The sequence below is a fragment of the Serratia sp. 2723 genome (genome assembly GCF_050434425.1).
In the GTDB taxonomy this organism is placed as follows: Bacteria; Pseudomonadota; Gammaproteobacteria; order Enterobacterales; family Enterobacteriaceae; genus Chania.
In genome coordinates this window covers 1-57671 of the sequence record NZ_JBNDIN010000001.1, presented here as the reverse complement: position 1 = coordinate 57671, position 57671 = coordinate 1, and the positions used below count along the sequence as shown (strand labels likewise).

Genomic DNA, 57671 nt, shown 5'->3' with positions numbered 1-57671 from the left:
ACAATGAACAGCATGGCCTTTGAAATTTTTGGAGCGGGAAACGAGACTCGAACTCGCGACCCCGACCTTGGCAAGGTCGTGCTCTACCAACTGAGCTATTCCCGCGTCGCATGGGTGTTACTTTAACTACTTTTTCTTCATCATGCTACATCAGCAGCATTTTTGAAGTTGGAGCGGGAAACGAGACTCGAACTCGCGACCCCGACCTTGGCAAGGTCGTGCTCTACCAACTGAGCTATTCCCGCCCGGCGTAACGATGGTGAATGGAATGAAATTCTTCATCGGTACGGGGTGCGCATTATACGAGAAATCCTTTTCGCCGCAAGCCCCTGAAAGCAAAAAAACGCGAATTTTGTCTGATTGCTGCTTTAAGCACCTAAATGGTGAATTTTCGTGCCGCAGAGACCCCAACCCCCTGTTTTGCGGGCAACCAAGGTCAGAATTTGCTCCCTGATAACGGTGAGTGGTCAACATCGCCAATCACAACGACTTACGTTTGGAGAAATAATGGGCAGGGGAATCGCCAAAACACCGTCTGAACATAGCAATAAAGTTGCTGGGGGTCGCATACCCCAGGGCATCAGCAACACTACTCACAGCCATACCATTAGCCAACATTTCCAACGCATGAGACAGCCTGGCCTGTTGACGCCATTGTGCAAAGCTGTTGCCAGTCTCGGCCATAAACAAACGCGACAGGCTGCTAGGCGAAAGCCCTCCCCAAGTCGCCCAGGCTTGCAAGGTCCTGGTATCATCAGGCTCGGCAAGGATCGCATTGGTGATCCGCAATAAGCGCCGGTCGGTAGGCATTCTCAAATGCAGCGGCTGATGAGGCGAACGCCGGATTTCATCCAACAAAACCGCAATCATGCGCTCCTGTTCAACCTGCAAAGCCTCTTCAAACGACCAGGACACCGCACGGCGTACTAACGCATTCATCAACTCACTGATGCCAATCACACAGGGTTGATCGGGCAAGTCTTTGCTCGCATCAGGCGTAATCAGCACCGTCCAGCCGCTCATGACGCCGCTGATGCTGACTTTGTGCGGCTCATGTGAGGGGATCCAGCCGGCACGATTCGGTGGTAATAGCCAGGAGCCCTGCCTGGTGCGTACATGCAACAAACCGTTCTCCACGCAGAACAACTGCCCCCGCAAATGCTGATGCCAATCGTATTCGCGCGTCCCTAGACGAAACTCAAGACCTGGATCGTCTTCCCCCCACATAGCGATCAGCGAAGGGCCATCGGCACGTTCACTGAGGTCGGATGGATGATTGGCAAGCGCCGCTACCGTCATGATTGTTTCTCATTATTTTTAGCATAAATAACGTTATCCAACTTTTCGCCAGTTGTCCATTATTCATACTTCCTCCACTCTTTGACCAACCAGAGGCTCCTGATGAACGACGTTAAGACCGCTCCCCCCACCCCCGCGAAAAGTAAACGCCCTTGGCTACTGTATTTACTGGGGGCAGCATGTCTGCTTGCCGCTATCCTCTGGGGGGGATGGTATGGTGTGTACGGTCGCTGGTATGCCAGCACCGATAACGCCTATGTTCAGGGCGATGTCGTACAGATCACGCCACAGTTTCATGGCACCGTGGTATCCATCAATGCCGATGATGGCAAATTGGTGTTCGCTGGCGATACGCTGGTTATGCTTGATCCTGGTGACAGCCAACTGGCACTGGACAATGCCGAGGCCCATCTGGCCAACGTGGTGCGTAAAGTACGTGGTTTGTATAGTGCGGTCAGCGGTGCCAAGGCCGAGATCGCTGTCCGCCAAGCCACGCGGGACAAAGCTCGCGCCGATTACCAACGGCGCCGTGCACTCACCCTTTCTGGCGCTATCTCCAAAGAGGAATTAGCCCACGCCAACAACGCTTTTCTGGAGGCACAGAGCGCGCTGGACGCTATCGAGCAACAGTATCAACAAAATCTCTCATTAGTTGATAATACCAGCCTGGCTTCACACCCCGAAGTGCTGGCAGCGATAGCGGCATTGCGTGTCGCGTTCCTCAATCGCTCACGTACCACCATCGTCGCCCCTGTCACGGGGTATGTCGCCAAACGTAAGGTGCAATTGGGCCAGCGAGTACAGCCAGGCGAAGCGCTGATGGCCGTCGTGCCGCTGGATAAAGTCTGGATCGAGGCTAATTTCACCGAAGCTCAATTGCGTGATATTCGCATTGATCAACCGGTAGAGATCTATGCCGATGTCTATGGCAAAACCGTACGCTATAACGGCCAGGTACTGAGTCTGGGTATTGGAACCGGTGCCGCCTTCGCGCTGCTGCCAGCACAAAATGCCACGGGGAATTGGATCAAGATCGTTCAGCGTGTACCGGTACGGATCTCCCTAACTCAGCCCGAGCAGCTCGTTAGCCATCCGCTACGTATTGGATTGTCCATGCGGGCCAATGTGGATCTGCATGATCGTAACGGTGCGTTATTAGCCCAACGATCGCCAGAACCCTTGTTGGCTACCGATGTCTACCGCGATCAACTGAGCCAGTCAGACGCCTTGATCGAACAGATCCTCAAGGCTAATCGGGGGGACTTATGAGTTCTACCTTCCCCGCCCAGGATTTCCGTCCCCCCAGCGTCAACTGGACCACCGTAGGTCTGGCTCTGGCGGTATTTATGTACGTGCTCGATGGCACTATCGCCAATGTGTCCTTACCGACGATCGCCGGTAATCTGGGAGCCAGTAGCAGCCAAAGCGCCTGGGTGATCACCAGTTTTGCCGCCAGCAACGCGATTGCCTTGCCACTCACGGGTTTTCTGGTGCGTCGCATTGGCCAGTTGCGGCTATTTCTCTGGTCAATGGGGCTGTTCACTGCGGCTTCGTTGCTGTGCGGCATGGCATTCAACATGGAGATGCTAATTCTGTGTCGTGTGCTGCAGGGAGCCGTGGCGGGGCCACTCATCCCGACGACCCAAGCGTTGATGTTGTCGATCTACCCGCCAGAAAAGCGAGGTTATGCACTGTCCATGATCGCCATGGTCACCGTGGTCGCTCCGGTTGCTGGCCCCTTGCTCGGCGGGTGGATCACCGATACTTATTCATGGCGCTGGACCTTCCTGATCAATATTCCGGTCGGCATTTTTGCCTGCACCCTGGTTGCCAGCCAAATGCATGGCCGCCCCGAGAGTACCGCACATGCCAAGGTGGATCGAGTTGGGCTAGTCGCGTTGATCCTAGGGGTTGGCGCACTCCAGATCTTGTTGGATAAAGGCAATGAAGAGGATTGGTTCAACTCTACCCAGATCATCGTGCTGGCTATCGTCGCCGTGGTCAGCCTGCTGTTTTTTGTTATCTGGGAACTGACCGACCCACAGCCTATCGTCAATCTGCAGCTATTTCGTCATCGCAATTTCCGGGTGGGCACGCTTGCGCTGATCGGTGCCTATTCCGCTTTTTACGCCACCAATGTCATCATGCCGCTTTGGCTACAGCGCTCATTGGGCTACACCCCCATCTGGGCTGGGTTGGCTGTCGCTCCCATGGGGATCTTGCCGCTGCTGCTGATGCCCTTTATGGGCAAATATGCACCACGTTTCAACATGCGCTGGCTGGTGTGTGGGGCTTTCTTACTGCTGGCCACGGCCTGTTACCTGCGCTCAGGCTTTGTCATTGATATTGATTTCCAGCATATCGCGCTGATCCAACTGTTACAGGGGTTGGGGCTGGCTCTGTTTATCATGCCGATCAACGCCATCTTGCTCTCCGACCTCAAGCCGGACGAGATTGCAGCAGGCTCAGGGCTTGCCACCTTTATGCGAACATTAGGTGCCAGCCTGGCGGTATCCGTTACGACCTTGATGTGGGATCGGCGTACGATTTCCCATCACGCCCAATTAGGTGAATCCCTGACCGTCTACGATCAAGGTACCCGGCAGGCGGTCGCCATTTTAGGGCAGGGCCAGGCGCAGCCAGGATATGAACGGTTAAATAACCTGGTCGGCGAACAAGCCACACAGATCGCCTTCAATGATATTTCTTATGCGCTGTCAGGCGTGTTTCTGCTAGCCATTGTGCTGGTTTGGTTTGCCAAACCGCCCTTCGTCCCTAAAGCCAAACCCTAGCCATTGATTTATCCCCGCAATATAAAAGGGGGCGTGGATTGACCCTCCGCCCCCTTTTATGAACTTCATTCCGACTATAGCTGGATAAAATGCTCGCGGTAATACGCCAGTTCCGCAACGGATTCGCGGATGTCATCCAACGCCTGATGAGTGCCCTGCTTCTTGAAGCCTGGCAGGATCTCCGGTTTCCAGCGGCGCGCCAGCTCTTTCAACGTGCTGACATCCAGATAACGATAATGGAAGTAGGCTTCCAGCAGCGGCATATAGCGGAACAGGAAACGGCGATCCTGGCCAACGCTGTTGCCACAGATAGGTGATTTACCCGCTGGCACCCACGCTTGCAGGAAAGCGATAGTGGCCAGTTCGGCGGCACGATCGTCATGCTGGCTGGCTTTAACGCGCTCCACCAGCCCGCTGCCGGTATGCGTGCGCACATTCCAGTCATCCATCAGCGCCAGTTGCTCATCTGATTGATGCACCGCGATCACCGGTCCTTCGGCAAGGATATTCAAATTGGCATCGGTCACCAACGTCGCGATCTCGATAATGCGATCGCGTTCAGGGTCCAACCCGGTCATCTCCAGATCGATCCAAATCAGGTTGTTTTCGTTTCCTGTCATGATTTTTCCTGCGTAAAAGCCGAAAGATAAACAAACCACGGGCAAGCCCGCAGCCAATGCCAGCCGGTGTGGCGGCCAAGAACGGTTATTTAATATAAAATAGCGTGTATCATAGCCCTTTTGCTCGCCCCGAGCGATAAATGCCGATTCAAGTGAGGCTCAGTGAGTAAGAACAAACTGTCCAAAGGTCAAGAACGCCGCGTACAGGCCAACCATCAGCGTCGCCTCAAGCGCACTGACAATAAGCCGGAGCTGGATGATTCCCAATTGGGCGAACCGCAAGACGGGATCGTCATCAGCCGCTTTGGCATGCATGCCGACGTGGAAGCCGCAGACGGCGTCCAGCATCGCTGCAACATTCGCCGCACCCTGCGTTCGCTGGTTACCGGCGATCGCGTGGTCTGGCGCCCTGGCGTAGGCACTCATGCGGGGGTCAAAGGCATCGTAGAAGCGGTGCATGAACGAACCTCGGTGCTGAATCGCCCTGATTTCTACGACGGCGTTAAACCCATCGCCGCCAATATCGATCAGATCGTCATCGTTTCGGCCATTCTGCCCGAACTTTCACTCAATATGATCGATCGCTACCTGGTCGCCTGCGAAACGCTGGAAGTCGAACCGCTGATCGTGCTCAACAAGATCGACCTGCTGGACGCCGAAGCGCGTAAGGTGGTCGACGGAATGATGGCGATTTATCGTCATATTGGCTACCGCGTACTGGAAGTGTCCAGCCAGACCCGCGAAGGGATGGAAGCCTTTGAACAGGCGCTGGTCGACCGCATCAGCATCTTTGCCGGGCAGTCCGGCGTGGGTAAATCCAGCCTGTTGAACGCCCTGCTGCCGCAGACAGAAAAGCAAATTCTGGTAAATCAGGTTTCCGACGTCTCCGGCCTGGGGCAACATACCACCACGGCGGCGCGGTTGTATCACTTCCAACATGGCGGTGATGTTATCGACTCCCCCGGCGTACGTGAATTCGGTCTGTGGCACCTGGAGCCAGAGCAGGTCACTCAGGCCTATGTCGAATTCCGCGACTATTTGGGCGGTTGTAAATTCCGCGACTGCCGCCACGACACCGATCCGGGTTGCGCCATACGCGCCGCGATGGAAAGTGGCGCGATAGCCAAAGAGCGTTTCGACAACTATCACCGCATCCTGGAAAGTATGGCGCAGGTTAAAACCCGCAAAAACTTCCCGGACGCAGATAACTGATCCACAGTGCGGGGATAGCGCTAATCGCCACCCCCGCCCTTGATATCCCCTTTTAAGAGGTTAATGTGCTGGATAGCATCAAGATTAAATTACAGTATTGGCTGCCAAAGCTGGCGTTGACCCGCCTGGCGGGCTGGGGCGCAGATAAAAAGGCCGGTTGGCTGACGACGCTGGTGGTAAAAGCGTTTGCCCGCTATTACCGCGTTCAGATGCAGGAAGCACAGAACCCGGATTTAGCTTCCTATGCCACATTTAACGATTTCTTCGTTCGTCCATTACGCGATGGCGCACGCCCGATCGTAGCAGAGCCTCACGTACTGGCACTGCCGGCAGATGGTGCCATCAGCCAGCTCGGTGCGATCCGTGACGATCAGATTTTCCAGGCCAAAGGCCATAACTACACGCTGGAAGCTCTGTTGGCCGGCAACTATCTGCTGGCGGAACCTTTCCGTAATGGCCTGTTCGCCACCACCTATCTGGCCCCAAGCGACTATCACCGTGTCCATATGCCTTGTGACGGCGTACTGCGCGAAATGATCTACGTGCCGGGCGATCTGTTCTCGGTCAACCCGCTGACCGCCGCCAACGTGCCGAATCTGTTTGCGCGCAATGAGCGTGTGATCTGCGTATTCGATACCGCCTTTGGGCCGATGGTGCAGATCCTGGTCGGCGCGACTATTGTGGGCAGCATCGAAACCGTCTGGGCCGGTACCGTCACGCCCCCCCGCGAAGGCATCATCCGCCGCTGGACCTATCCAGCCGAAGGCACGGAAGGCGCAATCCAACTAGTTAAAGGTGAAGAGATGGGCCGCTTCAAACTCGGTTCCACGGTCATCAACCTGTTCACCCCTGGCAGCGTGCAGTTCGCTCCACACCTGAACAACGGCACCGTGACCCGGATGGGCCAGGCTTTTGCAGAAACCGCGGCCACGCCAGACGCCACCTTCGAAGGGAATTGATGCTGTGCGCCTGATTATCGCTTTATTGCTCAGCCTGCTACTGATCCAGCCGGTTCTCGCCGCCGCGATCCCCAACGAATCCCAGTTACGGCAAGAACTGAAGCTGGCCGAAGGCAATAAAAACGCGCCTAATCAGGCGGAAACGGTTGAGGCGCTGCAAAGTGCCATCAACTGGCTCACCGAACGCAAGGAGTCGCAGAACAATTCCCAGCAGTATCAGAGGGTGATCGACGATTTCCCGAAGATGACGCAGGAACTGCGCCGCCAGCTCACCATTGAAGAAGCCAAAATCCTGCCCAACGGCGAGAACCTGCCCGCCAGCGATCTGGAACAGTTAATTCTGCAAACCAGCAGCCAACTGCTGGAACAGGCCCGCCTGCTGCAACAGGAACAGGACCGGACACGCGAGATCAGCGACTCTCTCAGCCAGCTGCCACTGCAACAAACCGAAGCTCGCCGCGCGTTAACGGAAGTACAGCGCCGCCTGCAAGCCCAGGGCAATAACCAGACCACGCCATTGGCACTGGCGCTGCTTGCCCTGTTACAGGCAGAGGCAGCGGCACGTAAAGCGAAAGTGGATGAGCTGGATCTGGCTCAACTCTCGGCCAATAACCGCCAGGAACTGGCGCGGATGCGTGCCGATGTCTACAAAACGCGGCATGAAAAAATTGATATTCAGCTACAGGCATTGCGTAACAACCTCAATAGCCAACGCCAGCGTGAAGCGGAACGGGCGCTGGAAAAAACCGAGCAATTGGCCGAACAGAATGGCGATTTACCCGCCAGCCTGCGCAAGCAGCTGCAAATCAACCGTGAACTTTCCGCCGCGCTGAACGATCAGGCGCAGCAGATGGATCTGATCTCTTCCCAACAGCGCCAGGCCGCCGCACAAACGTTGCAGGTACGCCAGGCGTTGAGCACCATCATTGAGCAGTCCCAATGGTTGAGCGCCTCTACCGCGCTGGGTGAAACCCTGCGCGCCCAGGTCGCTACGCTACCAGAAATGCCAAAACCCCGGCAGTTGGACAACGCCATGGCCGACCTGCGGGTACAGCGCCTGCGCTTTGAAAGCCAACTGGAAAGCCTGCCACAGCGAGCCAAAGAGTTTAAACAAGACGACGGAACGCCCCTGACCAGCGCCCAGCAGCGTATCGTCGATGCCCAGCTACGCACCCAGCGTGAGCTGTTGAATTCGCTGCTTTCCGGCTGTGATACCCAGATCCTGGAGCTGACCAAGCTGAAGGTGGCCAACACCCAGTTGGTCGATGCGCTGAACGAAATTCAGGATGCAGCGCACCGTTACCTGTTCTGGGTGCCAGACGTCAGCCCCATCACCCTGTCGTATCCGCTCAATGTGGCACAGGATCTGACCCGTTTACTGTCATTGGACACCCTGACGCAACTCAGCGGCGCCTTCGTGATGATGGTCACCAGCCGGGAAACCTTGATCCCGCTGTTTGGTGCGGTGCTGTTGGTAATTTTCAGCATCAGTTCGCGCAAGCATTACCATGCGTTCCTGGCGCGGGCCAGCAGTAGAGTAGGCAAGGTCACGCAAGATGAATTCCTGCTGACGCTGCGTACCGTATTTTGGTCGATCCTGGTAGCCTTGCCGCTACCGGTATTGTGGGCAGCGCTGGGCTTTGGCTTGCAGAATGCCTGGCCGTACCCGGTAGCCATCGCGATCGGAGAGGGCGTCACCGCCACGCTGCCAGTGCTGTGGATCTGTATGATCAGCGCCGCCTTCGCCCATCCGCAAGGGTTGTTCATCGTGCATTTCCGCTGGCCAGTGAAGCAGGTTTCCCGCGCCATGCGTTACTACCAGATGTCGATCTGGCTGATCGTGCCGTTGATTATGGCGCTGATCACTTTCGACAATCTCAACGATCGCGAATTTGCCAATACACTTGGCCGCCTGTGCTTCATTCTGCTCTGCCTGGCGCTGGCGCTGGTCACCAACAGTTTGAAGCGGGCCGGTATTCCACTGTATCTGGATAACAAAGGCTCCGGCGAAAACATGATCAACACCGCGTTGTGGGGGTTGTTGCTTTCCGCACCGCTGATTGCTGCGCTGGCTTCCACCGTCGGCTATCTGACCACCGCACAGAAGCTGCTGGCCCGCCTGGAGACCTCGGTTGCCATCTGGTTCCTGCTGTTGGTGATTTATCACATTATCCGCCGCTGGATGCTGATCCAACGCCGCCGCCTCGCCTTTGACCGTGCCAAACAGCGCCGTGCCGATATCCTGGCGCAACGCGCCAAAGGCGAAGAAGAACCCTCGCATACCCCGAACAGCATCGAAGGTGCGATTGAGGTGGATGAGGCGGAAATCGATCTGGATGCCATCAGCGCCCAGTCGCTGAGGTTGGTGCGCTCGATCCTGACGATGGTGGCACTGGTCTCGTTGATCGTCCTGTGGTCCGAGATCCACTCGGCCTTCGGCTTCCTGGAAAATATCAAGCTCTGGGATGTCAACTCCACGGTGAATGGCATCGATATCGCCCAGCCGATCACCTTGGGGGCGCTGCTGATCGCCATCCTGGTGCTGATCGTCACCATGCAACTAGTGCGTAACCTGCCAGCATTGCTGGAGTTGGCGGTGTTGCAGCACCTGGATCTGACGCCCGGCACTGGCTACGCCATTACCACCATCACCAAGTATCTGTTATTGCTGTTCGGGGCGATCCTCAGTTTTTCCTGGATCGGTATCGAGTGGTCGAAACTGCAATGGGTGGTCACCGCGCTCAGCGTGGGCTTGGGCTTTGGCATGCAGGAGATCTTCTCCAACTTTATTTCTGGCCTGATCATTCTGTTTGAAAAACCGATCCGCATCGGCGATACGGTGACCATCCGTAACCTGACGGGCACGGTTACCAAGATCAATACCCGTGCCACTACCATTTCAGACTGGGACCGCAAAGAGATTATCGTGCCCAACAAGGCCTTCATCACCGAGCAGTTTATCAACTGGTCGCTGTCGGACACGCTGACCCGTGTGGTGCTGACCGTACCGGCACCGGCAGAGGCAAATACGGAAGAGGTGACCAAGATCCTGATCAACTCGGCTGAACGTTGCTCACTAGTGCTGGACAACCCAACACCGGAAGCCTATCTGGTCGATCTGCAACAGGGTATTCAGATCTTCGAACTGCGCATCTACGCCGCCGAAATGGGCCACCGTATGCCATTGCGCCACGAAATCCACCAGTTGATCCTGGCGGGTTACCGTGAACACGGCATCACGCTGCCATACCCACCGTTCCAGGTTCGCACCGAGACGCTGTCGCGCATGACCAGTAATGGCCGCACGCCGCCTTCAACTCCAGCCCGCAACACGCGCCGCGAGTCAGGCGGGCTATAAAAGCAAAAAGGGTTCGGCTTGCCGAACCCTTTATCATTGATGCGAAAACGTTATGCCCGGCTGACCGGAAAGGCGATCACTTCGCTCAGGCTTTCGGCTCCCAATGCCAGCATCACCAAACGATCGACCCCCAGTGCCACGCCAGCACACTCCGGCATGCCATGCTTCAAGGCATCCAGCAGGTTGTTATCAATCGGGTGCTCTGGCAAGCCACGCGCCACGCGTTTACGATTATCCTGGGTAAAGCGCTGGCGTTGCTCATCGCCGTCGGTCAACTCACGGAACCCATTCGCCAGCTCAAGGCCTTTGAAATAGACCTCAAACCGCTCTGCGACACGGTGATCTTCGGTGCTGATCTCTGCCAGCGAGGCCTGTGAGGCCGGGAAGTGGTAAACGAATGCCGGTTTATCGCGGCCGATATGAGGTTCGACGCCCACGGTAAACAGCAGTTGCAGCAAGGTATCGCGGTCTTCTTCCGTGTCGGCAATGTTGCTCAGATCGAGCTTGGCCGCAGCCTCACGCAGTTGCGCCTTCTCCGCCGACAGCGGGTCGAGATCCAGATGGCGCAGGAACGCCTGCTGGTAGGACAGGGTTTCGGCACTGTCGCAATCCAGTACCTGTTGCAGCAGATCGTCCACCTCATTCATCAGGCGGTACATATCATAATGCGGACGATACCATTCCAGCATGGTGAATTCAGGGTTGTGATGCCGCCCCGCTTCTTCATTACGGAAGCTACGCCCCAGTTGATAGATCGGGCCGCTCCCTGCCGCCAGCAGGCGCTTCATGTGGTATTCCGGGCTGGTCATCATGTACAGCGTCAGGCCATCTGCCGCGCCCGGGCCGACGAAACGCGTCTGGAACGGGACCAGGTGGATGTCGGTGACTGTCGCCTGGCTCATCGCCGGGGTCTCAACCTCCAATACGCCACGATCGGCAAAGAAACGCCGGATCTCAGCCAGTATCGCTGCGCGCTTCAACAAATTGGCGATGGGTGCACTTGGCTGCCAGCTTGCCGTTTCGCTCATGGTAATTACTCCGAAATCAAACAGGGGGTGCAGTCTACTCGCATCCTCTCATGCAAACAAATTCTTGGCGATTGTGTGCGCTGGTCTACATTAAAATCATAAAAAACATATCAGCCATATAAATCACCGACAATTGCGCTAATCAAAGACAAAGGCGAGGCAACACCTTATTTTTGCAGGAATGCCTCTTGCGTAACGGTTAAAAGACAAAACAATCGATCACATCAAATTTCTACTACTTAACTTTAGGTATAGTGATAACCCTATATTCGGTAGCAGTTATCTATCCTTAATGTTTAGTTTAAAAAGTCACTGAATTTAGCTTAGCACCCGAAGCACCTTTATAAATATTAAGCATAGATTAATTAAATTGTGTTTTAACGAGAACATTGGAGGAGTGCAGTGCAAACCTTTAACGCCGACCTAGCCATCATTGGTGCCGGGGGAGCTGGTTTACGGGCCGCTATAGCCGCCGCCGAAGCCAATCCCCAACTGAAAATCGCGCTGATATCTAAAGTCTATCCGATGCGTAGCCACACGGTAGCCGCCGAAGGGGGTTCCGCCGCCGTCACTCAGGATCACGACAGTTACGACTATCACTTCCAGGACACCGTAGCCGGTGGCGACTGGCTGTGTGAGCAGGACGTGGTCGATCACTTTGTTCACAGCTGCCCACGTGAAATGGCCCAGTTGGAGCAATGGGGTTGCCCGTGGAGCCGTAAGCCAGACGGTTCGATCAACGTGCGCCGCTTTGGTGGCATGAAGATTGAACGTACCTGGTTTGCTGCCGATAAAACCGGCTTCCACATGCTGCATACCCTGTTCCAGACTTCGTTGAAATACCCGCAAATCCAACGTTTCGATGAGCACTTCGTGCTGGACGTGCTGGTGGATGATGGCCAGGCGCGCGGCGTGGTTGCCATGAACATGATGGAAGGCACCCGCGTGCAGATCCGTGCCAACGCGGTCATCATGGCCACCGGCGGTGCAGGCCGTGTTTATCGCTATAACACCAACGGCGGCATCGTCACCGGCGACGGTATGGGGATGGCGTTCCACCACGGCGTGCCACTGCGCGACATGGAGTTCGTGCAATATCACCCAACCGGCCTGCCAGGCTCAGGCATCCTGATGACCGAAGGCTGCCGCGGTGAAGGCGGTATTCTGGTTAACAAAGACGGCTACCGCTACCTGCAAGACTACGGTATGGGTCCGGAAACCCCGCTTGGCGAGCCAAAGAACAAATATATGGAGCTGGGCCCGCGTGACAAAGTGTCGCAGGCTTTCTGGCATGAATGGCGCGCTGGTCGCACCATCGCCACACCGCGCGGCGACGTGGTTTATCTGGATCTGCGCCACCTGGGCGAGAAGAAACTGCTGGAGCGCCTGCCGTTCATCTGTGAGCTGTCGAAAGCCTACGTGGGTGTCGATCCGGTCAAGGATCCGATCCCGGTACGCCCAACCGCGCACTACACCATGGGCGGTATCGAAACCGATCAGAACTGTGAAACCCGTATCAAAGGCCTGTTCGCCGTCGGCGAATGTTCTTCGGTTGGCCTGCACGGCGCGAACCGCCTGGGCTCCAACTCACTGGCTGAGCTGGTGGTGTTTGGGCGTGTGGCCGGTGAACACGCAGCCCGCCGCGCGCAGGAAAGTGGCCCGGCCAACGGCAGCGCTTTGGAAGCACAAGGCCGCGACGTGGAAACCCGCCTCAGCAACCTGATGAAGCAGGAAGGCAGCGAGAACTGGTCGAAAATCCGCGATGAAATGGGTCTGTCGATGGAAGAAGGTTGCGGTATCTACCGTACGCCGGAGCTGATGCAAAAAACCATCGATAAGCTGGCGGAGCTGAAAGAGCGCTTCAAGCGCGTCAAAATCACCGACAATTCCAGCGTGTTCAACACCGATCTGCTGTACACCATCGAGCTGGGCTATGGCCTGGACGTTGCCGAATGTATGGCGCACTCGGCCTTCAACCGTAAAGAATCGCGCGGCGCACACCAGCGTCTCGACGAAGGTTGTACCGAGCGTGACGACGTGAACTTCCTGAAACATACGCTGGCGTTCCATAACCCGAACGGTGCACCACGCCTGGAGTACAGCGACGTGAAAATTACCAAACTGCCACCGGCCAAGCGTGTTTATGGCGCCGCAGCCGAAGCGCAGGACAAAGAGAGAAAGGATAAGGAGCAGGCGAATGGCTGAGCTGAAAACCCTGAAAATCGAGGTCATGCGCTATAACCCGGAACGCGACGCCGAGCCGCATTTCGAAACCTTCAGCGTGCCTTACGATGAGCAGACTTCGCTGCTGGACGCACTGGGTTATATCAAAGATAACCTGGCGCCAGACCTGTCCTACCGCTGGTCGTGCCGTATGGCCATCTGTGGCTCTTGCGGCATGATGGTCAACCGCGTACCCAAGCTGGCCTGTAAAACCTTCCTGCGTGAATATACCGATGGCATGAAGGTTGAGGCGTTGGGCAACTTCCCGATCGAGCGCGATCTGGTGGTGGATATGACCCACTTTATCGAGAGCCTGGAAGCGATTAAGCCTTACATCATCGGCAACGATCGCAAACCGGAAGATGGCCCGAACGTGCAGACCCCGGCGCAAATGGCGAAGTATCACCAGTTCTCCGGCTGCATCAACTGTGGCCTGTGCTATGCCGCTTGCCCACAGTTCGGCCTGAATCAGGAGTTTATCGGCCCGGCGGCGATTACCCTGGCGCACCGTTATAACCTGGATAACCGTGACCACGGCAAGAAACAGCGTATGCCGCTGCTTAACGGCCAGAACGGTGTCTGGTCCTGTACGTTTGTTGGCTACTGCTCTGAAGTCTGCCCAAAACACGTCGACCCAGCCGCTGCGATCCAGCAGGGCAAGGTAGAGAGTGCCAAAGACTTCATGATCGCAATGCTGAAACCGCAATAAGGGAGGGAGACAGCAATGACAACACAACGTAAGCCCTATGTGCGCACCATGACGCCAACCTGGTGGCAAAAGCTGGGTTTCTACCGTTTCTACATGCTGCGCGAAGGCACTTCGGTACTGGCGGTGTGGTTCAGCATCGTGCTGATCTACGGCGTCTTTGCCCTGAAGGGCGGCCCTGAAAACTGGGCCGGGTTTGTCGGCTTCCTGCAAAACCCGCTAGTGCTGCTGATTAACATCATCGCCCTGCTGGCCGCCGCGCTGCATACTAAAACCTGGTTCGATTTGGCACCGAAAGCCGCCAATATCGTCATCAACAGCGAGAAAATGGGGCCGGAGCCGATCGTTAAGGCGCTGTGGGCAGTGACGATCGTCGTCACCGTGATCATTCTCGCCGTAGCGTTACTGTAATCCGGAGGAAATATGATAAATCAATCACCTAAGCGCTCTGACGAGCCGGTTTTCTGGGGATTATTTGGCGCCGGCGGTATGTGGGGAGCGATCGTTGCCCCAGCTATCGTGCTGCTGATCGGCATCCTGCTGCCACTCGGCCTGTTCCCCGGCGAAGCTTTAGGCTATGAGCGCGTATTGGCGTTTTGCCAAAGCTGGATCGGTCGCCTGTTCCTGCTGCTGATGATCATTTTGCCCTTGTGGTGCGGGCTACACCGTATCCACCATGCCATGCACGATCTGAAAATCCACGTGCCTGCAGGCAAATGGGTGTTCTACGGCCTGGCAGCCATCCTGAGCGTCGTTACCCTGATCGGGGTCGTCACGCTGTAAGACCTCTGGCGGCCAACTCCCGTTGGCCGCCTATTCCGCGATCCCTACTCTGTCGACTACACTGTTTACCTGTAACTGAAGAACAGGAGTCACCCATGCGTTTTTGGTCAAAGCTTTGCGTCATATTATCCGCCCTCATTTCCGTTGCCTGTAGCGTGACACCCCCGAAGGACGTCAAGGTCATAGATAACTTCGATAGCAAACGCTATCTGGGCACCTGGTACGAAATCGCGCGTCTGGATCACCGCTTTGAACGAGGCCTGGAGCTGGTGACGGCCAATTACAGCCCGCGCACAGACGGCGGTCTGAAGGTGATTAACCGGGGTTTCGATAGCAAAAAACAGCAGTGGCAGGAGAGCGAAGGCAAGGCGTACTTTATCGGTTCACCGCAGACGGCCTCGCTGAAAGTCTCATTCTTCGGTCCTTTCTATGGTGGCTATAACGTCATCGAACTCGATCCTGAGTACCGCTATGCGCTGGTTTGTGGCCCAAACCGCGACTATCTGTGGATATTGTCGCGCACGCCGACCTTGGAAGCCGCCACGCGCGACAGACTAGTGCAGATTGCCAAAGGCTACGGCTTTGATACCGAAGCGTTAATCTGGGTCAATCAGCTGCCCACTCATTGACTGCTGAATTTTAGCCCCAGGATCCCGGCCACGATCAGACACAGGCTGAGAATACGCATGATGTTGGTCGACTCACCAAGCAGCACCATGCCCATTACCGCCGCGCCCACTGCCCCAATCCCGGTCCACACGGCGTAAGCCGTGCCCGCAGGCAACGTTTTCATGGCGTGCGCCAGCAACACCATGCTCACCACCATCGCAGCAACGGTAATCAAACTGGGGGTCAAACGGGTAAAACCGTGGGTATATTTCAGGCCAATAGCCCAGACGACCTCTAACAGGCCGGCAAAAAGTAAGATGATCCATGCCATGAAACTGGTTCCCGAACGGGTGGGGTCGTCCCCAGACAACAGAAGCGCAGGCGGGTCGTCCCACTTGGCTGATTGAAGGCGTTGATTATAGCCAACGGCAGTGGCAACAAACAAGACGATTAAATGGCATTCCACGGAAGGGAAAATTAAGCGTTGCCGTGGAATACCGTTGAACCCAAAGGAAATTACTCTGCGCTACGCTGGATTGCCTTGCCGCCAGCCTCAACATCTTTGCCCACGCCAGCGGTGGTATTGCAGCCCACCAGCGATGACAGGATCAACAAAGAGAAAATGGCGATAATACTTTTCTTCAGCATAAGATTACCCTTATTCGTTATTAGTGAAAAAGTATGGCTCTCTAAGCGTAGTAAAAATCAGGGGGGTTGCAGGAATAAACGGATTTTTCCGTATTATCCGATTAATGGCGCTAATTGATTTCAGCCAGCACTGCGGGAAATTGCGCCGCCAAGGTGCTGAACGTCTTCACCAAAACCACGGAAGGTATTACAGCCGCTGAGAGACATCAGCAACAACAGAGAGACCACGGCCAACAGCGTTTTCTTCATCATGCGGATCTGCCAACGTGTGACGGGAAGGGATAACACAGAGGAACCACCGGGGTTCCTCTGTGTTGAAACTTATTTAACGCGGGAGACGTATTCGCCAGAGCGGGTGTCAACCTTGATCACTTCGCCAATCTGCACGAACAGTGGCACTTTAACCACTGCGCCAGTGCTCAGGGTAGCTGGCTTGCCGCCGGTACCCGCAGTGTCGCCTTTCAGGCCTGGATCGGTATCAGTGATTTCTGCTTCGATAAAGTTCGGTGGCAGCACAGCGATAGGACGGCCATCCCACAGGGTGACGATACATTCCGCATTGTCCTGCAGCCATTTAGCCACGTCAGAAACGGTTTTCTCTTCAACCTGGTGCTGTTCAAAAGTCTCAGGGTGCATGAAGTGGTAGAACTCACCGTCGTTGTACAGGTAGTTCATGTTGGTATCTACCACGTCCGCGCCTTCGCAGGAGTCGGTAGACTTAAAGGTTTTCTCAACGCGGGTACCGGTCAGCAGGCGACGCATTTTTACACGCGCAAAAGCCTGGCCTTTGCCGGGTTTGACGAACTCGCTGGATTCGACAGCGTAAGGTTCGCCTTCGAACATGATTTTAAGACCCGGACGGAAATCGTTGCTAGAATAAGTCGCCATGATGGCCCTCTGAAAATTTAAACTGGTAGCTTAGCCAAAAAAATGGCACACATTATAACCCAAAACACGGCGCATAGAGAAGATTGGTTGCATCAACTCGCCGATGTTATTACCGACCCCGATGAATTACTGCAGCTTCTGTCACTAAATACGCACCCGGAACTGCCACAGGGGCGCGATGCACGCCGCCTGTTTGCGCTACGCGTGCCGCGAGCCTTTGCCGCGCGTATGCAACCTGGGGATGCCAATGACCCGCTGCTGCGCCAGGTTCTCACCTCCAGCGCAGAATTCATCGATGCCCCAGGCTTCACGACCGATCCGCTGGATGAACAGCGCAGCGTGGTGCCGGGGTTGCTGCACAAGTATCGCAACCGTGCCCTGCTGTTGGTAAAAGGCGGCTGTGCGGTTAACTGCCGCTACTGTTTCCGCCGTCATTTCCCCTATCAGGAGAACCAGGGCAACAAGGCAAACTGGCTTCAAGCGTTGGAGTATATCCGTCAACACCCGGAACTGGATGAAATTATTTTCTCCGGGGGCGATCCGCTGATGGCCAAAGACCATGAGCTGGATTGGCTGATCGGGGAACTGGAAGCCATCCCACACCTCAAACGCCTGCGTATTCATACCCGCTTGCCAGTGGTGATCCCCGCCCGCATCACCGCCACGCTGTGCCAACGCTTCTCGGCATCGCGCCTGCAGGTGCTGATGGTCACCCATATAAATCATGCCAACGAGATTGACCCACCGCTGCGCGCCAGTATGGCACAGTTGCGTAACGCCGGAGTGACGCTACTGAACCAGAGCGTGCTGCTACGGGGGATCAATGATAACGCGGATACGCTGGCAACGCTGAGTAACGCCCTGTTTGATGCGGGGATCCTGCCCTATTACCTCCACGTGTTGGACAAGGTGCAGGGCGCGGCCCACTTTATGGTCAGCGACGACGAGGCTCGAGCGATCGTGAAAAGTTTGCTGAGCAAGGTTTCCGGCTATCTGGTACCCCGCCTGACCCGTGAAGTCGGCGGCGAACCCAGCAAAACGCCGTTGGATCTGCGCCTCACGCAAAGCTGAGTGGTCTGCATGAATGCAAAAAGAGGAATGCCTTGGCATTCCTCTTTTGTTTTATGTGGGTGCTTATACCAGCGTTACGGGCACTTATACACCTGGCCGATCATTTTGCTGTCCAGCGGTGCAAAACTTGAAAGCAGGTTCTGGCTTGGGCTAGTCGCACCGTAAATCACGTTGCCGCCCATTGCCGCTGCCTTGTTACGCAGATCGTTGGCCGCGCCGCGCATGGAGCTGCCCTCACCACCACTCCCCGACAGCCAGTTGCTCTGAGTGCCGGTCACTTCGCCTACCAACTGGCATTCTGCGGCAGGCTTGGTGTCGGTAAATTTGACCTGTTGACCTGCGGCGGTCAGTTCATTGGTGCTGCTGCACCCTGCCAGCAGCAGCGCTGCCGATAGACCCAGTAAGGCTTTAATCCGCATCTTGTTCCCCATATGATGTTGAGAATTACGCAAAAGCTTATCAGAAAGCGTTGCCATCTCTTAAGCATCCGTTGCCACCGGCCACGGGTGCCTGGTCAACGTCTTGAGCGACAGCTGATGAACTATCAGTTTACACGCTTAATAGATACGGTCTGCAAAAATATCATCAAATTCAGCGCTCCTAGGTTCATCACCTGCATAAAGCGCCAGAAGCCGTCACTTTTCCGATAAAAAACCCGATCAAAGCCTCAGAATGTCAGAAATCTTCGCCGGTATTAAGGGAGCAGATTCTGAAGGTTATCGCGATTTTTACATTTGGAAACATAAAGCACACGGTCAATTGAGCAAAACAAAAAACGCTAGTGAGCCTCTCAACCATACTTTAATTTCTCTTTACCCTTTAGGCGTAGGTAGTCATGGTTGATTCAACTGGTTTTGGCGAGAATGAACATCATTTTTCCCGTGAGGGCTTGATAGGTATTTTCAACAAGAATGTGTCTGCCTATCCAGATCACCCCGCAATTATCACGTCTCAAAACGTCATTACTTATCATGAACTCGCTCAACAAGCACAGGCTTTAGCTGGGTATCTTCAGCAAAAAGGGGTTCGAGAAGAAATGCCTGTGGGCATACTGATGGAACCAGGTATTGAGCAGATAATCTGCCAACTGGCGATAATGGGTGCCGGTGGAAGTTGTGTCCCACTGGACCCGGCGATGCCGGATGACAGAATCAATTTTATGCTCGAAGATGTCCACGCCCCCCTTACTATCTCCAACGAAGCCTATCGGTGTCGTGCGCTTTACTCACCCGTTATTGTTCTTGAACCGGCACTTTTACAGCCTTCTGACAGTACAGGTTCAGTCGCCAGCGCTACGGGGAACACACACCGTAGCCATATACTTTTTACTTCCGGAACAACGGGTCGCCCTAAAGCCGTTGAAATTGAAGCAAAGGGGATTATCCGTATGACGGCCAATCCGCACTTTATTCAGTTACGGCAGACCGACAGAATCAGTAGCAGTTCTAATCCGACATTTGATGCATCCCTGTTTGAGATATGGGCAGCCCTGCTAAATGGAGCCACCCTGGTCATTCTTGCTAAAAAGACGATTGTTGACCCCTATGAGCTGGAAGAAGCGATCGAGCATTTTTCGATTGATGTCATGTTTTTGACTACGGCTCTGTTCCATCTTGTGGCCAGCATCCGTCCTCACGCTTTTCATGCCTTGCGCTATTTAGTGGTCGGCGGCGAAGCTCTGAACCCTTTTTTCCTGCGTCAGGTGTTGGACGCAGGAGGGCCACAACGTTTTATTAATGCTTATGGTCCGACTGAGGGCACGACATTGACGTTGACACATGTGCTCAGCCATCTGGATGTTATGGCGGACAATATCCCGCTTGGCAAACCTATCGATCAGACACAAGCATTTATTCTCGATGACAAATTTCAACGAGTTCCGGCTGGCAAAATGGGCCGGATTTACATTAGCGGAGAAGGATTGGCGCGGGGTTACTGGCAGCGGCCGGAATTAAACCGTGAGCGTTTCATCACGCTCGACGTTTTTAATGATAATCAGCCAATACGTTTGTACGATACCGGGGATTCTGGTTGGCAACGGGATGATGGTGCTTTCATGTTTGCTGGCCGAACGGATAATCAGATTAAAATACGTGGTCATCGGATCGAGACCGAAGAGATTGAAGCGCAACTACTGGAAAGTCAGTTACTGCATGCCGCAGCGGTTTGTGTGATCAGAAAGTATAATACAGAGCCATACCTGGTCGCTTTTGTGGTACCGAACCAGCCCGGCGATAACGTTCTGGCAGAGGTGAAAGCCTGGTTGGCAAAAAAATTACCCGAATATATGCGCCCCCGCTTGTCATTGGCCGAAAGTCTGCCATTCACGTTTAACGGAAAAATTGATCGGGCAAAGCTCCTCGCTGATTTCGCCAGATCCTCCATTCAACCACTTTCATCTCCACTCATCGTAGGAGATGTTGATCCTGAAATGATGGTTCTAGAGACCTGGCGACGAGTGCTTGACGATCCGACTGTCACCATAGACGATGATTTCTTTCAGTCTGGAGGTAGTTCCCTTCAGGCCGCCAGACTGATTGTGGAGATCGGGCGGCAAACAGGTCAGCGTCTCTCGGTCCAGAATCTGTATGATGCGCCGACGCCGCAAAGCCTGATTAAGTTACTTGAACGCAGCGATCAGAAGCAGGAAGATATTACGGCAGCGCTGCTTAATGATGGCAAGCTGCCCGATGACATCTGGCCATTGCCTTCATCATCGCCGGCAGAAATCGCGGTTGCCCCACAGGCAGGAAATGTCTTACTGACCGGTGCGACAGGTTTTCTTGGCGCCTTTTTATTGCGCGATCTGTTAATGAAACCTGATGTTCGCCGTGTCATTTGTTTGGTTCGTGCAAGTGATAATCAACATGCTTTGCTGCGGGTGCAGACCAACCTGCGGCAGTATGGTTTGTGGCAGGACGATTTTTATCCTCGTCTAGAAGCCTTTGCCAGCGATTTGGCAAAACCCTTGCTGGCACTTGACGGGCCGCTGTACGAAAAGATGGCGAGAGAATGTGACATCATTTTCCATCTGGCTGCACATGTTAATTACATCCAGCCCTATTCCGCCCACTATTCGGGGAATATTACCGCCACCGAAAATATTTTGCGTTTTGCCGTCAGTGAGAAAGCCAAGCCTCTTCATTATGTTTCCACCATTGCCATCTTTGGCCCAGCAGGATTACTGTCGCCTCGTACGCGTGTTTATGAAAATGACGATATTCTTCCTTATCTGGCAGGGCTGAAATATGACTCGGGCTACTCACAAAGCCAGTGGGTCGTGGAACGAATTATATGGCAGGCCAGAGACAGGGGGATCCCACTGGCTGTCTATCGCCCCGGCTTTATTATGGGGGACAGCGCTAGCGGGGCAGGTAATCCTAAAGATTTCATTGCGCGTTTGATCAAAGGGTGCATTCAAGTTGGAGCTTATCCGCAGTTACCCAATCAGCGTAAAGAATTTATTCCCGTCGATTATGTCAGCCGGGCCTTGCTTAATCTCGCTTTGGGTGAAAATAATTTAGGCAAGGCCTTTCATCTGGTGCCACCTGACAGCACCCAGTCCACCGATCTCGATTCATTTTTTGAGCTGATAAACCTCAATGGTTTTAACCTGCAACCGGTCAGTTATCCGGAGTGGATTACTCGCCTGGAAAATGATGAAAATCTTGCCAGTAATCCGCTAATGCCGCTCGTGCCCATGTTGTCTGAGGCCGTATATGGGGAGCTCACGCGCTGGCAAGTGTATGAAAACATGCCAACTTATGACGCACAAAATGCGCAGGACGGGCAAATGAAAAGCCAGCACCCACTCTCTTTTTCAGTTATGGAGGCTAGCCTGTTGGGGCGCTACCTTGACTACTGGCGACGTACAGGTTACCTGACGTAATGGGGACGCTCTATGTCCCTGTCTCATTAGGGACATGCAGGTGTTAATGGATGTTTATTCAATGATAAAAAACCCGGCCGAAGCCGGGTTTTGCGGTTAGCTCACAGAGGTGAGGGGAATTACATCATTCCGCCCATACCACCCATGCCGCCCATACCACCAGCGCCACCCATGTCTAACTTGTCTTCTTTCGGCAAGTCAGTGACCATGCACTCGGTGGTGATCATCAGGCCAGCGACAGAGGCCGCGTACTGCAGAGCAGAACGGGTCACTTTAGTTGGATCCAGGATACCCATCGCGATCATGTCGCCGTATTCTTCGGTGTAAGCGTTGTAGCCGAAGCTGCCTTCGCCTGCTTTCACGTTGTTGGCAATCACAGAAGCTTCTTCACCGGCGTTGATCACGATCTGACGCAGTGGAGATTCCATGGCACGCAGGGCAACTTTGATCCCCACGTTCTGGTCTTCGTTATCGCCTTTCAGGCCAGCAATTTTGCCTGCTACACGGATCAGCGCTACGCCACCGCCAGCAACCACGCCTTCTTCTACCGCAGCGCGAGTCGCGTGCAGGGCATCTTCAACGCGGGCTTTCTTCTCTTTCATTTCAACTTCAGTTGCGGCGCCCACTTTGATAACGGCAACGCCGCCAGCCAGTTTAGCAACACGCTCTTGCAGTTTTTCACGATCATAGTCAGAGGTCGCTTCTTCGATCTGCTGACGGATCTGGGTAACGCGGCCCTGAATGGTGGCTTCGTCGCCCACGCCATCGATGATGATGGTGGTGTCTTTGTTGATTACGATGCGTTTTGCCTGACCCAGATCTTCCAGGGTAGTTTTTTCCAGCTCCAGACCGATCTCTTCAGAGATCACGGTACCGGCAGTCAGGGTAGCGATGTCTTGCAGCATGGCTTTACGACGGTCGCCGAAGCCAGGTGCTTTAACCGCAGCCACTTTCACGATGCCACGCATGGTGTTAACCACCAGGGTCGCCAACGCTTCGCCTTCAACATCTTCAGCAATGATCAGCAGTGGTTTGCCTGCTTTCGCAACGGCTTCCAGCACTGGCAGCATTTCACGGATGTTGGAGATTTTCTTGTCAGCCAACAGGATGAACGGGCTTTCCAGCTCGATAGAACCGGTTTCTGGCTTGTTGATGAAGTACGGAGACAGGTAGCCGCGATCGAACTGCATACCTTCAACCACGTCCAGCTCGTCTTGCAGGCCGGTGCCTTCTTCAACGGTGATCACGCCTTCTTTGCCCACTTTCTCCATCGCTTCTGCAATCAGTTTACCCACGGTTTCGTCGGAGTTTGCAGAGATGGTACCTACCTGAGCGATAGCTTTAGAATCAGAGCAAGGTACAGACAGTTTTTTCAGCTCTTCAACCGCAGCGATGACCGCTTTGTCGATACCGCGCTTCAGGTCCATCGGGTTCATGCCGGCAGCCACAGCTTTCAGGCCTTCGGTGATGATGGATTGAGCCAGTACGGTTGCAGTGGTGGTACCGTCGCCCGCAGCGTCGTTCGCTTTAGAGGCAACTTCTTTCACCATTTGTGCACCCATGTTCTCGAACTTGTCTTCCAGTTCGATTTCACGAGCAACAGATACGCCATCTTTAGTGATGGTAGGAGCGCCGAAGGATTTATCCAGCACTACGTTGCGGCCTTTCGGGCCCAGAGTCACTTTTACTGCATCAGCGAGAACATTCACACCGCGGAGCATCTTCACGCGAGCATCATTGCCGAATTTTACATCTTTAGCTGCCATTGGTATTTCCCTTCAACTCGTTCAGTTCAGAAGATTTATAAAGCGTTATTACGCTTCAACAATTGCCAGAATGTCGCTTTCGGACATGATCAACACTTCTTCATTGTCGATCTTCTCTGCTTTCACGCCGTAACCGTCGTTGAAAATCACGATGTCGCCTACTTTCACATCCAGCGGCTGGATGTTGCCGCTTTCCAGAACACGTCCTTTACCAACGGCTACCACTTCACCACGAGTAGATTTACCCGCTGCAGAGCCAGTCAGAACGATGCCGCCAGCAGATTTTGATTCAACTTCTTTGCGCTTGACGATAACGCGGTCATGCAATGGACGAATACTCATTGAACGCTCTCCTGTAAGAAGGTTTCTATCAGATTTAGGGTTGTGCGCCGGATTATTGATACCGGCTCCGTGGGATTTGAAATGGGGGCGTTCCATCCCCCTTCAAGGGGCAGCAGCAAAAAAATTTTCGATTTGATGAGCTACCGTGAACACTATCAGCAAAAACGCGGCCAATTGCCTCTCTCCCACTATACGGACCGGATAACACATGGGCACTTGTTTAGGGAGAGGGGGTAGTCCAGAGTCGCGGTCAGGTACCGGGGGCAAATGTAGCACGTTCAGTCCCCTCTCCCTTTGGGAGAGGGTTCGGGTGAGGGGAGATCTCAGCGATCGTCACGCTTGTCGCGATCGTCAGGTTGATGATCCAGGGTGTAGCGGTCGTCTTGCTTGCGCTGGAATTCACCGTCGAAGGTGTTGCCATTGGCAGCACCGCCGTTCTGGCCCCAGCCGCCTGGGCGATAAACGGCAAGATGCGGCATCAGCTTCAGCGTCAGCGATTTCTGCACCGGCGGTAACAGCAGCAACAGGCCAAGGAAATCGGTGAAAAAGCCCGGTATCACCAGCAGGAACCCCGCCAGCACCAGCGAAACGCTTTTCACCATCTCCGCTGCCGGGCTTTCGCCCGCCGCCAGCTTCTGTTGCATCTGCACAAAGGTCTTCATGCCCTGATTACGCACCAGGGAAACGCCGACGCAGGAGGTAAACACCACCAACAGCAGCGTCATTGCCACCCCCAACATGGCGGCAACTTTGATAAACAAGGATATCTCTATGTAAGCCAGTAGAAATATCAGCAATAACGGTAACCAGCGCACCTGGTTCTCTCCTCTAGGTAGAGTCGGCGTACCCGCCCGATGGCGCATACGTGATAAATGGGGCCACGAATCGGCCAACCTTCATACAATGGGGGCTGCCCGCCGCCATTTCAACCGGCCGATCTTTTTTATTCTCCATGACGCAAACGTGAAGCCCTTCACAGAAACCAAAAGCTGTCATTTGCCGAAGCACCATATAGTGATCTACGTTCATTCATTTATTACCAACCAGCATATGATCTGGGTAGCGACAATAGCTGCGGTCAATACTTCCGCAGTTGACCCGCTCGGCAACATTATTTTGTTATCCTGCATATAATTATATTCGGCAGCAACATAGAGAAGGTTCTCATGTCAAACAACATTCGTATCGAAGAAGACCTATTAGGAACACGTGAAGTCCCTGCAGAAGCCTACTACGGTGTTCATACACTGCGTGCGATTGAAAACTTCTATATCAGCAACAGTAAAATCAGCGACGTTCCTGAGTTCGTGCGTGGCATGGTGATGGTGAAAAAAGCCGCCGCCATGGCGAACAAAGAGCTGCACACCATTCCACGCAAAATCGCCGACGTCATCATCCAGGCTTGTGATGAAGTGCTGGATAAAGGCAAATGCATGGATCAATTCCCGGTGGATGTGTTCCAGGGGGGTGCTGGCACCTCGCTGAACATGAACACCAACGAAGTGCTGGCAAACATCGGCCTGGAACTGATGGGCCACCAGAAGGGTGAATACCAATACCTGAACCCTAACGATCACCTCAACAAGTGCCAGTCTACCAACGACGCTTACCCAACCGGGTTCCGCATCGCGGTTTACGCCTCCAACCAGAAACTGATCGACGCCATCAACCAATTGCGTGAAGGGTTTGACCGTAAATCCAAAGAGTTCGAAACCATCCTGAAAATGGGTCGCACCCAGTTGCAGGACGCAGTGCCAATGACGCTGGGCCAGGAATTCCACGCTTTCAGCGTGTTGCTGAATGAAGAAACCCGTAACCTGCACCGTACCGCAGAGTTGCTGCTGGAAGTGAACCTGGGTGCCACGGCGATCGGTACCGCGCTGAACACCCCGGAAGGTTACCAACACCTGGCCGTGAAGAAACTGGCGGAAGTCAGTGGCCTGCCAGTGGTCCCTGCCGAAGACCTGATCGAAGCCACCTCCGACTGCGGTGCCTACGTAATGATGCACAGCGCGCACAAGCGCCTGGCGGTCAAACTGTCCAAGATCTGTAACGACCTGCGCCTGCTGTCTTCCGGCCCACGCGCTGGCCTGAACGAAATCAATCTGCCAGAGCTGCAGGCGGGTTCTTCCATCATGCCGGCCAAAGTGAACCCGGTGATCCCGGAAGTGGTTAACCAGGTTTGCTTTAAGGTGATCGGCAACGACACTTGCGTTACCATGGCCGCCGAAGCGGGCCAACTGCAGTTGAACGTGATGGAACCGGTGATTGGCCAGGCGATGTTTGAATCGATTCACATCCTGACCAACGCCTGCTATAACCTGCTGGAAAAATGCATTAACGGTATTACCGCCAACAAAGAAGTGTGCGAGTACTACGTATTTAACTCCATCGGTATCGTCACCTATCTGAACCCGTTCATTGGCCACCACAACGGTGACATTGTCGGCAAGATCTGTGCTGAAACCGGCAAGAGCGTACGTGAGGTCGTGCTGGAACGCGGTTTACTGACCGAAGCTGAGCTGGATGACATCTTCTCCGTAGAGAACCTGATGCACCCGGCATATAAGGCGAAACGCTATACAGATGAAAATGAACAATAATAGACTCATCCGGTAGCCTGAAAGGCACGCTAATCCTCTGGATAGCGTGCCTTTTTTCTTTCCGAAAACACAAAGCTGTAACGTTTGGTTTTCATAAAAATCCATTTTAAGGGGTAAACACTATGCTAGTAGTAGAATTGGTGATCGTTCTACTGGCCATTTTTTTGGGGGCCAGGCTGGGCGGTATCGGAATAGGCTTTGCAGGCGGTCTTGGGGTATTGGTGCTGGCGATGATCGGCGTTAAGCCAGGCAGCATTCCCTTCGACGTTATCTCAATCATTATGGCGGTTATCGCCGCTATCGCCGCCATGCAGGTCGCTGGCGGGATGGACTATCTGGTACAGCAAACCGAAAAGCTGCTGCGCAAGAATCCAAAATACATCACTATTCTGGCCCCCATCGTCACCTATTTCCTGACCATCTTCGCCGGTACCGGTAATATCTCCCTCTCGGCCCTGCCGGTGATTGCAGAAGTGGCCAAAGAACAGGGCATCAAGCCTTGCCGTCCGCTGTCTACCGCCGTGGTTTCCGCGCAGATTGCCATTACCGCTTCACCTATCTCGGCAGCGGTGGTGTACATGTCATCCGTCATGGAAGGCCACGGCGTGAGTTATCTGCACTTACTGATGGTGGTGATCCCTTCCACCTTCCTGGCAGTGATACTGATGTCGCTGCTGGTCACCTGGCTGTTTGACTCCAAGCTGTCTGACGATCCGGTGTATCAACAACGCTTCGAAGAAGGTCTGGTTGCCCTGCGCGGTGAGAACGTGATCGTGATTAAACCACGTGCGAAAACCTCCGTGCTGCTGTTCCTGGCCGGCGTACTGTGCGTTGTAGCCTATGCCATCATCAACAGCCCGAGTTTGGGTCTGGTGACGACACCGCTGATGAACACCACCAATGCCATCCTGATCATCATGCTGAGCGTGGCCACCCTGACCACCATCCTGTGCCGCGTCGATACCGACATGATACTGAATTCCAGCACCTTTAAAGCCGGGATGAGCGCCTGTATCTGTATTCTGGGCGTGGCCTGGTTGGGTGACACCTTTGTGCAGGCCAACCTCGACTGGATCAAAGAGACTGCGGGTACCGTGATCCAATCCCATCCTTGGTTGCTGGCGGTGATCTTCTTCTTCTGTTCGGCGCTGCTGTACTCTCAGGCCGCCACTGCCAAGGCGTTGATGCCGATGGCGCTGGCCCTGAACGTCACCCCGCTGACGGCGATCGCTTCCTTTGCCGCCGTTTCTGGCCTGTTCATTCTGCCTACCTATCCAACCCTGGTAGCGGCAGTACAGATGGACGACACAGGAACAACACGCATCGGGCGTTTCGTGTTTAACCACCCGTTCCTGATCCCTGGCACTATGGGTGTGGCGTTTGCCGTCATCTTCGGCTTCCTGATTGGCAGCGTTATTCTGTGATCCTCCAGCGGGGTTCCGGCCCCGCTTTCCCCTCCCCATTCTCCCCTTGCTGATAATCTAACCTTCTAGCCAACACCGCTTCAGGGTATAGTGCCCTGTTACCAAACCTGGTTGAGAGGGCCGAAGATGTCTGATTGCGAAGCTATCGTCATACTCTGTACCGCACCCGATGAGGCCACGGCGCAAGAGCTGGCGGCACGCGTCCTGGGGGAGAAACTGGCGGCCTGCGCCACGCTGCTGCCCGGAGCAACATCGTTGTATTACTGGGAAGGAAAACTGCAACAGGAATACGAAGTGCAGATGCTGTTTAAAAGCGATCGCCAGCATCAACAGGCGCTACTCACCTACCTGAAACAACATCACCCGTACCAGACACCCGAACTGTTGGTGCTGCCGGTGATGGCCGGAGATAAAGATTACCTGTCATGGATCAACGCCTCATTAAACTGATATTGCTGCTGTGTAGCCTGTTCTTCCTGCCCACTGCGGCTCAGGCTTCACTGTTCGGCCAAAACGCGGGTAACCAGTTCGTGCCCGTCGATCAGGCATTTGCCTTTGATTTTAAACAACAGGGGCCCCAGCTGACGCTAAGCTGGCAAATCCGCCCCGGTTACTACCTGTACCGCCAGCAAATCAAACTGGTGCCGCAGCAGGCAACGCTGGGCCAATTTGAACTGCCTGCCGGGCTGAAGCACAAAGACGAATTCTTTGGTGAGGTGGCGATATTCAAGGAGCCATTGGCCCTGAACATTCCCCTGTTGCAGGCGGGTGACAATGCCAGCCTGAGCGTCACCTATCAAGGGTGCGCTGAAGCCGGTTTCTGCTATCCACCGGAAACCCGCGTGATCCCGCTGAGCGCGGTGGCGCTTGCCGCAGAGCCAGCAACACCGGTCGCCGTGGCCCCCACGGAAACAGCCCCCGCCAATCTGCCCTTCTCGCCCTTGTGGGCCTTGCTGATTGGTATCGGTATTGCGTTTACCCCTTGCGTGTTGCCGATGTATCCGCTGATTTCCGGCATTATTCTGGGCCGTGAGCGGCCACACAGCAGCGGGCGCATTCTGGTGCTGGCCGTGGTATATGTGCAAGGCATGGCGCTGACCTACACCTTGCTTGGCCTGGTGGTGGCCGCCGCCGGGTTGCAGTTCCAGGCCGCGCTGCAACACCCTTACGTGCTGATCGGTCTGTCGGTGCTGTTTGTCGCCCTGGCTCTGTCCATGTTCGGCTGCTATTCCTTACAACTACCTTCTTCACTGCAAACGCGGCTGGCCAACTGGAGCAACACTCAGCAGGGCGGCTCGCTGGTTGGCGTATTTGTGATGGGCGCTCTGGCAGGCCTGATCTGCTCACCATGCACTACCGCCCCGCTTAGTGCCATCCTGCTGTACATCGCCCAAAGCGGTAATATGTGGGCCGGTGGCGGCACGTTGTATCTGTATGCGCTGGGGATGGGTATCCCGCTGGTGATTGTGACGCTGTTCGGCAACCGCCTGCTGCCACGCAGCGGCCCGTGGATGCAGTACGTCAAGGAAGCCTTTGGCTTTGTGATCCTGGCGCTGCCAGTATTCCTGCTTGAGCGGGTGATCGGCGACGTCTGGGGGCTGCGCCTGTGGAGCCTGCTCGGCCTGGCATTCTTCGGCTGGGCATTCGTTCTGAGCCTGAAATCATCCCGTGGCTGGACGCGAGCCATCCAGGTGTTGCTGTTGGCAGCGCTGGTGATTTCGGCGCGCCCATTGCAAGACTGGGCATTCGGTAGCACCGCCTCTGAACAGGCGGCCCTGCCGCATCTGAATTTCACCCGTATCAATAACGTTGAGCAGCTTGACCAGGCGCTGCAACAGGCGCAGGGCAAGCCGGTGATGCTGGACCTGTACGCGGACTGGTGTGTCGCCTGCAAAGAGTTTGAGAAGTATACGTTCAGCGATCCGGCAGTGCAGGCCCAATTGGCTGATACGGTGTTGCTGCAGGCCGACGTAACGGCCAACAATGCCGAGCAGGCAGCCTTGCTCAAGCACTTGCAGGTGCTTGGCTTGCCGACCATTTTGTTCTTTGACCGAGATGGCAAAGAGTTACCCGCAGCCCGCGTGACGGGCTTTATGAACGCGGAAGCCTTCGACGCACATTTGCAGAAAACCACTCGGTAAACGACACTGAGTTTCAGAACATTTTTTTGGAGGGAGCACTAGTGCAACGTGAACAGGTTTTAAATACAGCCCTGGAGCTGTTGGAAAAACAGGGCCTGGCGACCACCACCTTGGAAATGCTGGCAGCAAAGCTGGGTGTGCCATACAGCGATTTCAAACCGTTCTGGCCGGACCGTGAGGCTCTGCTGTATGACTGCCTGCGCTACCACGGCCAGCAGATTGATACCTGGCGCCGCCAGTTGCAACTTGATGAGACGTTGAGCCCGCAGCAAAAGCTGCTGGCGCGTTATGACGTGCTGGCAGAGCACGTGCAGAATGAACGCTACCCTGGCTGCCTGTTTATTGCCGCCTGTAGCTTCTTCCCAGAGAGCGACCACCCGATCCATCAACTGGCCGAGCAGCAGAAGATCACCTCGCTGGACTTCACCCGCGATCTGTTGCGTGAGATGGATGCCGATGACGCCGACTCGGTAGCGCAGCAAATGGAGTTGGTGCAGGAAGGCTGCCTGAGCAAGCTGCTGATAAAACGCCAGTTGCAGGATGTTGCTGTCGCCAAGCGGTTGGCCGAAGATATCTTGCATATTGCCCAGTGCCGTCAGTTCGGAGCGTTAAGCTAAAGCGTGCAACGCCGTGACCTGGTGGCAACAGAGGCAGAATTACACGACCTTTGCCTGAAAAGCCAGCAATCGGCGCTGTTTTCACGTTTTTTGTCACAAATCCGTTGACGCCGCACGACCAATACGGTTTAATGCGCCCCGTTGCCCGGATAGCTCAGTCGGTAGAGCAGGGGATTGAAAATCCCCGTGTCCTTGGTTCGATTCCGAGTCCGGGCACCACTTATTCATACACGGACGTCCATTGACGTCCGTTTTTCTTTTTAAAGTCAACAAACTATCTATTTTATCCCCCTCACTGACGTTCACTAACATTCATCAACATCCACATTGCCTTGATGGTATATCTGTTGGTATTGTTAGTTCGATATGTTTTGTACCATCACTGGGAGGGGTAAACGATGGCTCTCACTGATGTCAAAGTAAGAAATGCCAAGCCCACCAACAAGCCTGTAAAGCTCACTGACGGCAACGGCATGCATCTTCTTATTCATCCCAATGGCTCCAAATACTGGCGTCTACAATACCGCTTTGCAGGAAAACAAAAGCTACTGGCTCTTGGGGTCTACCCTGCTGTCACTCTTGCTGATGCCCGTAACCGTAGAGATAATGCCAGAAGATTAATTGCTGCTGGTATTGACCCCTCCGAAAAGAAAAAATCAGAAAAGGTAGAGCAAAGCGGCGCTCTTGCTTTTGAGTCCGTTGCCAGAGACTGGCATGCAAGCAACATCAACTGGTCAGAAACTCATGCAGAGAGAGTGCTGAACAGCCTTATCAACCATGTGTTCCCTGTCATTGGTAAACGAAACATTACCGACCTCAAAACCCGTGACCTACTTCAACCAATTAAGGCGGCTGAAAAATCCGGGCATCTTGAGATTGCTGCTCGTATCCAGCAACGTATCACCGCTATCATGCGATATGCTGTCCATAACAGTATTATCGATAGTAATCCTGCACAGGACTTAGCTGGAGCCATTGCAACAGCAAAACGAGTCCATCGCCCGGCTCTTCCATTTGAACGCATTACAGAGCTTCTCAACCGCATTGAGGGCTACAGAGGAAGACAGCTAACCCGCCTTGCTGTTCGACTCACTTTACTGACTTTTGTTCGTTCCAGTGAGATACGTTTTGCCCGTTGGTCTGAAATTGATTTCAAGAATGCGTTCTGGACCATACCTGCAGAACGTGAAGAACTACAAGGAGTGAAACACTCCAGCCGTGGCTCTAAGATGAAAACCCCTCACCTTGTTCCATTAAGCAAGCAGGCAATAGCAACCCTGAAAGAAATTCAGAAGCTCAGTGGCGATCAGGAAATCATTTTCATTGGCGATCACTATGCTTATAAACCAATGAGTGAAAACACCATCAATAACGCGCTTCGTAAAATGGGCTATTACACCAAAACAGAAGTTTGTGGTCATGGTTTCCGCTCTATGGCCTGTAGTGCCTTGATCGAGTCCGGTTTATGGTCAAAAGATGCTGTTGAACGTCAAATGAGCCATCAGGAGCGTAATAACGTTCGCGCCGCTTACATCCATCTTGCTGAGCATTTAGATGAAAGACGTCTTATGGTGCAATGGTGGGCAGATTACTTAGATAAAGTATCAGATGAATTCATTAATCCATTTCATCTATGCAACTAAAGAATGCCAATACCCTAACAAACTGTATGTATACACAGTGTTGATGTTATGGTAAACTATCAAAGAAAGTTATTCAAAGAGAATTTTAAATGTTAAATATCAATACATTAGGTTTCTTTTCTGGTGGTGGGGGGCTAGATCTTGGGTTTTCCGCTGCAGGTTATAATATCATTCTGTCTTCTGATATTGATGCCCACTCCTGCGAAACCTTAAAGCTTAATCAGGGGAAAAAAGCTTATGTTAAAGAACATCCAGTTTTATGTGAAGATGTTCGAAAAATAAATAAAGCAACAATTAAAGAAATCATTAGCGATAAAAAAATTGACTTTGTTATTGGCGGTCCACCGTGTCAATCATTTTCTGTTTTCGGCCGACGTAAAGGTCTCGAAGATCCTCGTGGTAATTTAGTTTTTGAATATGTAAGGTTAATTAATGAATTAAGGCCGCGAGGATTTCTTTTCGAAAATGTAGCTGGATTAAAAAGTATTCATGGCGGTGAGCTTTATAGGGAGTTAGCTAAAGTTTTATCAATGGATGGTAGGTATAAAATATCAGTGCATGAGTATGAAGTCGCTGAATATGGCATTCCACAATTTAGGAAAAGGATATTTTTTATTGGATCATTGGAAGGGAAAGAAATAAATCCTATGATGCCAACACATGCCCAGAAAGATGGTTTGAATTTTGGTTTTAAAGCTTTTAACACAGTTAAACAAGTGTTGACAGACTTGCCCAGACCAATTACTGATTGGAAGTCAAAGGCTTATATTAATGGGCATGTTGGAAGAAAACACAGTCAATTAATTGTAGACAGATACACATCATTAATACATGGTGAAAGAGATCATAAAACAAGAATCAATAAATTAGATCCTAATAAACCTAGCTATACAATAATTGTGGGGTCAGATGCAGGTGGGGGAAAAGGTCATATTCATCCTTTTGAGCCACGCGAAGTAACTCCTAGAGAAAGTGCTAGAATCCAAACATTCCCGGATTGGTGGGAGTTTTATGGAACTGGTCGACATATAATCCGGCAAGTTGGAAATGCTGTTCCACCATTATTTGGTGCACTAATTGCAAATCATGTTGCAAAAGAAATGTTCTCTATTGATACAGAAAGAAATATTGATGATTTTATAGATATTCTTGATTTGGAGTTCTTTAAAAATGTTGATAACAGATCTCTTCAGCCACAAAATACATTCAAGTAGTGATGATTGGCCTGAAAAGCTGATTGATATAGCTACTATTTTTAACAAATTTGATGGTCATCCTTACGATAGGATGGCTATCGAGAGTGAATTATTGAAAATTAGTCCACGGGCAACGAAAGTTGCCCGTGATGCTTCGAAATTTAGAGATGAAATTAGCGCGTATCCTGCATATTTAGGTTTATATCGACTAGCTATCGTAAACGGCGTGTGGCATATTTTCTTGAGCAAAGCGGCCAAAAGGTTTTTAGTTAATGAAGAGCCTAATGTTCCCGCCTTTCTATTAATACAGCTAGCAATATTTCAGTATCCAAATGGTATGGGTGTAGCGTACAGCTCTGGTAGTTCTAATCTCAGAATCCAAGCAAACACAAAAGATAGAACCCTTGGTTTCATAAGGGAAGGAATTCATTTATCACCACTTAGACTAATATGTAAAGCAATTCTTGCGGATGCTAAATTAAATGAAAAAGATATTTTTGATGCAAGCATATCATATGAAGAGATCTTTATTTTAGCAAATGATAAGAGTATTAATATAAGTTCGTCTCCAGATGAGATAGTGATAGAAAATAGGCTAACCTCAATAAGAAATAAATCGGAGAAATTCCAAGGGAGATATGAAAGTCGTTTCCATATATTGAGGCATACAGAGATTTTTGAAATCGAACGATCAAGAATAAAGTTTAAAACACCTATCACAAAAATAGAGAGAAGCTTTATTTTTGAAAAAATACATACTATAAATAACATAAAAGTTCAGTTTGATGAATTTGATAATATTGAAAGCGAAAAAGATCTAATTGATGAATTAAGATCGTGTTCATGGTCAAATTATTATGATGCGTTAAAGACCTTGGACCAAGAAACAATTTTTAAATTAACGCATGAAAGTGATATTCCCGTTAATGATAAGGCTGATTTCATTGATATAGATAAACCTATAGATATTTTTTCTTCAGATAGACTGTATGACTTAAGAGAAATAAATAGAGATGTGTCAATAAAAATGAATAATTATAAAAATAAAATGTATGTTGATCCTGAACTTACTAAAATAAAGCGTCAGCGTGCGAATCTAACACATAAAATATTACTTGAAAGACTTAATGAATACTTAAGTTCAAAAGGTGCACTTTCACTTGAAAATGAGCATATAGATCTTTATGCGAAACTAGGAAATAATGAAAAATTTCTCTTTGAAGTAAAAAGCATTGATGATAAAAATCTCTTAAGTCAAAGCCGTAAGGGAATTAGCCAGTTATATGAATATAGATACCGATACCAAAAAATAATTGGGTATGATGTAAATTTGTGTCTTGTATATCCCCATGAACCTAAATGTATACCGTGGCTTCAGGAATACTTGTGCAAAGATAGACTTGTTGGGATTATGTGGTTTGAAGAGGATGATAAACCCAAATTTTCCAAATACTGTGAACATTTAGCTAATATAATATGAAACATATTATTCTATCGTGTAGAGATGATTTATAGTCATTTCAGTGCTAAAGGGTCATAGACCCTTTTCATCTATTTGAAGGAACTGTGAATCGGTTAAGATATATATTTTTTGGTGATGTATAAATAGGTAAATATAATAATTTAACCGATGATTGTTTTTGAGAGTGTTCATTCTTGTCTACCAATCATGTTTGCAAGAAATTTTTTTCCACGCAACTGAAACTTTATCTTTTCTTCAGTACTTACATTTTTAAAATGTAATAAAAATCCAAGTACAAATTTCTTATCGACATCTTCAACTTTACAGCCCATAGCTTTAGCCACTTCTGCACCTAAAATAATCTTCAACCGTGTTTCAGCACTCTTGGTTAGAGATTTTTCCTTACTCTTTAAACGATTCAGACACATCTGTGCTGATGCTATTTTTTGTTTTATTGTTTTTTCAGTTCGTGGTTTCCTGCTTTTCTGTTCAACAGACGCAGCATCTTTATCTTCACGCATTTATTTCTCCTTTCCTGTTCGTCCATTCGTCCCTGTAGTATATGTTAAGTAAGTAAAATGTTTCATCATTACAAATATCAGCGGTATACCAGAATAATCTGCCGGGGTGAAAACCAATTAATCTCACCACTGTATTTTCATTATTGATATATAACAGAGAGAATAGGTAATCATGAAGAGAGGTACAAAAGTGACGATAGGACGAAAACGAAACAAGTTTATACTTTTCATAAAAATAGTCCATGAAGCAGCAAAAATAAAACATCTCATCTTCCACATCTTCGTTGTCTATCCGTATCCCTTTTTCAAATCCTTTAAATTCTTTCTTTTTCTCAGCTATCTCATTAAAATCAAGCCCCATAAAATTTAAATATCTATCTGTCATCACTCTGCTCCTTTTATTATTTTGAATACTCATATTAAATACAATTTAATTTCGAATAAATCAAATTAGAAGCATTCGGAGATTGTTCAAAACAATCGCCTGCTGATAGATTTGTTCTGTTAATAATGGAATTTATCCCGAAGAAATGGTGTTTTGGTTTTAAAAATATTATGCCAGTAAGCTCAAAATAAAAACATCCAACACATACGAGTGCAATCACTAATATTAATTACCTGATACTCTTCGCGTTACTTATTTTCTCAAATTAATGGAAACTATTTTACCTGTTGCTTTTAAACTCTTATTTTTAGTCTTAACCTGTGAATTGTGCAACGCATAAAATCATCTGTTATTTTCACAATTTAATCTTATTTAAGCTTTCCCGCCTTACGGCGGGAGGGAAAAAAATACTTTTTCCCTTACGGGCGATATCTAAAGACTAAAAACCAATATTATTATCCTACCTCAGCCATTCATCCGATTACTGCCCTGTAAATTTCACATATTTTAAAACTAGAGTTATTATTTAAGCATAGAGAAACTTTTTACATTGTCGTTATTTTTAGCTCCTTTAGGAGATATAAAAATAAAGCAATGCCCACCTATACACTCACTTCGTGAGCGTGTGGGGTCTACCGACGGTTGCTGCCGCAGGCTAACACCGTTTCCTTCGGAAACAAGGTCAACGTCAACACCAGAGTTTTTCTTGCGAAAAACTAAAATCAGCATAGTCGCATTGGAGATTTATATTTTTGTTTGATACTTAAATTTATATTGAGGTTATTTTTATTATATGGCTATTTTTCATCTTGATTTTAAAATTGTGAAACGTTCTGAAGGCAAGTCTTCCGTTGCGAAAGCTGCCTATCATGCTCGTTGCAGAATCACAGATGAAAGAACAGGTGATACGTATGATTATAGCCGCTGTACTGATTTATGCGGGCATTTTATATTAGCACCTGTTAATGCTCCAGAATATATTGTAAAAGACTCTACCGCATTGTGGAATGAAGTTGAAAGAGTTGAGCGTCAAAGTAATGGTCAAACGGCTCGAGATTTCGTTTTAGCCATTCCTGCCGCGTTAAATAATGACGACAAGAAAAAGCTTGTCCTTGAATATTGCCAGAAAAATTTCGTTGATAAAGGCATGATTGCCGATATCGCTTTTCATGATCTCGATAGCGACAACCCACATGCTCACGTTATGTTGACGCTCAAAACCATAGGCCCGGAAGGCTTTGGCAAAAAAGAAAGAAGCTGGAACGACAGAAAAATGTCTATTTTTTGGCGTGAATCATGGGCATCTATGGCTAACAGCTACCTCACTGCCACTGGTTCATCAGAACGTATTGACCATCGTTCTCTTCAAACCCAACATGGTGAAGCATTAGAGAAAGCTGCGATTGCTCTGGATAATGAAGAAAAAGCGCTATGGCTTGCCAGAGCTGCTGAAACAAACCGCCCTCCAATGAAACGCATTCATAGTGCTAAATGGCGTAGTAAAGCAGCTCAGGAGCAAAGAGCCGCAGAACAAGCTGTTCGTGACGCAGCGAAGCAGGAAGCGGTTGAAGTCTATAAGACCTTCAGCGAACTTGACCTTGAAATCGTCGTTGATGTCAGAAGCTTTACTGTGGCTGTTCTTGCTGAGCCAGAAGAGATCATAATCCCTGAAACACGTTCAATTAGTTCCAATGGTGATGAACAAAAACCTGTATTGGTTGCACCAACACCTCATACTCGTATGCGTGGGATTAAATCTTACCGTGATAAAACAAAAATCAGTAAGGTCGTTGCTACTAAAAATCCAACCGTTAGTATCTCTGAATCTGGAACAAATACTCTTCTGAAAACAACCTCTTCTAAAAAACCAAACAGGGCATCCAGAAGCGCCCCTGACCATGAAAGAAATCATAAGGCTACTCCACGTCAGGATAATATTTTTAAACGCCTCACGGCTCTTGTCATAGATTTTTTCAAGCAAAAGTTTGTATGGGCTAAAGCAAACAAAGTCCAAAATGATCTTATCAGTGAGGAACATGATGGACGTATTGCTGAAAACTATGTCTTTGATGAAGTATTAGGTCATCATGTTTCTCGTGCTGAATATGAGAAACAAGCAAAGTTTAATCAAGATGACTACAAACCAGCACCGGATGAGATCAGCCGTTTCCCAAGCCGTCCTAAAAATGAACTACCAGAACACGATCATGGTATGGATCTCACCCAATCTATATCGTATCCCAGCAAGAACAACACCATACAATTGAGGCCGCCGGGATTTCGAAGAAATGGATGAACTCATTATATTAACTTTAACTATACTAATACGTTTATATTTTCTTCCTGATACTGTTTATAAAAAACTTTATTTTAGAACCCCTCGAGCTTATACTAAATGTATGTCATCACTTCAATTACCCCCGTAACATAGCAGGATGCGTTATGAACAATACAAATATGATTTCTTTAGAAGATATTTATGAATCTATGTTGGACTATGTTGTAGATAATAATTTCACAGGTGCCTGTCATTCAACTTCCGCAGCGATGTATATATTACTATCCGAATTGGGACTGAATCCAAAATTAAAAATTGGTGAAGTTTTTTCATACTCTAATAAGGTATGCTTTGATCATTCATGGATAGAAATGGATAACCATATATTTGATGTTGCTATAGGTTATCCTCAACCACCGGAATTGGGTGGGCGATATGTGTGTGGCCCTATATTTAATAGTATTGATCTTTCTACAGATCAAGATTCTGATGTTTGTTTTAGATATCAAACTGCTGAAGGACTCGGTGAACCCGCTCTAAGCGTATCGAGATGGACATTACAAGAATATAACGACAGTGAGGATACTGATATTGATATTTGGGATCTCACTGTTTTAATAGGTTCAAGATGTAAATTGGATTTAAATCGTTGTTCCCTTGTGGAAAAATATGGAAGTATACGGCGTGAATTAGTTATTATTGAATAGATAATAATTTTAAACCACGTCCATGTGGACATCATGGACGTGGTTATCTATGAGGTAATCACATTCTTCTTCTGAAGACAACTTGAACAACGCTTGCTTTACTTCTCTGAAATCGACTTCTGCCAGTTTTTCTTCTGTATTTTCTTTCCAGACAGAATCCCGAAAACATTTTTCAGCCATGATGATTGCCAGCCCGATAAAACTGTTGATAAATTCCGGGTCCATTACCTTAGTATATATCACACGTTGCGTCTCTTCATCTGCCAAGTTAAACATATCTGAATAGATTTGCAATGTCATACCAAAGAACATACCCGTTGCTTCATTTCTAAAACTGAACATATTATTACCTCTCTTTCATTAAGTGTTGTTGTTAACATCTGATTTTTATTTATGACGCCATCAATATCAGGTATAAGCAACCCTCATCATTAAATGATGGCAGGAACTTATCGTGATTATTTAGTCGTCAGGATACACCTGTTTACAGTGAGAAGATATTTTTATACATATACCGGTGAGTGAATGCCAGTGAATGTAAAAATGCCCTCGCTTTTATCTGGCTTACATTTCTGAACAGACAATATCCACTTTGTGCATCATGTCCTTTATAAAAATGCTCTTTCGTCAGATCGATAATAATCTCAATGAACCTGTCCATTTCTTTCTTATTTTTCATCAGCGATTTATAAAAACCCGGCATATCTCCCCTCAGTTTACTTATGTTCTCATTAAATAGCCTTTCTGCCACTGCATTAAACTGCTTTGTTGTTTTTATTTCTAGAATCATAATAACCACCTTATTATTAACGTTTTACATTGAAACTTCACGTGAGGCCGTAATAGCCTGTTCGATCCATTCGTCCACTTCACTCTCAATAAAAGCAATCGCCCTGATACCTGTTTTTATCTGTGCGGGAAAACGACCTGCCTTAATAAGCTCATAGAGCCACGTTTTGCCGAATCCGGTTCTGTTCATTACCTCTGGTAAACGAATAAGCTTTGGGTGTTTTTCTTTATTGGTTTTGATCATATTTATCTCCTGTGTTGTTCGATGAGATAATTGTATGGATTTTTCTTGTGATTTAAGAGGGATGTTCAGAAAAGAGTTTTTTACGCAGATTTTTTGGTGGATAAAAATAGGGTATGTTCAGGTTGAGTGAATGTAGGCGATATCTGCATTGCGCAGCACACCGCCTCCGGGAATGTCAGTCCTCGCCGAGTTCATCAGTGATGAGATCCTGAACCTTCCAGTGTCTTCTGTCGTCGTATCTGTATGTAAAATCGACAAAAGACTGATATTGAGCAAGCTTTGTCAGATACTTGACTGCCAGTGGATGATCTGTTGATTTCACTTTTTCAACATCACGAATACCGTCTTTAAACTCATCAGGGTATAAAAAGCTGGTCAGTTGCGGCATACCAATCCTGACCTCTTCATCCTGCGCCCAGAACAGCAAATCCATGATGGGAATGATGTTGTAATCGAGTATTCTTTTGAGGTTGCTGACCCCAAAGCGAAAATCTCTGGCTGGAGGCTCAGGAGCCTGTAGTTGTTCTTTCCACTCAGGAACCATTACTTTCAGGTGATTGATGATTTCTTCAGATGACGTTTCCGCCAGATTAATTTGAACCAGCATCAGCCCCTCGTTGTTTAACCCGGCTTCCTTTAGATAGTGTGAGACTTCCATATGGGGTAGGGGTTTTCCTTCCGGGTTAACGTATTTATCGAAAGCAGCCACATAACCCGCCACCTCCCATAGCCCTTGGTGTGTGACAGGCTTGATGGCATAGCTGGAAGACAGTCTTTTTTCTGGCCCCCCGAAAACATCACCAAACACGACCTTGCCTTCAATCAGCTCTTCGTAATATTTCTGATGCCTGCGAAGGTTTTCAGGAGACAGCTCAGCCCGGTTTTGTTCCATACGATAGGCGACAATCCTGTTCTCTATCTCTTGGAAAAGCTGTTCCACTGTCAAATTTTGCAGGACGCTGTAATTTTCAATGTTGAACCATTCATTAACAGCGCTGGCTATCTCCGCTTTGGTCATGAGGCATCTATCCTTCTGGCTTTACTTATCGCTTTGATATGTTATGAGTAAACATATCGAATTTGGTGACGGTAATCTATTGAATAGAGCAGGGAAAAGCAGCGGAACAATCAGTCCAGACTTGAAGATTGTTCAGTGAGGTTTAGCAAGGTATGTTGTCATAACCAATTGAATATAATTGACTTTATTTGCGATCACGCATATAAATTGATGGTACATTGGTTGGTATACTTAAGGTAATTATGATTATTTTACATTTATTTCAGATGGTTAATACAAACTACGATTCCGAGTCCGGCACCACTATTTAGAAGAACCCGCCTATGGCGGGTTTTTTGCTTTTGGGTTAAAACTACCCCCCGCTAAACGTTTTCTCTACAAAAAACCCTGACTGATTAAAAACTGCCACCACGGCATTCCAATCATCACGTGAACAACGAACGTGAGTAAGGCAATCACAGTCCCGGTGATCCACCATGATTTGATGTCATTATAGCCAGCAGAAAAAACGATAGGCCCAGCGGCTCCACCATAGTGGGTAATGCACCCGCCATAGGAGTTGGAGAATAATATGGCTAAAGCCAGGATCATCGGCGGTGCCCCAGCCACCATGCCGACAGTGGCAAAAACCGGTACCATCGCGGCGACATAAGCACCGCCGGAAGCAAACAGATAGCGGATAAAAATGCTGATCAACAGCAGTATAATCACCACATAATTGCCTGAACCGCTAAAGGTAAAGTGATGAGAAAACCAATCGGCTAACCAGATGAAAAAACCGGTCTTGGATAGGGTACTGCTCAAACCAATAATCCCGCCATACCAAATCAGCGTGCTCCACCCCCCTTTGTTTTTTTGAATATCATCCCAACTGACCACGCCAGACAGCAAGGCAAGCACCATCACAATAATCGCAACGGTCGCCGCATCAATCCCTAACTCACCGGAGAATATCCAGCCTAGTAATGCCAACAGAAATATAATCATCAACCCTTTTTCCCTCTTCGTCATAGGGCCTAAGGTAGCCAAGCCTTCAGCAGAGAGGGTTTTATTGTCAATACATTTCAACTCTGGGGGTGAGATCTTATAAGTGATGTAGGGAATAACCGCCAGCATAATTACCCCCGGTACCCCTCCTGCCAACGCCCAACCCAGCCAACTTATCTTGATATGAAAGATGTCGGACATCAGGCTCAATGCCAACGCATTGCCGGCAAAGCCCGTTAAGAACATATAACTGGTGGTTTTCGTCACCATATAGATATTGATCATAAGAAAACGCCCGGCCTTACAAGGACTCTTCTCTGGATCGGAGCCTAAAGCCACCGCAATACTATTGATGATAGGAAAAATTATGCCGCCAGCTCGGGCGGTGTTTGACGGCGTCGCCGGGGCAAGGATCAAATCAAGCAATACCGTGACATAGCCAAGCCCCAGCGTGGTACTGCCTATCCGGCCAATCAGTTTATAGGCAATACGCTTTCCAAGCCCTGTAGTGACGAAAGCAGCGCTTAGGGTAAATGCGGCAAAAACCAGCCAGGTGGTCCCTGATGCATAGCCACTTAACGCCGCACTGAATTTTAGTTTGCCGTCACCCAATGTCTCAATCACCACGGCGGATGCGGCAACCGCAGTCAATAAAACCACCGGTTCGGGGTAGGGCTTAATCACCAAGCCGATAATCGCTGCCAAATAAATCCCCAAAAGCTGCCAGGCCATCGGAGAAAGGCCTTCGGGTGCGGGAATAGCAAATACCAGAAGAGGGATTACCAAGATCAACCCCATTTTCCATACTTTGGTTTTTATCATAATCATTCACCTAGATATTATATTAATCGTTTAAATAACTGGCTTTATAATTCACCACCAAACTTGTTCTCAGACAGATTAAAATAATATTTGATAACGTTAACGCGAATGTCCCTCAGGCATTGCCCGATAAAAACCTGAGAGGCACGACCATTTAATCAAGCAAGTCTATCAATGGCTGTACGTTATACCCCCCTGCATAGAACCTAAGAGGCGCACCGCTTCTTCTCGGGTTATCAATGGGGAATCAGCTTTTTGCTGCGCAATCTGGTCAAGAAATTCCGCCTTGATTTTTGCGGCATCATCCACCCCGGAGGGCACGTGGTGAGCTAATAATTTCAGTAAGAAATCCCCTTCGTCCGGTACCGCTGATTGCAGCAATTTAACCAACTGGGCCACTTGTTCGACCGTTAACGGTTTGGGGGGGATGCCTTTTTCGGCGCGCTCAGCGCTATGTTGCTTATAGCCGGCTAACATTGCTTTCTCCTGAAAACCCATTAAATATTCATGTTAAAAATATTTTACTCATTGAATTTATTGATAACTTGCTTAGCAAACTGCCCCACCCGTGTCAGGCCGAAGTCCCAGGGACCAAACCCGGATCCCGCATTGATATGCCCTGCCTCACCGACCTCAACCAGCTCACTACCCCATGCCCGTGCCCAATATTCTGCGTGGGCAAAACGCATTAACGGGTCGTTATGGCTGGCGAATGCCAGGCTCTCCGATCCAAACGACGTCATCGGTAACAGAAATCACTTCAAATTCAATATAATCAATATCATCCATCAAGATAAGAGGGCCTATTGGATTTCCCTGGGCCGGCAATAATAATTCACTGCTTAAAAATGGTGTTATTCATTACTCTTGGCGGGGACAAGCTGGATGTTAGCCACCCCCCCTAAATAATTGGCCACCACAATCCCAACCCCTAGCAAGGCGATAATGAACCCGGTCATCCCAGGCCAGCCGAATGTGGCAAAAACCTGTCCATTGCAATAACCGATTACCGAGCCGCCCATGTAGTAGAAGAACAGGTATAACCCCGTTGCTTGCCCACGAGAATGGGTCGCATTTTTACTCACCCAGCTTAAGCCGATAGAATGACAACCGAAGAAGCACCCGGTAAAAATGACCGCACCAACAATGAATACGGCGGTATTTTGTGTCAACGTCAGCAACATCCCGACAATCATCATTACAAAAAGGCCAGCCAATACCTTCATTCCACCAAACTTCGCTGATAAACACCCTGCCTGTGGTGCGGTGAAGAAACTCAAAGCAAAACTGAATGAAATCAATCCAGCTTGCGCATGTGAAACATTAAATGGCTCTTTAGCCAAGAAGAAAGCAAGATAGTTATACAAAGAGGTAAAAACACCAAAAATAATAAAACTGACTACAAAAATTAACGCCAACTTTTTATTTTTAAAGTGCTGTGCACCTTCTTTCAGAACACGGGTGAAATTAATATTTTTTGATGCTTGGAAATTTTTAGACTCCGGCAAGACAAAATACACCATCAACGAAACCAACATCAAAAGCACGGCAAAGCCGTAGAAGATAATGTCGATGGAGACATAATCAATGAGTTGGCTGGCCAGAACACGTCCTGACATACCGCCTATCGAATTACCAAATACAAAGTATCCGGTGACCACCCCAGCCACGACGGGTGCCACCTCCTCACTGATATAAGCGGTCGCCGCTGCCGCTATACCGCTGAGCGCCAGCCCAATAACACCGCGTAGCATCACCAACAACGCCCAGGATTCAACAAGGGGGCATAGGAGAGTCAGTACGCCCCCGGTAAACAGCGATACTATAATTAACCGTTTCCGTCCAAATCGGTCTGAGAGCGTGCCGGTAAATAGCAAGCCTATCGCCAATAACGCGGTCTCCGCGGAAAGAATAATACTGACATGGCTAACGGCAACGTCATACTCAATGGCTAAACGAGGAAGCAGAGGTTGTATAAAAAATAATGAGGCTAGTTCAGCCAACCCCGAGATAGCCAAGGCCAGGATCACGCGATAATAATTTCTGGCACTAACACCACTGCCTTTTCTTGGCGGATCAGCCGATTTGGACACAGTCATTATGACCTCATATTTATTTTAAGTGTAAGTACAGAGAGATAAGTCACAGTTAAATAAAACATGTCTAATCATTGAAGCAATACAAAATCAATAAGCGCCTTCCGTTTCTAAATCCCCTTCAGCCACACACACATTTCCTACAAACAATTTCCGGGCAGTCCTTATCACTGAGGCGCGGACACTTTCCATTTCACTACCTGTTTTAACCAAAGAGATATCAATTTTTCCGCTGGGGTGCTCAATGATGACGTGTTCGAGAAAGTCACCCGCCGGTTGATCAACGCATTGATTGGCTATACTCCCTGGCATCAGGCAAGCGGTAGCAATGCCTACTGAGCCCGTAATGGCTAATGATTTATGACAATTATGGGGCATAAAATAACGGACTTTTAATGTGCCACCCGCGCTAGCTTCACTTAATAATACCGGTTTAGGTATCACTTTTTTACTGACATCGCCCAACCCCATGGCCAACCCGGCTTTTAATCTGATGTTTTCGAGCATCTGCAGAAAATTTTTATCCGCGTCTAAAGCCTGTGGCGATTCGTCACCGCGTTTACCTAAATCGCGGGCGTTGATTAACACCATGGGCATAGCCATATCAATGCAAGTCACACCGATACCCTCTATAACATCGATGACCTTACCTGTCGGGAGTAATTTACCCGTTTTGCAGCCGGCAGAATTCAAGAAAGTCAGCCCAACCGGTGCCGCACTACCCGGTACACCATCGATTGTGGTATCGCCTTCGTAGGTCACAATTTTATCAGGGGTCTGAATATCAGCATCGATCAGGGTGCCGGTATTGAGATTACGAATTCGTACCCGGGTCACGGGATCGGTAGCAACCACCAGCCCCTTTTCAATAGCAAAAGGCCCAACGGCACACAGCATATTGCCGCAGTTTGGCGTGGTATCCACATGCCGCTCTTTTACCATCACCTGTGCAAACAGATAATCGATATCAGCATCAGCGCTGGTCGATGGGCTCACTATCGCCACCTTACTGGTTTGCGGGCTTCCACCACCGATACCATCGATTTCAAGTTCATGGCCGGCCCCCATCAGGGACAAGAGCATTTCATCTCTTGCTTCCCGCTCCTGAGGTAAATCGCTAGCCAATAATACGGGACCTTTAGAGGTCCCTCCACGCATGAGCACACAAGGGATCTGCAACATAATTAATCATCTCGGCAGTGAACAACTTTTGATGACTCAAGATTCCCATAAGGTGATCAATTACTCTAATGCCGAAAATCGGGAGATTGATTCGATTTTGACATTAATACCGATGCTATCATTGTGGTTAAACAAACCTCTTTCTTCATTTAGGGTGACGCTATGCAGCATGAGCTACAAGGGATCCAAGCTTTTGTAAAAGTTGCAGAATTTTGTTGTTTTACCAAGGCAGCAAAGGTGCTGAACGTCACTCAACCCGCGCTGACGCGCAGAATTAAAAAGCTGGAAGAGAGCCTGGGTACACCACTCTTTGAACGTTCGACTCGCCGGGTCAGTCTGACCGCTGCCGGAACGAGATTTTTACCTAATGCACTGAATTTACTCAATTTATTTGAAGATTCAGTGTTGAATATTAAAGAGATGGCCTCGCACCAGGTTGGGAAAGTCACGTTGTCTTGTCTGCCTACTGCCGCATTCTATTTCCTGCCCACCGTTATTCGTGACTACAATGCCTCTTATCCAAATATTCGTGTGCGGATCCTTGAGCACGGTACAAATAATTGCCTGGAAGCGGTGCTAAATGGCGATGCTGACTTCGGCATTAACATGATCAATGTCACACATCCAAACGTTGAATTTATGCCGTTAGTTAATGAACCCTTTGTGCTGGCTTGTCGACGAGACCATCCTTTGGCTCAAAAGCCATTGGTGATGTGGGAAGAATTGGATGGGTACCCACTTATTGGTGTGAGACGCTCCAGCGGTAATCGCCTTCTCATTGAGAAAGCCCTGGAGAATACCAAGTGGGATCCGAATTGGTTTTACGAAGTTCGCCATCTTTCTACCTCGTTGGGGCTGGTTGAGGCGGGCTTGGGGATTGCTGCACTTCCCAGCCTGGCCATGCCCAAAGATGACCACCCTACCTTGGTGAGTCGCCCCTTGATTGAACCAGTGGTGAGAAGAACGCTCGGTTTGATTCAACGCCGCGAAACCTCACTTAGCCCGGCAGCAGAACGATTCAAGGAGATGCTGTTACAACTGTGGTCAAACGACCGGAATAGCCCTTGGGTCGGGAAATATAACCTGTGACCTTATGTTTGGAACGCATTAGTTCCCTGCCGACGGCGGCAACATGCTTTTGCTCGTTCATCCCAACCGCTTTTCTGAAATGTGAATTGCCTGGCAAAACGGCTGGGGATGAAATGATCGTTGCCAAGCTTGGCCCTCGATGGTTTGAGGGCCAGCTAGTTCCTTTATGCTGGCCGGAAGATGCCGTTGCCAATGTTACGCGCTGCATTGAGGTAAGCCTTAGGCTCCCCCAATTCTGGCAGCAGGAGCATTTCAGATGTCTTAACTGAAGCGCCACAATAATCAAAAATACCGTGCGTTATCTGCGCGTTAAAGGCATCGCTAAAACCATGCCGGTCATAGACGCCTTTGCTTGCCGCCCCCAGGGCAACCAGATGAACCGGTAAATACCCCAGTTTTTTGACCACTGCCCCATCTGCCGTCTCTTCATAAGCCCAACCATTGGAAAACACCCGGTCTACCCACCCCTTAAGCAAGGCAGGCATACTCCACCAGTAGATTGGGAACACCAGAACCAGGGCATCCGCACCATCAATTCGTGCCTGTTCTGCCAGAATATCCGCTGGAACGGTGGCCGTTTTTAAAAATGCGGCGATATCAGCGGCACCGTACACCGGATCGAAACCTTCCTGGGTGAGATCGGCAATTTCAAACGTATTGGCAGGTTCGGCAGCCGTTATCCCTTCGGCAATCGCTGCGGCAACACCATGGGTTAATGACGTATCCAAAGGATGGGAAACAACGATGAGCGCGTGCATTGGGGTGACTCCTATTGTCAGGGCGAGGTATAAGACGTACTCTATATACCAACAGTAAGTTACCATCGGTAAGTTACCTTTAGTATATAACTCTGTCAACGGGTAAATATTGCTATGGTCTCCAAACCACATTCACGAGTTCGGCTATCGAGAGAAGAGCGTTATCAGCAGTTGCTGGCAACCGCATGGGAAATCATTCATGAAGAAGGCACCGAAGCGCTGACGCTCGGCCACCTGGCAGACCGCTCGGGCGTCACCAAACCGGTGGTGTATGACCACTTCACCAACCGTTCGGGCCTGTTTGCCGCGCTGTATCAAGAGTTTGACAGTCGTCAAACCGCACGGATGGATGAAGCTATCCAAAATACCCAACCGGAGCTAGAAGCCTTAGCCTCGGTCATTGCCACTTCCTACATTGAGTGCGTGCTGCTGCAAGGCCGTGAGATGCCTAGCGTCATGGCTGCACTAGCCGGTACTCCCGAGCTTGAGAAAATCAGGAATGATTACGCCGTGGTGTTCATCGAGAAATGCCGCCAGATCTTTACCCCCTTCTGCTGCGATAACCAACTTCAGGATGCCGCGCTATGGGGTATGCTCGGCTCTGCTGAAGGGCTATCCTACGCCACCAGCTGTGGCGCGATTACGGCAGCCCAGGCTAAGGAAGAGTTATTCGGCATCATTATTTCGATGGTGCAACGAAGTGGCGATCGGCCCGATATGGCTATGCCATAATAAACACAGTGTTGCCCCTCATCATGGAAGAGAGTTATGCCGACGATCGTTACCCACGCCGCAGTGCCGTTATGCCTTGGTTTAGGGCTGGGTCAGAAAATCATACCGCCCCGCTTGCTGCTCGCTGGCGTGGTTCTTTCTATGCTGCCGGATGCCGACGTATTAGCGTTTAAATTCGGCGTGGCTTACGGCAATCAGTTTGGCCATCGCGGTTTCACGCATTCACTGCTGTTTGCGTTCCTGATGCCCAGCTTGGCACTGCTGTTCTACCGCTGGTTCAAGGTTAACCCCGTCCAGACCTGGCTGTTCCTGTTTATCTCGCTGTTATCCCACAGCTTGCTGGATTCGGTGACCACCGGAGGCAAAGGCGTCGGCTGGCTGTGGCCATGGAGTGACGAGCGTTTCTTTGCACCCTGGCAGGTGATCCGCGTAGCGCCGTTTAGCCTCGAGAAATACCTGACTCCTGCTGGGCATGCGGTGATCATGTCGGAATTACTGTGGGTTTGGTTGCCAGGTGCCATCTTGATGACCGGCATGATAGCGCTGCGTAAGTTCATGCAGCGCAAGTGAGAGATTGATTAGGTTGGTAAGCGGCTTAACCGACAAAATCAATTCTGGTCAGCATCAGCGTACCTTGTTGCAGAGTAAACTCTACACGCATACCTCCCTCACAGGCTTCTGATAATCCAGGGATCAGCAGGTTGGAACCAGTGCCGATAAATACGGCAAGCGTTCCGTCCTCAAAATCACCCGAACCGACCGAATCGCAGGTGCCTTCAACCAGCACTTTCTTCGCCCCATCATTGTAATAGAACTGCCCGTCCTCCTCTGCTGGGAAGTATTTTCTGGCCTGCTCCAACGGGGTTAATGAATTCACACGGAAATCAGTCACCTGCATTTTAGTGAGGTTGACACCCAGCAGCGGTATTTCCTTCAAACCATCCCTGATTTGCTGCGCATAGTGGTCAAACAGTGCTGGGGTTATGCTTTGTTGATGTTCATCAGGCGTTCCTACCAGGAAGGTATCAGCGACGTTCTCAAGCGGGAAGACAATATGCGCCTTTAAATAGGCCATATCCGCCGTCTTGACCGCCTGTTGGAATAGCTGGAACTGAGTGAGCATCTCAACCTTGATGCCATCATCGATCTCCTGAACGAGTGGCTGCTTCACCGCATCCAACAGCTTTTGTTCGGTGATCGCCGAGGCTGGCCCACTGAAGTTGCACTTCTCCACGGTCTTGCTCTCAACCATCAGCGCCTGCCACTCTGCCTTGGCATCTTTGGCCATAATGGCATCGTAGTAATTCATCCCTTGCCGATCCTGGCTCTCTTCCCCTTCCAGTCGCCCGCAGAAATACGCCATCTTGCCGGTTGTGCACAGGTGAGAAACCACAAATCTGGGTTGGACAATCCCCCCTTGATAACTGCGCCGGACCGCGTCCAGCAACGGCTTACGCTCCGCATCATAAAGGCCGACGTTTTGGCACCCGCTCGCTGCGGGTTCATCTTGAATAGTGCTATGGCATTGGGCCTGCGCCGGTGAGTCGACATAAGAGTCAAAATTGCTCACCGTCGTCCAGAAGCCTTCCGTTGACTGCTGCAATTTTCGATCATAGACCACCGTCTTGCCGTTAATTTTGGCACTACCGCTGCCATCATTGGTTTTAGCGGTGGCACAGAAATAGGCCTGCGAGCCGGAAACGCTCAGCTGTTTAACCACAAACTGGATATCGGTGGGATAACCGATATTGGCACGCATCTGATCCAGAATGACACGCCGTAGCGGATCGTTGGCATCCAGCGTCTGCCCTTGAACATAGGGGGATAACAGCACCAGCAACAGCGCATATCTTTTCATGGGGCAAATCTCATCCTGAGCAGGCCATACAGAGAGCGCCAGTATTGAAGCAATTTAGCCATCATTCAATAAAAAAACCCGCCGACGGCGGGTTTTGAGAGAAAGAGATGGAGCGACTTAAGCCTGATTGGCAGGAGTCACTTTACTGGCCAGGAACTCTTGTTCATAAGCCAGCGACTTTTTACGGTCGAACTGGTGTTCCCATTTGGCAATCACCAAGACCGCCAGCGCATTGCCCACCACGTTCAGAGCCGTACGCGCCATATCGAGGATACGGTCAACGCCGGCGATAAACGCCAAACCTTCCAGCGGAATACCCACGCTGCCCAAGGTCGCCAACAGCACCACAAAGGAGACACCCGGCACACCGGCAATCCCTTTTGAGGTCACCATCAGCGTCAGAACCAGAATGATCTCTTGCCCCAGCGACAGCTCAATACCGTATAGCTGTGCAATAAAGATGGCAGCAATACTCTGATACAACGTAGAACCGTCCAGATTGAAAGAGTAGCCGGTAGGCACCACGAAGCTGGTGATGGATTTTGGCGCGCCGTAAGCCTCCATCTTTTCGATAATGCGCGGCAACACCGTTTCCGAGCTGGCCGTTGAGTAAGCCAGGATCAGCTCTTCTTTCAAGATGCGGATCAACGTCCAGATACGCAGGTTACACAATCGCGCAACGGCCCCCAGAACCACCAAGCCAAAAAAGGCGATGGCGAAGTAAACCAGCACCACCAGCTTGGCCAACGGCAAGAGCGAAGCGAAACCGAAGTTGGCTACCGTTACCGAGATCAAACCAAATACCCCGATCGGGGCGTAACGCATGATCATGTGGGTCACTTTAAACATGCTCTCGGCCACCGCTTTGAACACCTTCAGCAGCGGCTCTTTGGTCTCTTTTGGCAAGGAAGACAACCCCAGCCCAAACAGCACCGAGAAGAAGATGATCGGCAACATGTCGCCTTTGACCATCGACGAGAACACGTTAGAAGGAATTAACGAAAGGATGGTGGCCACCAGGCTATGTGAGCCGCTTTGCACCTGTTCCGTCGTTTTTTCATACTGTGAGATATCGACCGCGGTCAGCGCCGACATGTCAATACCGTGCCCGGGTTGAAAAACATTAGCCAATGTCACACCCACGACGATCGCGATGGTGGTGATCACTTCAAAATAGATAATGGTTTTCAATCCAATGCGGCCCAGCTTTTTGGTATCGCCAATACCGGCAATACCGACGATCAGCGTGGAAATAACAATAGGCACCACGATCATCTTGATCAAACGAATAAAGATATCACCGGCGGGGCTCAATATATTACTGACCATCCACTCACGCGATTCTGTTTGATTATGCAGCACTGCGCCCAGGATAATACCCAATACCAACGCGATAAGGATTTGCCAGGCCAGGCTGATTTTTACATTTTTCATACCCAAAAGTCCTCAAAGACTCCGTACCAACGTGTTAAACCGCACCCTGGTTCCGGAAGGAATACTTAATCATTTATTACAGGCTTATGTTTGTGAACCTCTACGTCAACTGCCCTTGGTGTAACGCAGTATAAATCTGTACCATCTGGAGGCAGGCTTCTGCAAGCCTTGTTTCATCTCGATTTTGTCCTTTTCTCCAGCAAAAAACCAACAAACAAAAAACGAATCGCAACATAATTACTTGTTCTAAAAAACATAATATTAGCTTGGGCAGAACAATAGCCCATTGGATAGGACAATTTTTAATCTAAATAAAAGTGCGTGATTTGTCGTTGTATTTGCATATTTAGTCTCAACTAGTGTTTCAATATTGTTAATAAAAAGTTTTAATAAAGAAAACAAAAGCATCCTATGGACACCACAACAACCCAAGATTAGTCTTGGTAATATTCGTATAGCTAATAAATAACTCTAGAATCATTCACCAAGTCTCTTGTTTTGATTTTCAAAAAACCAACATAATAAAGGCAGAAAAAAATAAGCCTTCGTCAGTTGCAGCCAATAATTACGCTGAGTATTTATAACAGCCATTAATACGGTTTGATTCGCGATAAAATATAACCCGGCATTATTTTCCCCTACGCCATCAAGCCGATATCTGACGCTTAATATTTTTAGTTATCTAAAAACTTTTTTAATGGAAATAGACCCATTACCGTCTTTTTACCGTCAACCAAACAGATACACGACACAATTACGACAGTAACTATTACAAATCAACATCTTCGTTGCGTGATCTGCCGCCCAAAAAAGAAACAAAGCGTCATGGCAAACTATACTTAACCATCAGTTGACATATCATTAACAATTCTAAGGAGAAAAACCATGAGCCAACTGCACAAACACGCCATTCCTTCTGCAATTGCAGATCGTGCCCTGATCAATCCGGAGCAATACCAGCAGTATTATCAACAATCTGTACAAGACCCAGCGGCATTCTGGGGCGAGCACGGCAAGATCCTCGATTGGATCAAGCCCTATACCTCAGTGAAGAACACTTCTTTCGATCCTGGCCATATCAGCATCCGCTGGTTTGAAGACGGTACCCTTAACCTGGCGGCGAACTGTCTGGACCGTCACTTGGCCGAACGCGGCGACCAAACCGCCATCATCTGGGAAGGTGACGATCCTACCCAATCTGCCAAGGTGACCTACAAACAGCTGCACCACGATGTCTGCCAGTTCGCCAACGTGCTGAAAAAGCTCGGGGTGAAAAAAGGTGATGTGGTGGCCATCTATATGCCAATGGTGCCTGAGGCCGCCGTCGCCATGCTGGCCTGTGCCCGCATTGGTGCGGTGCACTCGGTGATCTTTGGGGGCTTTTCCCCAGAAGCCGTTGCTGGCCGTATTATCGATTCCAACTCCAAACTGGTGATCACCGCTGATGAAGGGCTGCGTGCTGGCCGCGCGGTACCGCTGAAAAAGAACGTCGATGATGCGCTGAAGAACCCAGGGGTGAAAAGCGTCAACAACGTGGTGGTCTTCCAACGCACCGGTAAACCGGGCTACTGGCAAGAAGGGCGCGATCTCTGGTGGCATGAGCTGACCGAAGGCGTCTCTGCCGACTGCCCACCGGAAGAGATGAACGCGGAAGATCCGCTGTTTATCCTCTATACCTCCGGCTCAACCGGCAAACCGAAAGGCGTGGTACATACCACCGGGGGCTATCTGGTTTACGCCGCGCTGACCTTCAAATACGTCTTTGATTACCACGATGGCGACGTCTATTGGTGCACCGCCGACGTTGGCTGGGTTACCGGCCATAGCTACCTGTTATATGGCCCATTGGCCTGCGGTGCCATTACGCTGATGTTTGAAGGCGTGCCGAACTACCCAGGCGTAAACCGTCTGTCACAGGTAGTGGATAAGCATCAGGTCAATATCCTGTATACCGCACCAACGGCAATCCGCGCCCTGATGGCCGAAGGCGACAAAGCAATCGAAGGCACCAAACGCGATTCGCTGCGCATTATGGGTTCCGTAGGTGAGCCGATCAACCCAGAGGCTTGGGAGTGGTATTACAACAAGATTGGTAACGCAAAATGCCCAATCGTTGATACCTGGTGGCAGACCGAAACCGGTGGCTTCATGATCACTCCGCTACCAGGCGCTACCGAGCTGAAAGCTGGCTCCGCCACTCGCCCATTCTTTGGGGTGCAACCGGCATTGGTCGACAATATGGGCACCCCGCAGGAAGGCGCCTGCGAAGGCAACCTGGTGATCACCGATTCTTGGCCGGGCCAGGCTCGAACTCTGTACGGTGACCATGACCGCTTCGAGCAAACCTACTTCTCTACCTTTAAAGGCATGTACTTCAGCGGTGACGGCGCACGCCGTGACGAAGATGGCTATTACTGGATCACCGGCCGTGTCGATGACGTGCTGAACGTTTCCGGCCACCGTCTGGGCACCGCCGAAATTGAATCCGCATTGGTATCCCACCCCAAAATTGCCGAGGCCGCGGTGGTGGGTATTCCGCATAACATCAAGGGTCAGGCGATTTATGCCTATATCACCCTGAATCATGGGGAAGAGCCAACGCCAGAACTGTATGCCGAAGTGCGTAACTGGGTGCGTAAGGAAATCGGGCCGATTGCCACGCCTGACATTCTCCATTGGACCGACTCTTTGCCAAAAACGCGATCTGGCAAAATTATGCGGCGTATTCTGCGCAAAATTGCCGCCGGTGATACCAGCAACCTGGGGGATACCTCAACGCTGGCGGATCCGGCTGTAGTCGAAAAGCTGTTGGAAGAAAAACAATCAATGCAAGTTCCATCCTAATCCGCGCCGCTCCTGGCCGTTCGTCTGCCATGCGCAGCTGAACGGCCTGTATACCTGAAAGCTTTCAACTGCAGTAAAGCCCCATCCCAGACATTTGGCTGGGATGGGTCAAGGCGGCCCGCAGAGCGCCAATTTGCCAGCTGGAAGGGTATCGCGTGGCGTACTTGTTCAATACCTATTGGAGAAACTCGGATGAATGAAGATATTTATCAAAGGATTGAAGAAAACCCGCGCTTTCAGGAACTGGTGCAAAAGCGCAGCCGTTTCGCCTGGCTCCTGTCACTGATCACACTCGCGCTGTACGTCGGCTTTATCTTACTGATCGCCTTCGATCCTCAGTGGCTGGGGACTCCACTCGGTGCCGGATTAACCATTACCCGAGGGATCCCGGTTGGCGTGGGATTGATCGTGATTTCTTTCGTGTTAACCGGGATCTATGTTTATCGTGCCAACGGTGAATTCGATCGCCTGAATGCTGAAATCTTGCGTGAGGTGAAACAATGAAGCGCCTACTTTCAGCTGCCGCACTGTTGGCCCTGCCAGGCCTAAGCCATGCCGATGCCATTGGTGGCGCAGTGCAGCGCCAACCGCTGAACATCCAGGCTATCATCATGTTCCTGCTGTTCGTCGGTGCTACCCTTTACATCACCTACTGGGCTTCCAAACGTACCCGTTCTCGCCAGGATTACTACACCGCTGGCGGGCGCATTACCGGGCTGCAAAACGGTTTGGCGATCGCCGGTGACTTTATGTCCGCGGCATCGTTCCTCGGCATCTCCGCGCTGGTCTATACCTCCGGCTATGACGGGCTGATTTATTCCATCGGCTTTCTGATTGGCTGGCCAATCATTTTATTCCTGATTGCCGAGCGGCTGCGCAACCTTGGCCGTTATACCTTCGCCGATGTGGCCTCTTACCGCCTGCAGCAGAAACCGATACGCTCACTTTCGGCCTGTGGCTCACTGGTGGTGGTGGCGTTATACCTGATTGCCCAGATGGTGGGCGCGGGCAAATTGATCCAGCTGCTATTTGGCCTCAATTACCACGTCGCCGTTGTCTTGGTCGGCATATTGATGGTGCTGTATGTCCTGTTCGGTGGCATGCTGGCTACCACCTGGGTGCAAATCATCAAGGCCGTGCTGCTGTTGGCCGGTGCCAGCTTTATGGCGCTGATGGTCATGAAATCCGTCAACTTTGACTTCAATACCCTGTTTGCCGAAGCCGTGAAGGTGCATCCGAAAGGGCTTGCCATCATGAGCCCGGGCGGACTGGTCTCCGACCCTATATCCGCCCTCTCCCTGGGTCTGGCATTGATGTTCGGCACCGCCGGTTTGCCACATATCCTGATGCGTTTCTTCACCGTTAGCGATGCCAAAGAAGCGCGTAAGAGCGTGTTCTATGCCACCGGTTTTATCGGTTACTTCTATATCCTGACCTTTATTATCGGTTTCGGCGCGATCCTGCTGGTCAGTGCCAATCCGGCCTTCAAGGATGCCAGTGGGGCATTGCTGGGCGGCAACAACATGGCGGCGGTGCATTTGGCTAACGCGGTGGGGGGTAACTTCTTCCTTGGCTTTATCTCTGCGGTGGCATTTGCCACGATCCTGGCGGTAGTTGCCGGGCTAACCTTGGCAGGGGCTTCTGCGGTTTCTCACGATCTCTATGCCTGCGTCATCAAGAATGGCAAAGCTACCGAGCGTGATGAGCTGAAAGTTTCCAAAATCACCGTGGTGTTGCTCGGGGTGGTGGCTATCGCGCTGGGGATCCTGTTTGAGAAGCAGAACATCGCCTTTATGGTGGGGCTGGCATTCTCCATTGCGGCCAGCTGTAACTTCCCAATCATCATTCTTTCCATGTACTGGTCACGCCTGACCACGCGCGGGGCAATGATCGGCGGGTGGCTTGGTCTGTTAACCGCAGTGATCCTGATGATCCTGGGCCCGACTATCTGGGTGCAGATCCTCGGCCATGCCAAACCGATTTATCCTTACGAATATCCAGCGCTGTTCTCTATGCTGGTCGCCTTTATCGGCACCTGGTTCTTCTCTGTGACCGACAATTCGTTGGTTGGGCAGCAAGAACGCGTGAAATTCCGTTCCCAGTTTGTACGTTCACAAACCGGGCTGGGGATTTCGCAGGGGAGTGCGCACTAAGGCGTTGATTTGGGCTGAGATTGACTCGGCCCTGCTTTAAAGAGTTAGCCTGCTGGGTCTTCCGGCAGGTTAATTTGGTCTGATCGAGTGATGTTCCCCTCACCCTAACCCTCTCCCACAGGGAGAGGGAACCGATCGAGCTCGCGACTTTCCCTGTGTAATACTTCTTCCTTCTTCTTACTCATCACTGCCGAAGCGTCATGGGCTAATCAATGGTCCCCATTTTCCGAAGCGGCACAGGCTTATCCACGACGCCGGTCTGCTCCCTCTCCCTCACTCGGGTGTTCAGGATGTTCCCGGTCGTTGCATTGGGAGAGGGCTGGGGTGAGGGGCTTTCACTGTCATTTTCTGTTTTTGACCCATAGCAAAAAGCCCCATGCTTTCGCATGAGGCTTTCTACTTATTTGATGCCTGGCAGTGTCCTACTCTCGCATGGGGAGACCCCACACTACCATCGGCGCTACGGCGTTTCACTTCTGAGTTCGGCATGGGGTC

At 50.4% G+C, this 57671-nt stretch carries 52 protein-coding genes, 3 tRNA genes, 1 rRNA gene and 1 pseudogene; 29 read left to right on the top strand and 28 right to left on the bottom strand.

Going from position 1 to position 57671, the window contains the following annotated elements; translation table 11 throughout:
* Positions 1 to 29: 29 nt before the first annotated feature.
* From ABIE29_RS00285 to ABIE29_RS00275, 3 genes are all read right to left on the bottom strand, one after another.
* Positions 30 to 105, bottom strand: a tRNA-Gly gene (locus ABIE29_RS00285).
* A gap of 64 nt (positions 106 to 169) precedes the next feature.
* A tRNA-Gly gene (locus tag ABIE29_RS00280) sits at positions 170 to 245 on the bottom strand.
* A gap of 235 nt (positions 246 to 480) precedes the next feature.
* Positions 481 to 1299, bottom strand: a complete 819-nt coding sequence (locus tag ABIE29_RS00275; RefSeq protein ID WP_429616208.1) for an AraC family transcriptional regulator — start codon at positions 1297 to 1299, stop codon at positions 481 to 483.
* A 102-nt stretch (positions 1300 to 1401) separates the two neighbouring features.
* On the opposite strand from ABIE29_RS00275, the gene ABIE29_RS00270 reads away from it, so the two are divergent.
* Complete coding sequence (locus tag ABIE29_RS00270) at positions 1402 to 2568, top strand: efflux RND transporter periplasmic adaptor subunit (protein ID WP_429616207.1); 1167 nt, start codon at positions 1402 to 1404, stop codon at positions 2566 to 2568.
* On the top strand, positions 2565 to 4091 hold the full coding sequence (locus tag ABIE29_RS00265; protein ID WP_429616206.1) for a DHA2 family efflux MFS transporter permease subunit: 1527 nt from the start codon (positions 2565 to 2567) through the stop codon (positions 4089 to 4091). The genes ABIE29_RS00270 and ABIE29_RS00265 overlap by 4 nt, the downstream gene beginning before the upstream one ends.
* A 74-nt stretch (positions 4092 to 4165) precedes the next feature.
* On the opposite strand, the gene orn is transcribed toward ABIE29_RS00265, so the two are convergent.
* Entirely contained in the window at positions 4166 to 4711 is a 546-nt protein-coding gene (orn, locus tag ABIE29_RS00260; protein WP_024530195.1) for an oligoribonuclease, read from the bottom strand.
* Positions 4712 to 4873: 162 nt separating this feature from the next.
* Here orn and rsgA point away from each other — a divergent pair, with 162 nt between their 5' ends.
* From rsgA to mscM, 3 genes are all read left to right on the top strand, one after another.
* Positions 4874 to 5923, top strand: a complete 1050-nt coding sequence (gene rsgA / locus ABIE29_RS00255) for a small ribosomal subunit biogenesis GTPase RsgA (RefSeq protein WP_429616205.1) — start codon at positions 4874 to 4876, stop codon at positions 5921 to 5923.
* Between the two features lie 65 nt (positions 5924 to 5988).
* Positions 5989 to 6882 carry an archaetidylserine decarboxylase gene (gene asd, locus ABIE29_RS00250; RefSeq protein ID WP_429616204.1) on the top strand — a complete coding sequence of 298 codons (894 nt, stop codon included), beginning with the start codon at positions 5989 to 5991 and terminating at the stop codon, positions 6880 to 6882.
* A gap of 4 nt (positions 6883 to 6886) precedes the next feature.
* On the top strand, positions 6887 to 10240 hold the full coding sequence (gene mscM / locus ABIE29_RS00245; RefSeq protein ID WP_429616203.1) for a miniconductance mechanosensitive channel MscM: 3354 nt from the start codon (positions 6887 to 6889) through the stop codon (positions 10238 to 10240).
* Positions 10241 to 10290: 50 nt separating this feature from the next.
* Here the strand turns inward: mscM and epmA are convergent, their stop codons facing one another.
* Complete coding sequence (epmA, locus tag ABIE29_RS00240) at positions 10291 to 11268, bottom strand: elongation factor P--(R)-beta-lysine ligase (protein WP_021807574.1); 978 nt, start codon at positions 11266 to 11268, stop codon at positions 10291 to 10293.
* Positions 11269 to 11670: 402 nt separating this feature from the next.
* Between epmA and frdA the strand changes: the two genes are divergently transcribed.
* The 5 genes from frdA to blc all read left to right on the top strand — a co-directional run bounded on the left by frdA (position 11671) and on the right by blc (position 15609).
* On the top strand, positions 11671 to 13473 hold the full coding sequence (frdA, locus tag ABIE29_RS00235) for a fumarate reductase (quinol) flavoprotein subunit (protein ID WP_429616202.1): 1803 nt from the start codon (positions 11671 to 11673) through the stop codon (positions 13471 to 13473).
* On the top strand, positions 13466 to 14200 hold the full coding sequence (locus ABIE29_RS00230) for a succinate dehydrogenase/fumarate reductase iron-sulfur subunit (RefSeq protein WP_024484774.1): 735 nt from the start codon (positions 13466 to 13468) through the stop codon (positions 14198 to 14200). Before frdA ends, ABIE29_RS00230 begins: the two co-directional genes overlap by 8 nt.
* A gap of 15 nt (positions 14201 to 14215) precedes the next feature.
* Complete coding sequence (frdC, locus tag ABIE29_RS00225; RefSeq protein ID WP_429616201.1) at positions 14216 to 14608, top strand: fumarate reductase subunit FrdC; 393 nt, start codon at positions 14216 to 14218, stop codon at positions 14606 to 14608.
* A gap of 12 nt (positions 14609 to 14620) precedes the next feature.
* On the top strand, positions 14621 to 14980 hold the full coding sequence (gene frdD / locus ABIE29_RS00220; RefSeq protein WP_248946905.1) for a fumarate reductase subunit FrdD: 360 nt from the start codon (positions 14621 to 14623) through the stop codon (positions 14978 to 14980).
* Between the two features lie 95 nt (positions 14981 to 15075).
* Positions 15076 to 15609: an outer membrane lipoprotein Blc gene (gene blc, locus ABIE29_RS00215; protein WP_429616200.1), complete on the top strand. Its 534-nt coding sequence runs from the start codon at positions 15076 to 15078 to the stop codon at positions 15607 to 15609.
* Here the strand turns inward: blc and sugE are convergent.
* The 4 genes from sugE to efp form a co-directional block, all read right to left on the bottom strand.
* On the bottom strand, positions 15603 to 15920 hold the full coding sequence (sugE, locus tag ABIE29_RS00210) for a quaternary ammonium compound efflux SMR transporter SugE (protein WP_021182101.1): 318 nt from the start codon (positions 15918 to 15920) through the stop codon (positions 15603 to 15605). The genes blc and sugE overlap by 7 nt on opposite strands.
* Positions 15921 to 16105: 185 nt before the next feature.
* Positions 16106 to 16237 (bottom strand): entericidin A/B family lipoprotein, encoded by a 132-nt coding sequence (locus ABIE29_RS00205; RefSeq protein ID WP_248946903.1) that lies wholly within the window; start codon positions 16235 to 16237, stop codon positions 16106 to 16108.
* 120 nt (positions 16238 to 16357) lie between these two features.
* Complete coding sequence (locus tag ABIE29_RS00200) at positions 16358 to 16489, bottom strand: entericidin A/B family lipoprotein (RefSeq protein WP_021182099.1); 132 nt, start codon at positions 16487 to 16489, stop codon at positions 16358 to 16360.
* A 69-nt stretch (positions 16490 to 16558) separates the two neighbouring features.
* Complete coding sequence (gene efp / locus ABIE29_RS00195; RefSeq protein WP_024484772.1) at positions 16559 to 17125, bottom strand: elongation factor P; 567 nt, start codon at positions 17123 to 17125, stop codon at positions 16559 to 16561.
* 42 nt (positions 17126 to 17167) lie between these two features.
* Here efp and epmB point away from each other — a divergent pair, with 42 nt between their 5' ends.
* On the top strand, positions 17168 to 18196 hold the full coding sequence (gene epmB / locus ABIE29_RS00190) for an EF-P beta-lysylation protein EpmB (protein WP_429616199.1): 1029 nt from the start codon (positions 17168 to 17170) through the stop codon (positions 18194 to 18196).
* Positions 18197 to 18270: 74 nt separating this feature from the next.
* Here epmB and ABIE29_RS00185 read toward each other — a convergent pair whose 3' ends face one another.
* Positions 18271 to 18615 carry a DUF4156 domain-containing protein gene (locus ABIE29_RS00185; RefSeq protein WP_024484770.1) on the bottom strand — a complete coding sequence of 115 codons (345 nt, stop codon included), beginning with the start codon at positions 18613 to 18615 and terminating at the stop codon, positions 18271 to 18273.
* Between the two features lie 416 nt (positions 18616 to 19031).
* On the opposite strand from ABIE29_RS00185, the gene ABIE29_RS00180 reads away from it, so the two are divergent.
* Complete coding sequence (locus ABIE29_RS00180) at positions 19032 to 22085, top strand: amino acid adenylation domain-containing protein (RefSeq protein ID WP_429616198.1); 3054 nt, start codon at positions 19032 to 19034, stop codon at positions 22083 to 22085.
* Positions 22086 to 22204: 119 nt separating this feature from the next.
* On the opposite strand, the gene groL is transcribed toward ABIE29_RS00180, so the two are convergent.
* From groL to ABIE29_RS00165, 3 genes are all read right to left on the bottom strand, one after another.
* Positions 22205 to 23851: a chaperonin GroEL gene (gene groL / locus ABIE29_RS00175; RefSeq protein WP_429616197.1), complete on the bottom strand. Its 1647-nt coding sequence runs from the start codon at positions 23849 to 23851 to the stop codon at positions 22205 to 22207.
* Between the two features lie 48 nt (positions 23852 to 23899).
* Positions 23900 to 24193 (bottom strand): co-chaperone GroES, encoded by a 294-nt coding sequence (locus tag ABIE29_RS00170; protein WP_004952634.1) that lies wholly within the window; start codon positions 24191 to 24193, stop codon positions 23900 to 23902.
* A 323-nt stretch (positions 24194 to 24516) separates the two neighbouring features.
* Complete coding sequence (locus ABIE29_RS00165) at positions 24517 to 25008, bottom strand: FxsA family protein (RefSeq protein WP_429616196.1); 492 nt, start codon at positions 25006 to 25008, stop codon at positions 24517 to 24519.
* A gap of 351 nt (positions 25009 to 25359) precedes the next feature.
* Between ABIE29_RS00165 and aspA the strand changes: the two genes are divergently transcribed.
* The 9 genes from aspA (at position 25360) to ABIE29_RS00120 (ending at position 35297) form a co-directional block, all read left to right on the top strand.
* The gene (gene aspA, locus ABIE29_RS00160) at positions 25360 to 26796 is read left to right on the top strand and encodes an aspartate ammonia-lyase (protein WP_429616195.1); all 1437 of its coding nucleotides are present in this window, start codon (positions 25360 to 25362) and stop codon (positions 26794 to 26796) included.
* Between the two features lie 122 nt (positions 26797 to 26918).
* Positions 26919 to 28220, top strand: a complete 1302-nt coding sequence (locus tag ABIE29_RS00155) for an anaerobic C4-dicarboxylate transporter (RefSeq protein ID WP_429616194.1) — start codon at positions 26919 to 26921, stop codon at positions 28218 to 28220.
* Between the two features lie 126 nt (positions 28221 to 28346).
* The gene (cutA, locus tag ABIE29_RS00150; RefSeq protein ID WP_021807588.1) at positions 28347 to 28670 is read left to right on the top strand and encodes a divalent cation tolerance protein CutA; all 324 of its coding nucleotides are present in this window, start codon (positions 28347 to 28349) and stop codon (positions 28668 to 28670) included.
* On the top strand, positions 28646 to 30361 hold the full coding sequence (locus ABIE29_RS00145; protein WP_429616193.1) for a protein-disulfide reductase DsbD: 1716 nt from the start codon (positions 28646 to 28648) through the stop codon (positions 30359 to 30361). Before cutA ends, ABIE29_RS00145 begins: the two co-directional genes overlap by 25 nt.
* Before the next feature lie 41 nt (positions 30362 to 30402).
* Positions 30403 to 30978 (top strand): transcriptional regulator, encoded by a 576-nt coding sequence (locus tag ABIE29_RS00140; protein ID WP_429616192.1) that lies wholly within the window; start codon positions 30403 to 30405, stop codon positions 30976 to 30978.
* A gap of 143 nt (positions 30979 to 31121) precedes the next feature.
* A tRNA-Phe gene (locus tag ABIE29_RS00135) sits at positions 31122 to 31197 on the top strand.
* Positions 31198 to 31376: 179 nt separating this feature from the next.
* Complete coding sequence (locus tag ABIE29_RS00130; RefSeq protein WP_429616191.1) at positions 31377 to 32621, top strand: tyrosine-type recombinase/integrase; 1245 nt, start codon at positions 31377 to 31379, stop codon at positions 32619 to 32621.
* Positions 32622 to 32710: 89 nt separating this feature from the next.
* Complete coding sequence (locus tag ABIE29_RS00125) at positions 32711 to 33835, top strand: DNA cytosine methyltransferase (RefSeq protein ID WP_429616190.1); 1125 nt, start codon at positions 32711 to 32713, stop codon at positions 33833 to 33835.
* The gene (locus ABIE29_RS00120; protein ID WP_429616189.1) at positions 33792 to 35297 is read left to right on the top strand and encodes a hypothetical protein; all 1506 of its coding nucleotides are present in this window, start codon (positions 33792 to 33794) and stop codon (positions 35295 to 35297) included. The genes ABIE29_RS00125 and ABIE29_RS00120 overlap by 44 nt, the downstream gene beginning before the upstream one ends.
* 170 nt (positions 35298 to 35467) lie before the next feature.
* On the opposite strand, the gene ABIE29_RS00115 is transcribed toward ABIE29_RS00120, so the two are convergent.
* Together ABIE29_RS00115 and ABIE29_RS00110 are read right to left on the bottom strand one after the other, a co-directional pair.
* Positions 35468 to 35800: a conjugal transfer protein TraD gene (locus ABIE29_RS00115; RefSeq protein WP_429616188.1), complete on the bottom strand. Its 333-nt coding sequence runs from the start codon at positions 35798 to 35800 to the stop codon at positions 35468 to 35470.
* The gene (locus ABIE29_RS00110) at positions 35793 to 36185 is read right to left on the bottom strand and encodes a hypothetical protein (RefSeq protein ID WP_429616187.1); all 393 of its coding nucleotides are present in this window, start codon (positions 36183 to 36185) and stop codon (positions 35793 to 35795) included. Before ABIE29_RS00110 ends, ABIE29_RS00115 begins: the two co-directional genes overlap by 8 nt.
* A 793-nt stretch (positions 36186 to 36978) precedes the next feature.
* On the opposite strand from ABIE29_RS00110, the gene mobQ reads away from it, so the two are divergent.
* Together mobQ and ABIE29_RS00100 are read left to right on the top strand one after the other, a co-directional pair.
* A complete protein-coding gene (gene mobQ / locus ABIE29_RS00105) occupies positions 36979 to 38481 on the top strand; it encodes a MobQ family relaxase (protein ID WP_429616186.1) in 1503 nt (500 codons plus the stop codon).
* A gap of 146 nt (positions 38482 to 38627) precedes the next feature.
* A complete protein-coding gene (locus ABIE29_RS00100; protein ID WP_429616185.1) occupies positions 38628 to 39170 on the top strand; it encodes an acetyltransferase in 543 nt (180 codons plus the stop codon).
* Positions 39171 to 39179: 9 nt separating this feature from the next.
* Here ABIE29_RS00100 and ABIE29_RS00095 read toward each other — a convergent pair whose 3' ends face one another.
* The 9 genes and pseudogenes from ABIE29_RS00095 to ABIE29_RS00055 all read right to left on the bottom strand — a co-directional run bounded on the left by ABIE29_RS00095 (position 39180) and on the right by ABIE29_RS00055 (position 46308).
* A complete protein-coding gene (locus tag ABIE29_RS00095; protein WP_429616184.1) occupies positions 39180 to 39512 on the bottom strand; it encodes a hypothetical protein in 333 nt (110 codons plus the stop codon).
* A 142-nt stretch (positions 39513 to 39654) separates the two neighbouring features.
* A complete protein-coding gene (locus ABIE29_RS00090) occupies positions 39655 to 39960 on the bottom strand; it encodes a hypothetical protein (RefSeq protein ID WP_429616183.1) in 306 nt (101 codons plus the stop codon).
* A gap of 24 nt (positions 39961 to 39984) precedes the next feature.
* Positions 39985 to 40203, bottom strand: coding sequence for a helix-turn-helix transcriptional regulator (locus ABIE29_RS00085; protein ID WP_429616182.1), 219 nt, complete (start codon positions 40201 to 40203; stop codon positions 39985 to 39987).
* Positions 40204 to 40378: 175 nt separating this feature from the next.
* Positions 40379 to 41221, bottom strand: coding sequence for a DUF6387 family protein (locus tag ABIE29_RS00080; protein WP_429616181.1), 843 nt, complete (start codon positions 41219 to 41221; stop codon positions 40379 to 40381).
* 375 nt (positions 41222 to 41596) lie between these two features.
* Entirely contained in the window at positions 41597 to 43030 is a 1434-nt protein-coding gene (locus ABIE29_RS00075) for an anion permease (protein ID WP_429616180.1), read from the bottom strand.
* 171 nt (positions 43031 to 43201) lie between these two features.
* A complete protein-coding gene (locus ABIE29_RS00070) occupies positions 43202 to 43507 on the bottom strand; it encodes a hypothetical protein (protein WP_429616179.1) in 306 nt (101 codons plus the stop codon).
* Between the two features lie 44 nt (positions 43508 to 43551).
* Positions 43552 to 43767: pseudogene (locus ABIE29_RS00065) on the bottom strand (RBBP9/YdeN family alpha/beta hydrolase); the annotation flags it as partial.
* 117 nt (positions 43768 to 43884) lie between these two features.
* On the bottom strand, positions 43885 to 45129 hold the full coding sequence (locus ABIE29_RS00060; protein WP_429616178.1) for an MFS transporter: 1245 nt from the start codon (positions 45127 to 45129) through the stop codon (positions 43885 to 43887).
* Between the two features lie 87 nt (positions 45130 to 45216).
* Positions 45217 to 46308, bottom strand: a complete 1092-nt coding sequence (locus ABIE29_RS00055) for a 4-oxalomesaconate tautomerase (protein WP_429616177.1) — start codon at positions 46306 to 46308, stop codon at positions 45217 to 45219.
* A gap of 162 nt (positions 46309 to 46470) precedes the next feature.
* Between ABIE29_RS00055 and ABIE29_RS00050 the strand changes: the two genes are divergently transcribed.
* A complete protein-coding gene (locus ABIE29_RS00050) occupies positions 46471 to 47397 on the top strand; it encodes a LysR family transcriptional regulator (RefSeq protein ID WP_429616176.1) in 927 nt (308 codons plus the stop codon).
* A 164-nt stretch (positions 47398 to 47561) separates the two neighbouring features.
* On the opposite strand, the gene ABIE29_RS00045 is transcribed toward ABIE29_RS00050, so the two are convergent.
* Entirely contained in the window at positions 47562 to 48155 is a 594-nt protein-coding gene (locus ABIE29_RS00045; RefSeq protein WP_429616175.1) for an NAD(P)H-dependent oxidoreductase, read from the bottom strand.
* A gap of 114 nt (positions 48156 to 48269) precedes the next feature.
* Between ABIE29_RS00045 and ABIE29_RS00040 the strand changes: the two genes are divergently transcribed.
* Together ABIE29_RS00040 and ABIE29_RS00035 are read left to right on the top strand one after the other, a co-directional pair.
* Positions 48270 to 48887 (top strand): TetR/AcrR family transcriptional regulator, encoded by a 618-nt coding sequence (locus ABIE29_RS00040; protein WP_429616174.1) that lies wholly within the window; start codon positions 48270 to 48272, stop codon positions 48885 to 48887.
* Between the two features lie 36 nt (positions 48888 to 48923).
* Complete coding sequence (locus ABIE29_RS00035; protein WP_429616173.1) at positions 48924 to 49457, top strand: metal-dependent hydrolase; 534 nt, start codon at positions 48924 to 48926, stop codon at positions 49455 to 49457.
* Between the two features lie 25 nt (positions 49458 to 49482).
* Here the strand turns inward: ABIE29_RS00035 and ABIE29_RS00030 are convergent, their stop codons facing one another.
* Together ABIE29_RS00030 and gltP are read right to left on the bottom strand one after the other, a co-directional pair.
* Positions 49483 to 50745, bottom strand: a complete 1263-nt coding sequence (locus ABIE29_RS00030) for a hypothetical protein (RefSeq protein ID WP_429616172.1) — start codon at positions 50743 to 50745, stop codon at positions 49483 to 49485.
* 117 nt (positions 50746 to 50862) lie between these two features.
* Positions 50863 to 52179 carry a glutamate/aspartate:proton symporter GltP gene (gene gltP, locus ABIE29_RS00025; protein WP_261262864.1) on the bottom strand — a complete coding sequence of 439 codons (1317 nt, stop codon included), beginning with the start codon at positions 52177 to 52179 and terminating at the stop codon, positions 50863 to 50865.
* An 885-nt stretch (positions 52180 to 53064) separates the two neighbouring features.
* Between gltP and acs the strand changes: the two genes are divergently transcribed.
* From acs to actP, 3 genes are all read left to right on the top strand, one after another.
* Positions 53065 to 55023, top strand: coding sequence for an acetate--CoA ligase (acs, locus tag ABIE29_RS00020; RefSeq protein WP_429616171.1), 1959 nt, complete (start codon positions 53065 to 53067; stop codon positions 55021 to 55023).
* A 192-nt stretch (positions 55024 to 55215) separates the two neighbouring features.
* Positions 55216 to 55527: a DUF485 domain-containing protein gene (locus ABIE29_RS00015; protein ID WP_411753139.1), complete on the top strand. Its 312-nt coding sequence runs from the start codon at positions 55216 to 55218 to the stop codon at positions 55525 to 55527.
* Positions 55524 to 57176: a cation/acetate symporter ActP gene (gene actP, locus ABIE29_RS00010; protein ID WP_429616170.1), complete on the top strand. Its 1653-nt coding sequence runs from the start codon at positions 55524 to 55526 to the stop codon at positions 57174 to 57176. Before ABIE29_RS00015 ends, actP begins: the two co-directional genes overlap by 4 nt.
* Positions 57177 to 57585: 409 nt before the next feature.
* Here actP and rrf read toward each other — a convergent pair.
* A 5S ribosomal RNA gene (gene rrf / locus ABIE29_RS00005) occupies positions 57586 to 57671 on the bottom strand; the annotation flags it as partial.

Excerpts from the sequence above, each read along its gene's own strand:
- ABIE29_RS00045 (WP_429616175.1), bottom strand. The coding sequence starts at position 48,155 with ATGCACGCGCTCATCGTTGTTTCCCATCCTTTGGATACGTCATTAACC.
- aspA (WP_429616195.1), top strand. The coding sequence starts at position 25,360 with ATGTCAAACAACATTCGTATCGAAGAAGACCTATTAGGAACACGTGAA.
- ABIE29_RS00085 (WP_429616182.1), bottom strand. The coding sequence starts at position 40,203 with ATGATCAAAACCAATAAAGAAAAACACCCAAAGCTTATTCGTTTACCA.
- acs (WP_429616171.1), top strand. The coding sequence starts at position 53,065 with ATGAGCCAACTGCACAAACACGCCATTCCTTCTGCAATTGCAGATCGT.
- ABIE29_RS00075 (WP_429616180.1), bottom strand. The coding sequence starts at position 43,030 with ATGATAAAAACCAAAGTATGGAAAATGGGGTTGATCTTGGTAATCCCT.
- ABIE29_RS00030 (WP_429616172.1), bottom strand. The coding sequence starts at position 50,745 with ATGAAAAGATATGCGCTGTTGCTGGTGCTGTTATCCCCCTATGTTCAA.
- ABIE29_RS00155 (WP_429616194.1), top strand. The coding sequence starts at position 26,919 with ATGCTAGTAGTAGAATTGGTGATCGTTCTACTGGCCATTTTTTTGGGG.
- ABIE29_RS00230 (WP_024484774.1), top strand. The coding sequence starts at position 13,466 with ATGGCTGAGCTGAAAACCCTGAAAATCGAGGTCATGCGCTATAACCCG.
- ABIE29_RS00270 (WP_429616207.1), top strand. The coding sequence starts at position 1,402 with ATGAACGACGTTAAGACCGCTCCCCCCACCCCCGCGAAAAGTAAACGC.
- ABIE29_RS00035 (WP_429616173.1), top strand. The coding sequence starts at position 48,924 with ATGCCGACGATCGTTACCCACGCCGCAGTGCCGTTATGCCTTGGTTTA.
- efp (WP_024484772.1), bottom strand. The coding sequence starts at position 17,125 with ATGGCGACTTATTCTAGCAACGATTTCCGTCCGGGTCTTAAAATCATG.
- ABIE29_RS00205 (WP_248946903.1), bottom strand. The coding sequence starts at position 16,237 with ATGCTGAAGAAAAGTATTATCGCCATTTTCTCTTTGTTGATCCTGTCA.
- orn (WP_024530195.1), bottom strand. The coding sequence starts at position 4,711 with ATGACAGGAAACGAAAACAACCTGATTTGGATCGATCTGGAGATGACC.
- frdD (WP_248946905.1), top strand. The coding sequence starts at position 14,621 with ATGATAAATCAATCACCTAAGCGCTCTGACGAGCCGGTTTTCTGGGGA.
- ABIE29_RS00125 (WP_429616190.1), top strand. The coding sequence starts at position 32,711 with ATGTTAAATATCAATACATTAGGTTTCTTTTCTGGTGGTGGGGGGCTA.
- ABIE29_RS00265 (WP_429616206.1), top strand. The coding sequence starts at position 2,565 with ATGAGTTCTACCTTCCCCGCCCAGGATTTCCGTCCCCCCAGCGTCAAC.
- frdC (WP_429616201.1), top strand. The coding sequence starts at position 14,216 with ATGACAACACAACGTAAGCCCTATGTGCGCACCATGACGCCAACCTGG.
- ABIE29_RS00040 (WP_429616174.1), top strand. The coding sequence starts at position 48,270 with ATGGTCTCCAAACCACATTCACGAGTTCGGCTATCGAGAGAAGAGCGT.
- ABIE29_RS00060 (WP_429616178.1), bottom strand. The coding sequence starts at position 45,129 with ATGACTGTGTCCAAATCGGCTGATCCGCCAAGAAAAGGCAGTGGTGTT.
- ABIE29_RS00110 (WP_429616187.1), bottom strand. The coding sequence starts at position 36,185 with ATGACAGATAGATATTTAAATTTTATGGGGCTTGATTTTAATGAGATA.
- ABIE29_RS00170 (WP_004952634.1), bottom strand. The coding sequence starts at position 24,193 with ATGAGTATTCGTCCATTGCATGACCGCGTTATCGTCAAGCGCAAAGAA.
- ABIE29_RS00200 (WP_021182099.1), bottom strand. The coding sequence starts at position 16,489 with ATGATGAAGAAAACGCTGTTGGCCGTGGTCTCTCTGTTGTTGCTGATG.
- ABIE29_RS00130 (WP_429616191.1), top strand. The coding sequence starts at position 31,377 with ATGGCTCTCACTGATGTCAAAGTAAGAAATGCCAAGCCCACCAACAAG.
- epmB (WP_429616199.1), top strand. The coding sequence starts at position 17,168 with ATGGCACACATTATAACCCAAAACACGGCGCATAGAGAAGATTGGTTG.
- ABIE29_RS00100 (WP_429616185.1), top strand. The coding sequence starts at position 38,628 with ATGAACAATACAAATATGATTTCTTTAGAAGATATTTATGAATCTATG.
- ABIE29_RS00115 (WP_429616188.1), bottom strand. The coding sequence starts at position 35,800 with ATGCGTGAAGATAAAGATGCTGCGTCTGTTGAACAGAAAAGCAGGAAA.
- mobQ (WP_429616186.1), top strand. The coding sequence starts at position 36,979 with ATGGCTATTTTTCATCTTGATTTTAAAATTGTGAAACGTTCTGAAGGC.
- ABIE29_RS00095 (WP_429616184.1), bottom strand. The coding sequence starts at position 39,512 with ATGTTCAGTTTTAGAAATGAAGCAACGGGTATGTTCTTTGGTATGACA.
- gltP (WP_261262864.1), bottom strand. The coding sequence starts at position 52,179 with ATGAAAAATGTAAAAATCAGCCTGGCCTGGCAAATCCTTATCGCGTTG.
- epmA (WP_021807574.1), bottom strand. The coding sequence starts at position 11,268 with ATGAGCGAAACGGCAAGCTGGCAGCCAAGTGCACCCATCGCCAATTTG.
- ABIE29_RS00015 (WP_411753139.1), top strand. The coding sequence starts at position 55,216 with ATGAATGAAGATATTTATCAAAGGATTGAAGAAAACCCGCGCTTTCAG.
- groL (WP_429616197.1), bottom strand. The coding sequence starts at position 23,851 with ATGGCAGCTAAAGATGTAAAATTCGGCAATGATGCTCGCGTGAAGATG.
- ABIE29_RS00275 (WP_429616208.1), bottom strand. The coding sequence starts at position 1,299 with ATGACGGTAGCGGCGCTTGCCAATCATCCATCCGACCTCAGTGAACGT.
- ABIE29_RS00090 (WP_429616183.1), bottom strand. The coding sequence starts at position 39,960 with ATGATTCTAGAAATAAAAACAACAAAGCAGTTTAATGCAGTGGCAGAA.
- ABIE29_RS00070 (WP_429616179.1), bottom strand. The coding sequence starts at position 43,507 with ATGTTAGCCGGCTATAAGCAACATAGCGCTGAGCGCGCCGAAAAAGGC.
- blc (WP_429616200.1), top strand. The coding sequence starts at position 15,076 with ATGCGTTTTTGGTCAAAGCTTTGCGTCATATTATCCGCCCTCATTTCC.
- actP (WP_429616170.1), top strand. The coding sequence starts at position 55,524 with ATGAAGCGCCTACTTTCAGCTGCCGCACTGTTGGCCCTGCCAGGCCTA.
- ABIE29_RS00120 (WP_429616189.1), top strand. The coding sequence starts at position 33,792 with ATGTTGATAACAGATCTCTTCAGCCACAAAATACATTCAAGTAGTGAT.
- ABIE29_RS00050 (WP_429616176.1), top strand. The coding sequence starts at position 46,471 with ATGCAGCATGAGCTACAAGGGATCCAAGCTTTTGTAAAAGTTGCAGAA.
- ABIE29_RS00080 (WP_429616181.1), bottom strand. The coding sequence starts at position 41,221 with ATGACCAAAGCGGAGATAGCCAGCGCTGTTAATGAATGGTTCAACATT.
- ABIE29_RS00185 (WP_024484770.1), bottom strand. The coding sequence starts at position 18,615 with ATGCGGATTAAAGCCTTACTGGGTCTATCGGCAGCGCTGCTGCTGGCA.
- ABIE29_RS00145 (WP_429616193.1), top strand. The coding sequence starts at position 28,646 with ATGGATCAACGCCTCATTAAACTGATATTGCTGCTGTGTAGCCTGTTC.
- ABIE29_RS00180 (WP_429616198.1), top strand. The coding sequence starts at position 19,032 with ATGGTTGATTCAACTGGTTTTGGCGAGAATGAACATCATTTTTCCCGT.
- sugE (WP_021182101.1), bottom strand. The coding sequence starts at position 15,920 with ATGGCATGGATCATCTTACTTTTTGCCGGCCTGTTAGAGGTCGTCTGG.
- ABIE29_RS00055 (WP_429616177.1), bottom strand. The coding sequence starts at position 46,308 with ATGTTGCAGATCCCTTGTGTGCTCATGCGTGGAGGGACCTCTAAAGGT.
- cutA (WP_021807588.1), top strand. The coding sequence starts at position 28,347 with ATGTCTGATTGCGAAGCTATCGTCATACTCTGTACCGCACCCGATGAG.